We start from the raw sequence: 40,692 nt of genomic DNA, 5'->3' as shown, positions 1-40,692 counted from the left end.
CCACCTGGTGGACGACAAGATCCACGCGCGGTCGACCGGCCCGTACTCCATGATCACCCAGCAGCCGCTCGGCGGTAAGGCCCAGTTCGGCGGCCAGCGCTTCGGTGAGATGGAGGTGTGGGCCCTGGAGGCCTACGGCGCGGCCTACGCGCTGCAGGAGCTGCTGACCATCAAGTCCGACGACGTCCTCGGCCGCGTGAAGGTGTACGAGGCCATCGTCAAGGGCGAGAACATCCCCGAGCCCGGCATTCCCGAGTCCTTCAAGGTGCTCATCAAGGAGATGCAGTCGCTGTGCCTCAACGTCGAGGTGCTCTCCAGCGACGGCATGTCCATCGAGATGCGCGACACCGACGAGGACGTCTTCCGCGCCGCGGAGGAGCTCGGCATCGACCTCTCCCGCCGTCCTAACGAGGGCGCGATGAGCGTCGACGAGGTCTGAGAACTCAAGGGGAAAACAGTTGCTTGACGTCAACTTCTTCGACGAGCTTCGCATCGGTCTGGCGACCGCCGACGACATCCGCCAGTGGTCGCACGGCGAGGTGAAGAAGCCGGAGACGATCAACTACCGGACCCTCAAGCCGGAGAAGGACGGGCTCTTCTGCGAGAAGATCTTCGGTCCGACCCGGGACTGGGAGTGCTACTGCGGCAAGTACAAGCGCGTCCGCTTCAAGGGCATCATCTGTGAGCGCTGCGGCGTCGAGGTGACCCGCGCCAAGGTGCGCCGCGAGCGGATGGGCCACATCGAGCTGGCCGCGCCGGTCACGCACATCTGGTACTTCAAGGGCGTGCCGTCGCGCCTCGGCTACCTGCTGGACCTGGCCCCGAAGGATCTGGAAAAGATCATCTACTTCGCGGCCTACATGATCACCAGCGTGGACGCGGAGCGGCGCGACCGCGACCTGCCCACGCTGGAGGCGCACATCTCGGTGGAGCGCCAGCAGATCGAGCAGGCCCGCGACGCGCAGGTCGAGGCCCGCCAGCAGAAGCTGGAGGGCGACCTCGCGGAGCTGGAGGAGGCCGGCGCGAAGGCCGACCAGAAGCGCAAGGTGCGCGACGGCGCCGAGCGGGAGATGAAGCAGCTGCGCGACCGCGCGCAGCGCGAGCTCGACCGCCTCGACGAGGTGTGGAGCCGGTTCAAGAACCTCAAGGTCCAGGACCTGGAGGGCGACGAGCTGCTCTACCGCGAGATGCGCGACCGGTTCGGCAAGTACTTCGAGGGCGGCATGGGCGCCGCGGCCATCCAGGCGCGGCTGCAGAACTTCGACCTCGACGCCGAGGCCGAGAAGCTGCGCGACATCATCCGCACCGGCAAGGGCCAGAAGAAGGCCCGTGCCCTGAAGCGGCTGAAGGTCGTCTCGGCGTTCCTCAACACCCGCAACAGCCCGCTCGGCATGGTGCTGGACTGCATCCCGGTCATCCCGCCGGACCTGCGTCCCATGGTCCAGCTGGACGGCGGCCGGTTCGCCACGTCCGACCTGAACGACCTGTACCGCCGGGTCATCAACCGCAACAACCGGCTCAAGCGCCTGCTCGACCTGGGCGCGCCCGAGATCATCGTCAACAACGAGAAGCGGATGCTGCAGGAGGCCGTCGACGCGCTGTTCGACAACGGCCGCCGCGGCCGCCCGGTCACCGGGCCCGGCAACCGTCCGCTGAAGTCGCTGTCCGACATGCTCAAGGGCAAGCAGGGCCGGTTCCGGCAGAACCTGCTGGGCAAGCGCGTCGACTACTCCGGCCGTTCGGTCATCGTCGTCGGCCCGCAGCTCAAGCTGCACCAGTGCGGCCTGCCCAAGCAGATGGCGCTGGAGCTGTTCAAGCCGTTCGTCATGAAGCGGCTGGTCGACCTCAACCACGCGCAGAACATCAAGTCCGCCAAGCGGATGGTCGAGCGGGCCCGCCCGGTCGTGTGGGACGTGCTGGAAGAGGTCATCACCGAGCACCCGGTGCTGCTGAACCGGGCGCCGACCCTGCACCGCCTCGGCATCCAGGCGTTCGAGCCGCAGCTGGTCGAGGGCAAGGCCATCCAGATCCACCCGCTCGTCTGCACCGCGTTCAACGCGGACTTCGACGGCGACCAGATGGCGGTGCACCTGCCGCTGTCCGCCGAGGCGCAGGCCGAGGCGCGGATCCTGATGCTGTCGACCAACAACATCCTGAAGCCGTCGGACGGCAAGCCCGTCACCATGCCCACCCAGGACATGGTCATCGGCCTGTACTGGCTGACGACGCAGAAGGACGGCGCCACCGGCGAGGGCCGCTCGTTCGGGTCCGTCGCCGAGGCGATCATGGCCTACGACCGGCACGAGCTGGACCTCCAGGCCAAGATCCAGATCCGGCTCAAGGACATCCCGCCGCCCCGCGGCTGGAAGGCCCCCGAGGGCTACGAGCCCGGCCGGCCGTACCGGCTGGAGACCACGCTCGGCCGCGCGATGTTCAACGAGACGCTGCCGGACGACTACCCGTTCGTGGACGACGAGATCGGCAAGAAGCAGCTCTCGGCGATCGTGAACGAGCTGGCGGAGACCTACCCGAAGGTCGCCGTCGCCAACGCCCTGGACGCGCTCAAGAGCACCGGGTTCCACTGGGCGACCAGGTCCGGTGTCACGATCGCGATCGACGACGTCATCACGCCGCCGAACAAGCAGGAGATCCTGGGCGGCTACGAGCAGCGCGCGGAGAAGGTGCAGCGGGAGTTCAACCGCGGCCTGATCACCGACGACGAGCGCAAGCAGGAGCTCATCGAGATCTGGAACAAGGCCACCGCGGACGTCGCGGTGGACATGGAGAAGGCGTTCCCGAAGGCCAACCCGATCTGGATGATGATCCAGTCGGGCGCCCGCGGCAACCCGCTGCAGCTCCGCCAGATCGCCGGCATGCGCGGCCTGGTCTCCAACCCGAAGGGCGAGACCATCCCGCGTCCGATCAAGTCGTCGTTCCGCGAGGGCCTGTCGGTCGTCGAGTACTTCATCTCGACGCACGGCGCCCGCAAGGGCCTGGCCGACACCGCGCTGCGCACCGCCGACTCGGGGTACCTGACCCGGCGCCTGGTGGACGTCGCGCAGGACGTCATCGTCCGCGAGGAGGACTGCGGCACCGACCGCACGATCCCGTTCGAGGTCGCCGACCGGCTGGCCGACGGCACGCTGGTCAAGCTGGCCACCACCGAGACCAGCCTGGTCGGCCGCACGATCGCCGAGGACGTCGTCGTGGACGGGACGGTCATCTTCCCGGCCGACACCGACCTGTCCGACTCGGTCGTGTCCCGCCTGGTCGAGGCGGGCGTGGAGAAGGTCCGCACCCGCAGCGCCCTGGTCTGCGAGGCCAAGATCGGTGTCTGCGCCGCCTGCTACGGCCGCTCGCTGGCCACCGGCAAGCGGGTGGACGTCGGCGAGGCCGTCGGCATCATCGCCGCGCAGTCCATCGGCGAGCCCGGCACGCAGCTGACGATGCGCACCTTCCACACCGGCGGTGTGGCCGGCGGCGACATCACGCACGGTCTGCCGCGTGTCCAGGAGCTGTTCGAGGCCCGCATCCCGAAGGGTGTGGCCCCGATCAGCGAGGTCGCCGGCCGCGTCAAGATCGACGAGACGGAGAAGGCCCGCAAGGTCGTCATCGTCCCGGACGACGGCTCCGACGAGATCGCCTACCCGGTGCCGATGCGGTCCCGCCTCCTGGTCAAGGAGGGCGAGTCCGTGGGCGTCGGCCAGCAGCTCATCGCGGGCGCGATCAACCCGCACGAGGTGCTGCGCATCCTCGGGCCCCGCGCCGTGCAGCTCCACCTGGTCCAGGAGGTCCAGGAGGTCTACCGGTCGCAGGGCGTGTCGATCCACGACAAGCACATCGAGATCATCGTCCGCCAGATGCTGAAGCGGGTGAACATCCTCGAGTCGGGCGACACCGACCTGCTGCCGGGCGACCTGGTCGAGCGTCCGATCTTCGAGGAGACGAACCGGAACGTCGTGGCCGAGGGCGGGGTCCCCGCCGCCGGCCGCCCCGTCCTGATGGGCATCACCAAGGCCTCGCTCGCGACCGAGTCGTGGCTGTCGGCGGCGTCCTTCCAGGAGACGACCCGGGTGCTCACCGAGGCCGCGATGCACGCCAAGAGCGACCCGCTGCTCGGCCTCAAGGAGAACGTCATCATCGGTAAGCTCATCCCGGCCGGTACCGGCATGCCGCAGTACCGCAACGTCCGGGTCGAGCCGACCGAGGAGGCGAAGGCGGCGGTCTACTCCGTCGGCTCCTACGACGACGGCGCCGAGTACGCCTTCGGGCAGGGCTCCGGCGAGGCCGTCCCGCTGGAGGAGTACGACTTCGGCCAGTACAACCGCTGACGTCCCGGCTCGCGGACACCCTGACCGACGACACGCGAGAGGCCCCTCCCACTCCGGGAGGGGCCTCTTCGCGTCGACCCTGTTCCCGCCGATGGGAGTGGACGATGCGCGAAACCGAGAATGAGCGTGCGGGACGCGTGCGAGAACTGGTGGCCGCGCATCTGCCCGGTTACGGCGTCGAGACCGTGGCGCTGCTCGGCGAAGGCGAGGAGAACATCGCCTTCGAGGTCAACGGCGAGCTGATCGTCCGTTTCGCCAGAGAGCCCGATGCCGCGCGGGTGGGCCGCGAGGCCCGACTTCTCGCCACCGTCGCGGACCTGTCACCGCTGCCGGTGCCCGAGCCGAGGTTCACGGTTCCGGACGAAGGCTGCCTCGCCTACTTCGAACTGCCGGGCGTCCCGCTGATCGACGTCGCCCCGGCGGGCGGTCCGGTCGCCGCCGCCCTCGGCGAGTTCCTCAACGCCCTGCACGCCGTCCCGATCTCCCGCCTGGACGGCCTGGTCGACACCGACGACGAACCGCCGGCGGCATGGCTGGAGGAAGCCGCGCAGATCTACCCGACCGTCCGCGAAGCCATGCCCGTAGTTCATCGCGGCCCCGTGGAGGCGTTCCTGAGCACGCCCCCACCGCCCGGCCCGCGTGACCTGGTGTTCTCCCACAACGACCTGGGCATCGAACACGTCCTCGTCGATCCCGCCGCCTGGACGGTGACCGGGGACATCGACTGGAGCGATGCCGCGATCACCGACCCGGCCCACGACTTCGGCCTGCTCTACCGCGACCTCGGCCCCGCCGCCCTCGACCTGGCCCTACGCGCCTACGGGACGGGCCTTCACGACGGGATCAGGACCCGCGCCGCCTTCTACGCCAGATGCGCCGTCCTGGAGGACATGGCCTACGGGCTCCGGCCCGGCCACGGCAAGTACCTCGACAAGTCCCTGCCCGCGCTGGACTGGCTGTTCCCCGGCTAGCACTCGGCCCCGCCTCGCCCTCGCGAAGCAAGGCTGGCGGCCACTATGGACACGCCCTAGACGAAGTCGGCGGCGGTGAGCCCGTAGGGGTGCCCGGGAGGCCACTGCACCAGCTCGATCCGGTAGCCGTCCGGATCGGTGAGCCAGGAGATCCGGGGCCCGTCCGGGCCGCCGGGGAGTTCCACCGGGCCGGGACTCAGCCCCGCCTGCGACAGCGCCTCGACCGTGGCGGCCAGGTTATCGACCTGGATGGGGAGATGGCTGAACCCGGTACCGAGATCCACCGGGCCGTCGGCCGGGCGGTGGACCAGCTCCAGCGTGACCACCTCGTCGTCGGGCAACTTGAGCATGGTCAGGGTCGCGCCGCCGCCGACGTCCACGGACCCGACGAGTTCGTAGCCGAGCGCGGTGTAGAAGTCGAGAGAGGCCGACAGGTCCGTGACGCGGTAGGCCGGGTGGAGTGTCCGCATGCAGGGACCGTATCCGGCGGAGCACTCGACCCGCGGGTCAGCACTTCGCCCAGGTGATCTTCCCGCCCTCCAGCAATGGCCGCGTCCCCCATTCGATGGCGAGTTGCGACACCAGGACCAGCCCGCGCCCCGACGTCGCCGCGTGGTTCTCCGGCCGGACTTCGGGCCGCTCCACCCCGCCGTCCCACACCTCGACGACGGGACGGCCGTCGCGCTCGTCCCGCACCACCCGGACGACGATCGGCCCTTCGCCGTGCATCACCGAGCCCAGACCATAGGTGGCAAGTCAGGCTCCGTGCGCTCACGGCACTTGGGTGTTGGTTGGGCGTCCTTTACGAGGGAGGATGAGCGCATGGCGCCACAGCGGAAGCGCGGGACGGTCTCGCCGACGCCGCTCGCGTTCGGCCGCCGGTTCCGGCGGCTCCGGGAGGCCAAGGGCTGGACGCAGGACTCCGTGGCACGACGTGCAAATGGCGGCCAAGGCGTAAAACCGCAGTACATCGGTGCCGTAGAGAACGGCCGCACCCGCTGCACCCGGGAGTTCGCCGAGACGATGGACCACACCCTCGACGCGAACGGCGAACTGCTCTACCTCTACGACGACCTGGTAAAGGACGCCACTTTCCCCACCTGGTTCGACTGGCACACCGTCGAGCCCGAGGCGGACATGCTCCAGTCGTACCAGCCGCTCCTCATCCACGGCCTGCTCCAGACTCCGGCCTACGCTTCTGCCCTACTCAGGGGCGACAAGGAAGCGGTTGAAGCGCGACTCAACCGCCAGGCCATCCTGACCAGGGAGAACCCGCCTCCGCCGAACTTCTCCGTTCTTCAGGACGAGGTATCCCTATACCGGCTCACCGGTAGTCCGGAGACCATGAAGGAGCAGCTGGAACAGGTCATCCAGCTTGCAGAGGCCGGAGTCGTAACCGTTCAAGTCGTACCGAGCAGGGGAGAGCACCTCGGCAACCTGGGGGCATTCAACCTCGCTACCATGCCTGACCGGAGTGAAATCGCCTACGTCGACATGACCGTACGCGGGCTGACCCTCACTGATCCCGATGACATTGCAGGCGTGAGTAGAGCAATTCTCTCGATTCGATCGCACGCTTTGCCTGCAGAGCAATCTCTCGAAGTAATTCGTAAGGCGGTAATGAAAAAATGGACCTGACCAAGGCCGCTTGGCGCAAGTCGAGTTATACCGGCCCCAATGGCGGTGACTGTGTGGAACTGACCTCGAATGCCGGTGTGGTGGCCGTGCGCGACAGCAAGGACCCGGAGGGGCCGAAGCTGTTGGTGACGCGCCGGGCCTTTGCAGCGCTGCTGTCCGGCCTGAAGCGGTAGGGGAACGGATGGACCTGACCAAGGCCGTCTGGCGTAAGTCCAGCTACACCACTGCCAACGGCGGCGAGTGCGTCGAGTTGACCGCTGTCCCCGGGACCGTTGCCGTCCGCGACAGCAAGTACCCAGAGGGGCCGAAGCTGCTGGTGACGCGCCGGGCTTTCGCTGCGCTGCTGTCGGACCTCAAGCAGTAGCCCGCCCTACTAGAGCGACTCCGGACGGTAAAGATGGAGATAGCCAAGGTGGCGTGGCGTAAGAGCAGCCACAGCACCAACAATGGCGGTGACTGTGTGGAGCTGACTTCCACACCGAGCACGGTCGCCGTGCGGGACAGCAAGAACCCAGACGGTCCGGAGCTGCTGGTGACCCGGAAAGCGTTCGCGGCGCTGCTGTCCGAGCTGAAGCGATAGGGGGACGGATGGACCTGACCAAGGCGGTTTGGCGTAAGTCCAGTTACACCACTGCCAACGGCGGCGACTGCGTCGAGTTGACCGCTGTCCCCGGGACCGTTGCCGTCCGCGACAGCAAGGACCCGGCGGGACCGAAGCTGCTGGTGACGCGGCGGGCTTTCGCTGCGTGGCTGACCGATCTCAAGCGGTGAGGGCGGCGGGTGTCAGGGCTTCGGGGTTTGGTGGAGTGGGCTACTTGGCGGCGGTCGTAGCCGCGCATCACCACCTCGAAGGCGGGAGGTTCGATCTCCGCTGGGCTGCCGGCGAACGTGGCAGCGGGATCGGCCGGGGCGCCGTCAGCCGGTTGACGAAGTCCGGTTTCTGACCGGTTTGGTGACCTTCTTGGCGACGCAGGACGGGATGCCCACCGTCGCGTCCGCCGCCACGGTGCGGTAGGTGCTCGGCGGCATGCCGACCAGTTCGGTGAAGCGGGTGCTGAAGGTGCCGAGGGACGAGCAGCCGACGGCGAAGCAGACTTCGGTGACGCTGAGGTCGCCGCGGCGCAGCAGCGCCATCGCGCGTTCGATGCGGCGGGTCATCAGGTACGAGTAGGGCGATTCGCCGTACGCCTGGCGGAACTGGCGGCTGAGGTGTCCTGCGGACATGTGGACGCCGCGGGCGAGGGCCTCGACGTCCAGCGGCTGGGCGTAGTCGCGGTCGATCCGGTCCCGGACGCGTCGCAGCAGCGCCAGGTCGCGCAGGCGCTCGGGTGTCACGGCCGGTTCGGTTGGCACGCCTGCATTGTCCACGGTCGGCGTCCGGCCCGTCCACTCCGGGACGGGCCGGACGCGCCGGTCAGGCGCCGACGTAGGCCGCGAGGTGCTCGCCGGTGAGGGTGGAGCGGGCGGCGACGAGGTCGGCGGGGGTGCCCTCGAAGACGACCCGGCCGCCGTCGTGCCCGGCGCCGGGGCCGAGGTCGATGATCCAGTCGGCGTGCGCCATGACCGCCTGGTGGTGCTCGATGACGATCACCGACTTGCCGGAGTCGACGAGCCGGTCGAGCAGGCCGAGCAGCTGCTCGACGTCGGCGAGGTGGAGGCCGGTCGTCGGCTCGTCGAGGATGTAGACGCCGCCCTTCTCCGCCATCCGGGTGGCGAGCTTGAGCCGCTGCCGCTCGCCCCCCGACAGCGTCGTGAGCGGCTGGCCGAGATGCAGGTAGCCGAGCCCGACGTCGGCGAGCCGGTCGAGGATCTTGTGGGCGGCGGGCGTGCGCGCCTCGCCCTCCTGGAAGAACCGCTCGGCCTCGGCCACCGACATCGCGAGCACCTCGGCGATGTTCCGTCCGCCCAGCGTGTACTCCAGCACCGACGCCTGGAACCGCTTGCCCTCGCACTCCTCGCAGGTGGACTCGACGGTGGCCATGACGCCGAGGTCGGTGTAGATGACCCCGGCGCCGTTGCAGGCGGGGCAGGCGCCCTCGGAGTTGGCGCTGAACAGCGCCGGCTTCACGCCGTTGGCCTTCGCGAACGCCTTGCGGATCGGGTCGAGCAGGCCGGTGTAGGTCGCCGGGTTGCTGCGCCGCGAACCGCGGATCCCGCTCTGGTCGACCACCACCACGCCGTCCCGCCCGGCGACCGAGCCGTGGATCAGCGAGCTCTTGCCGGAGCCGGCCACGCCGGTGACCACGCAGAGCATCCCGAGCGGGATGTCGACGTCCACGTCCTTGAGGTTGTGCGTCGAGGCGCCGCGGATCTCCAGCGCGCCCGCGGAGGAGCGCACCGACTCCTTGAGGGCGGCCCGGTCGTCGAGATGCCGGCCGGTGATGGTGCCGCTGCCGCGCAGCCCGTCCACGGTGCCCTCGAAGCAGACGGTGCCGCCCTCGGAGCCGGCGCCGGGGCCGAGGTCGACGATGTGGTCGGCGATCGCGATGGTCTCGGGCTTGTGCTCCACGACCAGCACGGTGTTGCCCTTGTCCCGGAGCCGCAGCAGCAGGTTGTTCATCCGCTGGATGTCGTGCGGGTGCAGGCCGATCGTGGGCTCGTCGAAGACGTAGGTGACGTCGGTCAGCGACGACCCGAGGTGGCGGATCATCTTGGTGCGCTGCGCCTCGCCGCCGGACAGGGTGCCCGCCGGCCGGTCGAGGGAGAGGTAGCCGAGGCCGATCTCCGCGAACGAGTCGAGCAGGTGCTGCAGCCCGGCGACCAGCGGGGCCACCGACGGCTCGTCCAGCTCGCGGATCCAGCCGGCCAGGTCGCTGATCTGCATCGCGCAGACGTCGGCGATGTTCCTTCCCCGGATCTTCGAGGACCGGGCCTCCGGCCCGAGCCGGGTGCCGTCGCAGTCGGGGCAGGTCGTGAAGGTGACCGCCCGCTCCACGAACGCCCGGATGTGCGGCTGGAGCGCGTCGACGTCCTTGGACAGCATCGACTTCTGGATCTTGGGGATCAGCCCCTCGTAGGTGAGGTTGATGCCCTCGATCTTGATCTTGGTCGGCTCCTTGTGGAGCAGGTCGTGCAGCTCCTTCTTGGTGTACTTGCTGATCGGCTTGTCCGGGTCGAAGAAGCCGCAGCCGCGGTAGATGCGGCCGTACCAGCCGTCCATGCTGTAGCCGGGGATCGTCAGCGCGCCCTCGTTGAGCGACTTGGCCTCGTCGTACAGCGCGGACAGGTCGAAGTCGGTGACCGAGCCCATGCCCTCGCAGCGCGGGCACATGCCGCCCAGGCGGTTGAAGGTCGCCTTCTCGGCCTTGGTCTTGCCGCCGCGCTCGACCGTGATCGCGCCGCTGGCCTTCACCGACGGGACGTTGAACGAGAACGCGTTGGGCGAGCCGATGTGCGGCTCCCCGAGCCGGCTGAACAGGATGCGCAGCATCGCGTTGGCGTCGGTCGCGGTGCCGACGGTGGAGCGGGGGTTGGCGCCCATCCGCTCCTGGTCGACGATGATCGCGGTGGTCAGCCCGTCCAGGAAGTCGACCTCGGGCCGCGACAGCGTGGGCATGAACCCCTGCAGGAACGCGCTGTAGGTCTCGTTGATCATCCGCTGCGACTCCGCGGCGATCGTGGCGAACACCAGGGAGCTCTTGCCCGAGCCGGAGACGCCGGTGAACACCGTCAGCCGCCGCTTGGGCAGCTCGACGTCGACGTTCTTGAGGTTGTTCTCGCGCGCCCCGTGCACGCGGATCAGATCGTGGGTGTCGGCGGCGTGCGGCGCGGCCGGCTCCGTGTCCGTCCTCGTGCCCATGCTCATCGTGTCTCCATCCGTTCAGCGGGGCCGCCTGCGCGGCCTCCCTCAGCGTCGCCCGGCCCGATCGGGCCGGGTCCGAGAGTACGTGCGGTCAGTCCAGCCGGCGGCCGTCGCGCATCAGCTCGCGGCCCGGCAGCTCGTCCGCCTCGCGCCACGCCTGGACGCGGCGCGGGGTGACGCGGAACCACCGGTACGGCGTGGCCTCGTCGCGCGGGTCGAAGCCGGTGCGCGCCGCGAAGCGGTCGGCCCGCTCGCGGGTCAGCGCGTCGATCTCCAGCACCTCGACCTCGCCCTCGATCATGGTCACGTCCCGGGTGTGGCCCAGCCCAAGCCGAACGATCCGGCCGCCCGCGAGGTTCCGGCCGGTCGGGGACTCCACCGGCGTGGCGAGCAGCAGCGTCTCACCGTCCCACTCGAAGGACAGCGGCACCAGGTACGGGACGCCGTCCGCCGAGGCGGTCGCCACCCAGAGATCGACGTCGTGGGCGAGCCGGTGCTCGGTGTCGCGGCGGCGCTGCCCGCGGGTCCGGGGAGCCACCGTCGCGGGCTGCGGGGCGGACGTGGTCATGGTGGCTCCCGATCTCGTGCGTGGACGGTCATTTCGTGCTGGCGTACACGCTAGAGGCGGCCCGCTGACCTGCGCTTCTCGATTCCTGATCGGTGCGTCCGCGCTGGTTCGGGGGACAATGGGGGTGTGGCTCGGTGGGTCCTGCACGCCGACCTGGACCAGTTCATCGCCGCCGTCGAGGTGCTGCGCCGTCCGGAACTGCGCGGGCGGCCGGTCGTCGTCGGCGGGGACGGCGATCCGGCGAAGCGCGGCGTCGTCAGCACGGCCTCCTACGAGGCCCGCGCCTGCGGCGTGCACTCGGGGCTGCCGCTCCGCACGGCGGCGCGGCGCTGCCCGGACGCCGTCTTCCTGCCCGTGGACCGGGACGTCTACGAGTCCGTCTCGGACCGGGTCATGGCGGCGCTGCGGAGCCTCGGCGTCGTGGTCGAGGTGCTCGGCTGGGACGAGGCGTTCCTGGCCGTCGACGGCGACGATCCGGAGGCGGTGGCCCGGGAGCTCCGGGCGCGGGTCCGCGCGGCGACGGGCCTCGAATGCACGGTCGGCATCGGGCGGAACAAGCTCCAGGCGAAGCTGGCGACCGGCTTCGGCAAACCGGCCGGGATCTTCCGGCTCACCGGCGAGACGTGGTTCGAGGTGCTCGGCGACCGGCCGACGGACGCGCTGTGGGGCGTCGGCGCCAAGACCGCCAAGCGGCTGAGGGGCCTCGGCATCGCCACGGTCGGGCAGCTCGCGGCGGCCGACCCGAGCGTCCTCGCCGCGGAGATGGGCCCAACGATCGGCCCGTGGCTGGTGCTCCTCGCGCAGGGGCGGGACAACTCGCCGGTCAGCGACGCGCCGTACGTCCCGCGCTCTGCGGGCCGCGAGACCACCTTCCAGCAGGATCTGGACGACTGGGACGACGTGCGCCGGGAGATCGTCCGCCTGGCGCGGTGGGTCTCGGACGATGTGGCCGGCGACGGGAGGGACGTCGCCCGCGTCATCGTGAAGGTCCGGTACGCGCCGTTCATCACTCACACCCACGGCAGGGCGCTGTCGGCGCCCACGAGCGACCCGGACGCGATCGAGGAGGCCGCCCTCGCCGCGCTCGGCATGTTCACCGGACGGCGGCCGGTGCGGCTGCTGGGCGTCCGCGCCGAGTTCGCACGCTGACGTAGCGAGCGCTTGACCTTGACCGCCGTCTGTTTCTTGACTTTTTGTCTGGTTTTGCTGCGTGGTGGCCCGGGGAGGAAGCGTCTCGTTGCCTGATGTACGCGACGGGGGAGAGAGCACATGAAGAAGGTCATGACCGGGGCACTGATCGCCGCAGCCGTCGGGATCGGGGGGATGGGCACCGCGTCCGCCGCCCAGCCGTCCCACGCGCAGGACACGCGCCAGGACTGCCGCACCTACTCCAGCGTCAGCCAGTGCGGGCAGCCCCAGCTGACCGAGAAGCAGCGCGCGTGCGTCACCGCGGCGGTCCAGCAGGGCATGACCGAGCGCCGCGCCACCGTGGAGTGCCGCGCCTTCGCCTGAAACCCGCCGCGCACGGAATGAGGAGCCCGTTCCACCTGGGACGGGCCCCTCGCCATCGGACGGACGTCAGCGCGGCGGCGCGTCCGTCCATTCCGTGACCTCGAACGCCTGGTACGCGGCCAGCTCACCGGGACGGTGGAACCGGTCGGGCATGTCCTCCGCCTTCAGCGCACGAGGCTTGCCGTCGTCCCCCGGGGGAAGCGGCCGGCTCCCGCGCGGCGGGGTCGCCACGAGATCCCGGATGGCCAGCAGCGACCCGGTGGCGGGGTCGACGATGAACTGGCGCCGGTACGTCCCGAGCTGCTTCGGCGCCGTGTACAGGCCGAGGGGTGTCGTGGTCCTCAGCGGCAGCGAGACCACCGTCCCGGTGCGGCCGAGCGGGTCGGCCGCCTTCCCCTCGGCCCGGACGCCGGGCAGGTCCGCGAGCATCCGGAACACCGCCGCACGCACCTGGGGCGGCGCCGGCGCGGTGGACAGCAGGGTCCCGGCGACATCGCTCAGAGCCCGCACCCGCTCCTGCCCCCGCAAGGCACGGATGGGCTCCTCCCTCTCACCGTCCGAGGAGACGGCATGCCAGTGCCCCTTGAGGCTCAGCAGCCTCTTCTCCAGCGCCTCCGGCCGGGTGGGCAGCTCGGCGATCTGCGCCACGGTCATGCCGTAGAACCGCTCGACGGACGCGCGCCACGGCGACCGTCCGGCCGACGACTGCCGCATGTCCAGCTTGGCCTGCCCCCCGCCGCCTTCCGGGTTCGGAATGCTGACCCACTCGGGCGAACCCGCCGCCCGCCACTTCTGCCTGTCCTGCGCGGTGAGCGGGACGTCGGCCAGCTCGATGTGGGTCATATGCCGCGTGCCGTCCCGGCCCGTCCACGTCTCGTTGCCCTGCCTCGAATCCACCTTGTAGTGGTTCGCGGCGCTCTTGCCGACCGCATAGACGTCGCCCATGACGGTCTTGGTGTGCCAGTACGTGCCACCGGGCGCCTTCTGCGCGTTGGTCGCCGCCACCAGCAGCACGTTCCCCCGCTCTGGACCGGGCGGGACGGCCTTCGGGCCGGGCGCCGCACCGCCGTCCGGCCGCAGGGCGACGACGGCCACCGCCCCCGCGACGACGGCGGTGGCCGCCGCGACGCCGAGCAGCGGAAGCCGCGGCCTGCGCCGGGACCGCACCGGGGCCGCCTCGGCCCGCCACCCGGTCCGCAGGGCGAGCTCCTCCGGGCTCTCCTCCACGGCCAGCGCCGTCCGCATCTGCCGCAGCGCGTCGAGTTCATTCATCGGTCTTCTCCTGGGGAAGGGCTGTGCGGAGCTTCTTCCGGGCTCGGTGGATCTTGGCCTTGACGGTTCCGAGCGGCAGGCCGAGCGTCGCCGCGATCTCGGCGTAGGACATCTCGGCCCAGGCGAGCAGCAGCACCGCGTCGCGTTCCTGGGCGCTCAACCCGGCCAGCGCCTTCGCCAGCGCGGGGCCGAGCGCCGCGGCCGAGGCGCGGTCGCTGGCGAGGTCGGCGACGCCGTCCTGCGCGGGGTCGGTCCCGGTCCGGGCGTACGCCCGGTACATGCGGGTCTCCTGGCGGCGGTGCCTGGCGATCACATGGGACGCGATGCCCCACAGCCAGGCGCCGAAGGCGCCGCGCTCGTCGAACCGCGCCCGCTGCCGGAACGCCGTCGCGAACGTCTCCGACACCACGTCGTCCGCCAGCGGCGGCCCGAGGCGCCGCCTGGCATAGGCGTGCAGCCGCGGCGCGTGGCGCCGGAACAGCTCGCCGAAGGCTTCGGGGTCGTCCAGCGACGCCGCGACGATCCTCGAATCGTCCAGGTCGTCGCCGGCGCGGCTCACCGCGCCCATGGGGGTCTCATCATGGAGTGGGCTCTCCGTGGCTAGAGGGGGCTGACACCTTCCTCTAGCCCGAAGCCCCCGGCCCGGTTGCGCCCGCGGATCAGGTCAGGGGGAGAGGGCGAGGCGGGACGGGGGCCGACTGGAGGATCGAGGTCGTCGTCCGGGCGAACGGGGTGAAGCGGTCCAGGATCGGCTCCAGCTCCTCGACCGCGCGCAGGTGGGCGATGAAGAAGAAGCAGTCGTCGCCGGTGATCCGGTGGCACTCGGTGATCTCCGGGATCTCCTCGGCGATCTTCGGGACGCGGCTCAGCTCGCGGGGGCTCGGGCTGACCCGCACGAGGATCGTGATCGGGAAGCCCAGCGCGACCGGGTCGACGGTCGCGTGGTACCCGGTGATGACGCCCGTCTCCTCAAGCCGCTGGACGCGCTCGGCGACGGCGGGCGCGGAGAGGGCGACACGGCGCCCCAGCTCGGCGAGGGACACGCGCCCGTCGCGCTGCAGCTCGGTGAGGATCCGCAGGTCGGTCGCGTCGAGCGGCTTCGGTTCGTAGGCGCGGCCCGGTCGGCTCCTTCGGTTCGCCATTCCACCAACCTACGGATCGCCGGACGATACGGCATGTCGATTCCGCCCCGCCGCGGACCGCCGCCCGCGCCTCGTGCGGCCTGGACGGACGGGGGGAGGATGAGTGATCGCCGGTGCGGCGTTGCATCGTGGTGAGCGTTGAGAGGAGAGGTTCATGGAGCAGGTACGGCTCGGAAGGACGGGCACGAGGGTCTCGCGGATCTGCTTGGGAATGATGAGCTACGGCGACCCCGCGCTCCGGCCTTGGGCACTGGAGGAGGACGCGGCGGAGCCGATCGTCCGGCGGGCCGTCGAAGGCGGAGTGACGTTCTTCGACACCGCCGACGTCTACTCGCAGGGCGCCAGTGAGGAGATCACCGGACGGCTGCTCGCGAGATTGTTCCCGCGGCGGGAGGACTACGTCCTCGCCACCAAGGTGTGTCTCCCCATGGGAGAGGGCCCGAACGACAAGGGCCTGTCGCGCAAGCACATCATGGCGGGCATCGACGCCTCTCTCGGGCGGCTCGGCACCGACTACGTGGACCTCTACCAGATCCACAGGTGGGACTACGGGACGCCCATAGAAGAGACCATGGAGGCCCTGCACGACGTCGTGAAGTCGGGCAAGGCCCGCTACATCGGCGCGTCCAGCATGTTCGCGTGGCAGTTCGCCAAGGCGCAGCACGTCGCCGAGACGCACGGGTGGACGAAGTTCGTCTCCATGCAGAACCACTACAACCTCGTCTACAGGGAAGAGGAGCGGGAGATGAACCCGCTCTGCCTTGACCAGGGCGTGGGCCTTATCCCTTGGAGTCCGCTCGCCCGCGGGCTGCTCGCCGGTAACAGGGAGAGGGGCGGGGAGCGCAAGACCGTCCGGTCCCGGAACGACGCCTTCGGCGACGGCCTGTACGTCGAGTCCGACTTCGACGTCGTGGACGCCGTCCGCGAGGTGGCCGCCGAACGGGGCGTTCCGGCGGCCCAGGTCGCGCTGGCGTGGCTGCTGGCGAAGCCGGCGGTGACCGCGCCGATCGTGGGAGCGACGAAACTCACGCACATCGACGACGCGATCGCCGCGGCGGGCCTCGAACTGGACGAGAAGGAGGTCGCCCGGCTGGAGGCCCCGTACCGGCCGCACGGGGTGATCGGGCATTCCTGACCTCTCGCCATCTCGCACGCCTCCGGGCCGGAACGGTCCGGAGGCGTGCGGCGTCTATCAGGGGTGGTGATTTGCGATACCACCGGCGATCGGGGCAGGCTGGGGACGAGAACGCCCACGCATGGCGACACGCCACGTGGGGACATGGGTGACAAGGTTCGGAGGCCGCGTTATGCGCCGCGCGCCACCGGACTTCCGGGAGCTGAGGAGCCCCGGGACGACGGCGCTGAAGGAGCCCGACGATGACCGAGAACGACGGCACGCAGGGACCGCAGCGGCCGTTGCCGGAGGACGAGGGGCAGCCCACGCCTGAGGGGCAGGAGCCCCCCGCCCGTCCGCTGGGAGACCGCACGGTGGTGTTCGGGGCTCCGCAGCTGGGCGGCCAGGCTCCGCCGCCGGAGCAGCCCCGCCCGGAGGAGCGGCCCGCGCCGCCTCCGCCGCCCCCCACGATGGTCGAGCAGCCGCTGCAGCAGTTCGGCGAGCAGCCTCCGCCTCCGCCTCCGCAGCCCTACGGCGGCCCGCAGGAACCGCCGCAGTACGGGCAGCCGCCCGCCGGCCAGCAGCCCTACGGCGCGCCCCCCGGCCCAGGCGGGTTCCCGCCGCCGGAGCCGCAGCAGCCGCAGCAGTACGCCCCGCCGGGCGAGCCGCAGCCGCAGTACGAACCGCCGCAGTTCGGCCAGCCCCAGTACGAGCAGCAGCAGTACGAGCAGCCCCAGTACGGGCAGCCCGAGCCGCCGCCGTTCGGCCAGCAGCAGCCGCCGCAGCAGCCCGGTGGGTACCCGCAGCAGCCGGTGCACGGCGCGCCCCAGGAGCAGCAGCCGCAGTACGGGCAGCCCCCGTTCGGCGAGCAGCCGCCCCAGCCGCCCCAGCCGGAGCAGCCGCAGGAGTCCGGGACGGAACGGACGATGATCGTCCCCGGTCCGGCCGCCGGCGCGCCCGAGCCCGAGCAGCCGCAGCGCCCCGTGGTGGACGACCAGGCGACGCTGCACTGGTCGCCCGGCACCGACATCCCGGTCGCCACCGGGCCCGAGCGCAAGCAGGAGGCCCCCGCCGAGCCGTGGCAGGCGCCGACCCCGCCGTCCACGCCCGAGCCGTGGTCGCCGGAGTCGTCCCAGCCGGGTGGCGCCCAGCAGAGCCCGCCTGGCCAGCCCGGCCAGCCCGGGCAGGGGCAGGCCGACCACGAGCGGACGATGATGGTGCCGCCGCCCGAGTCGGGGTACGGTGCGGGCTCCCAGCCGGCCGCCCCCTCGGTGGAGGACCTGTACCGGCCGCCCGGCGAGGGCAAGGTCGAGGACGCGCGCCCGACCGAGGCGTTCGACCCGTCCGCCGCGTCCCAGGGCCAGCAGTTCGGCGCGCAGCAGGGCGACCAGGGCGGGATGGCCGAGCACACCCGCCTCGACATCGGCCAGCAGCAGTGGGGCCAGCAGCAGCCGCAGCAGCAGTTCGGGCAGCAGCAGGGCTTCGGCCAGCCCGGTGAACAGCAGCAGGGGTACGGCCAGCAGTTCGGCGGGCAGCAGGGCGAGCAGCAGTTCGGCCAGCCCGGTGAGCAGCAGGGCTTCGGCCAGCAGCCGTACGGGCAGCAGCAGGACTACGGCCAGCAGGACTACGGCCAGCAAGGTCAGCAGGGACAGCAGGGACAGCAGGGCTTCGGCCAGCAGCAGTTCGGCCAGCAGCAGGGCTTCGGCCAACCCGGCCAACCCGGCCAACCCGGTCAGCCGGCGCAGTACGGGCAGCAGGGCCAGCAGGGTCAATACGGGCAGCCGTCCACGTACGGGGGCGGAGAGAGCAAGGGCAACAAGAACACGCTCTGGCTCATCATCGGCGGCGTCGCCGTCCTGGTGATCCTCGTGGTTCTGGTGGTCGCGTTCGTCCTCTAGGACGCACGGGACAGTGAACGGCGTAAAAACCGCTCCACATCTTCCCTAACAGCGGGGATGTGGGACACAATGCCGACGGGTCGACCCCTCGGAGCGGAGCCTCCGGGCGGGAACATCCGTCGGCATTTCGTCGTTCATCACTCTGGGGAGATGGCTCCCCGCCGTCCAGCGGGCTTGCGCCGGTGGGGTCGCACGCGGTAGTGCGCCTGCCGCTTTGCACTTTGGCCCGGGGGTCGGTAACCTCTTCACTTGTGCCCGCTATATGCGGGCCGCTATGCGTGCGCGTCGGTGAGGCCGGTCGGCCAGCTCCAGCGCCGCATCTACTCCCCGGCTTGATTCGGCCCTTTCACGGGCCGGGCGGTCTGTGTCGGTTTTTCGCGGTTGTAGGTCCGTGAGGCGGCGACACGCCCGACCGCGTGGGTCGGAGAGGTCGGGAAACCGGCAGGTCACAGCCTCGCCTGAGGTGGTGATTGCAGCATTAAGACTTACCGGCTCGGTACGAGGAAGACGGAGACGCGGTGCCCACGATCCAGCAGCTGGTCCGAAAGGGCCGCCAGGACAAGGTGACCAAGAACAAGACGCCCGCGCTCAAGGGCAGCCCCCAGCGCCGGGGCGTCTGCACGCGCGTCTACACGACGACGCCCAAGAAGCCGAACTCCGCGCTTCGCAAGGTCGCCCGGGTCCGGCTGACCAGCGGGATCGAGGTCACGGCCTACATCCCCGGCGTCGGGCACAACCTGCAGGAGCACTCGATCGTGCTCGTGCGCGGCGGGCGTGTGAAGGACCTCCCCGGCGTTCGGTACAAGATCATCCGCGGGTCGCTCGACACCCAGGGTGTCCGGAACCGCAAGCAAGGGCGCAGCCACTACGGCGCGAAGAAGGAGAAGAGCTGATGCCGCGCAAGGGCCCCGCTGGCAAGCGCCAGCTGATCGCTGACCCGGTGTACAACTCGCCGCTGGTCACCGCGCTCATCAACAAGATTCTCCTGGACGGCAAGCGCTCGATCGCCCAGAGCATCGTCTACGACGCCCTTGAGGGCGCCCGTGAGAAGACCGGCAACGACCCGGTCGTCACGCTGAAGCGCGCGCTCGACAACGTCAAGCCCACCCTGGAGGTGCGCAGCCGCCGCGTCGGCGGCGCGACCTACCAGGTCCCGGTGGAGGTGCGGCCGGCCCGCAGCACCACCCTCGCCCTGCGCTGGCTGGTGGTGTACGCCCGGCAGCGCCGCGAGAAGACCATGACCGAGCGGCTGATGAACGAGCTGCTCGACGCCAGCAACGGCCTCGGCGCGTCTGTCAAGAAGCGCGAGGACACGCACAAGATGGCGGAGTCCAACAAGGCCTTCGCCCACTACCGCTGGTAACCCCGGCGGAACAGCAACGACGAGACACGCGAGGACGGCAGTGGCTACCAAAACCGGTGTAGACCTGGCCAAGGTCCGCAACATCGGGATCATGGCCCATATCGACGCGGGCAAGACCACGACGACCGAGCGCATCCTTTACTACACGGGGATGAGCTACAAGATCGGCGAAGTCCATGACGGTGCCGCCACCATGGACTGGATGGAGCAGGAGCAGGAGCGGGGGATCACCATCACCTCCGCGGCCACCACCTGCGAATGGCCCGTCGACGAGGTCAAGCACACCATCAACATCATCGACACCCCCGGGCACGTCGACTTCACCATCGAGGTGGAGCGCAACCTGCGGGTGCTCGACGGCGCGGTCGCGGTGTTCGACGGTGTCGCCGGCGTGGAGCCCCAGTCCGAGACCGTGTGGCGCCAGGCCGACCGGTACGGCGTGCCGCGCATGTGCTTCGTCAACAAGCTCGACCGGGTCGGCGCGGAGTTCCACCGCTGCGTCGACATGATCGAGAACCGCCTGAACGCCACGCCGCTCGTGCTCCAGCTGCCGATCGGCGCCGAGGCCGACTTCAAGGGCGTCGTCGACCTCGTGCGCATGAAGGCCCTCCTGTGGAACGAGGAGGCCAAGCTCGGCGAGATGTACGACACGGTCGACATCCCCGACACGCACCTGGAGACCGCGCGGGAGTGGCACGACCGGCTGGTCGAGACCCTCGCCGAGAACGACGACGAGATCATGGAGCTGTACCTGGAGGGCGACGAGCCCACCGTCCAGCAGCTCCACGACGGCATCCGCCGCGCGACGATCGCCGCGAAGCTCACCCCGGTGACCTGCGGCACGGCCTTCAAGAACAAGGGCGTGCAGCCGCTGCTGGACGCGATCGTCCGCTACCTGCCCTCCCCGCTGGACGTCGAGGCCATCGAGGGCCACGCCGTCCGGGACGAGGAGAAGGTGCTCACCCGCCGGCCGAGCGAGGACGAGCCGTTCTCCGCGCTGGCGTTCAAGATCGCGAGTGACCCGCACCTGGGCAAGCTCACGTTCGTGCGCGTCTACTCCGGGGTGATGCAGTCCGGCGCGAACGTCATGAACTCCGTCAAGGAGCGCAAGGAGCGCATCGGCAAGATCTACCGGATGCACGCCAACAAGCGCACCGAGATCGAGCGCGCCGGCGCCGGCGACATCGTCGCGGTGATGGGCCTCAAGCAGACCACCACCGGCGAGACGCTGTGCGACGACAAGGACCCGATCGTCCTGGAGTCGATGAACTTCCCGGCGCCGGTCATCCACGTCGCGATCGAGCCGAAGACCAAGGCCGACCAGCAGAAGCTGGGCACCGCGATCCAGCGGCTGGCCGAGGAGGACCCGTCCTTCCAGGTCCGCACGGACGAGGACACCGGCCAGACCGTCATCTCGGGCATGGGCGAGCTCCACCTGGAGATCCTCGTCGACCGGATGAAGCGGGAGTTCAAGGTCGACGCCAACGTCGGCAAGCCGCAGGTCGCCTACCGGGAGACGATCAGCCGCAAGGTCGAGAAGGTCGAGTACACCCACAAGAAGCAGACGGGTGGCTCCGGCCAGTTCGGCCGCGTGATCATCGACCTGGAGCCGCTCGGCGGCGGGTCCGACGGCTACGAGTTCGAGAACAAGGTCACCGGTGGCCGCATCCCGCGGGAGTACATCCCGTCGGTGGACGCGGGCTGCCAGGAGGCCGCCGAGTTCGGTGTCCTCGCCGGCTACCCGATGGTGGGCGTCAAGGTCACCCTGCAGGACGGCGCCTACCACGAGGTGGACTCCTCGGAGATGGCGTTCAAGGTCGCCGGTTCCATGGCGTTCAAGGAGGCCGCCCGCAAGGCGTCCCCCACGCTGCTGGAGCCGATGATGTCCGTCGAGGTCACCACGCCCGAGGACAACATGGGCGACGTGATCGGCGACCTCAACAGCCGCCGCGGCCAGGTCCAGTCCATGGACGAGCGGCACGGCATGCGCGTCATCAAGGCGCTCGTGCCCCTGTCCGAGATGTTCGGCTACGTGGGTGATCTGCGCAGCAAGACCCAGGGCCGGGCCGTCTTCACCATGCAGTTCGACTCCTACGCCGAGGTTCCGTCGAACGTCGCGCAGGAGATCATCGCGAAGGCGCGGGGCGAGTAGAGCACCGGGCCTGCCCACAGATCACCAGGACGTACATCGAAGCGGTCGTCTAGACGGCCGAGGATCGCAACAAGGAGCAACCAGTGGCGAAGGCCAAGTTCGAGCGGACGAAGCCGCACGTGAACATCGGCACCATTGGACACATCGACCACGGTAAGACCACGCTTACCGCGGCGATCACCAAGGTGCTCCACGACAAGTACCCGGACCTCAACCCCTTCACGCCGTTCGAGGACATCGACAAGGCGCCGGAGGAGCGCGAGCGCGGCATCACCATCTCCATCGCGCACGTCGAGTACCAGACCGAGGCCCGGCACTACGCGCACGTGGACTGCCCCGGTCACGCGGACTACATCAAGAACATGATCACCGGTGCGGCGCAGATGGACGGCGCCATCCTGGTGGTCGCCGCGACCGACGGCCCGATGCCGCAGACCAAGGAGCACGTGCTCCTGGCCCGCCAGGTCGGCGTCCCCTACATCGTCGTCGCGCTGAACAAGTGCGACATGGTGGACGACGAGGAGATCCTGGAGCTCGTCGAGCTCGAGGTCCGCGAGCTGCTCACCGAGTACGAGTTCCCGGGCGACGACGTCCCGGTCGTCCGCGTCTCCGCCTTCCAGGCGCTGCAGGGCGACGAGAAGTGGGCCGAGTCGATCGGCGAGCTCATGAACGCCGTCGACGAGAACGTGCCGGAGCCGGTCCGCGACATCGACAAGCCGTTCCTGATGCCGATCGAGGACGTCTTCTCGATCACCGGCCGCGGCACCGTCGTGACCGGCCGCGTCGAGCGCGGTGTCGTCAACGTCAACGAGACCGTCGACATCATCGGCATCAAGAACGAGAAGACCACCACCACGGTCACCGGTGTCGAGATGTTCCGCAAGCTCCTCGACCAGGGCCAGGCGGGCGACAACGTCGGCCTGCTCCTGCGCGGCGTCAAGCGCGAGGAGGTGGAGCGCGGCCAGTGCGTCATCAAGCCGGGCACCACGACCCCGCACACCGAGTTCGAGGCGCAGGTCTACATCCTGTCCAAGGACGAGGGCGGCCGGCACACGCCGTTCTTCAACAACTACCGCCCGCAGTTCTACTTCCGTACCACGGACGTGACCGGCGTGGTGAACCTGCCCGAGGGCACCGAGATGGTCATGCCGAGCGACAACACCGAGATGCGCGTCGAGCTGATCCAGCCCGTCGCCATGGAGGAGGGCCTGAAGTTCGCCATCCGCGAGGGTGGCCGGACGGTCGGCTCCGGTCGCGTCACCAAGGTCATCAAGTAACACCCCTCGTAATGCGGCGGCTCAGCCGCCACCTGGCTTTGTCGGGGGTCTGGGGGTTGTCCCCCAGACCGGTACGGCGACTGGGCCGCCGCATCACGACCACTGAAGTAAACAGCGGCACTACAGCAAAGGACACCGAGGCCACCATGGCGGGACAGAAGATCCGCATCCGGCTCAAGGCCTACGACCACGAGGTCATCGACACCTCCGCGAAGAAGATCGTTGAGACGGTGACGCGGACGGGCGCCAAGGTCGCGGGCCCGGTGCCGCTGCCGACCGAGAAGAACGTGTACTGCGTCATCCGCTCGCCGCACAAGTACAAGGACAGCCGCGAGCACTTCGAGATGCGCACGCACAAGCGGTTGATCGACATCATCGACCCGACGCCCAAGACGGTCGACTCGCTGATGCGGCTCGACCTTCCGGCCGGCGTTGACATCGAGATCAAGCTCTAAGGGACGCACCGAGAGATGAGTACGCAGAGGAAGGGCGTCCTGGGCGAGAAGCTCGGCATGACCCAGGTCTTCGACGATGAGGGCCGGATCGTTCCGGTGACCGTCGTCCAGGCCGGGCCGTGTGTCGTCACCCAGCTCCGCTCCCAGGAGAAGGACGGCTACACCGCCGTCCAGATCGGGTTCGGGCAGATCGACCCGCGCAAGGTGAACAAGCCGCGCTCGGGTCACTTCGAGAAGGCCGGCGTGACGCCGCGCCGCTACCTCGTCGAACTGCGGGCCGACGACACCACCGGGTACGAGCTCGGCCAGGAGATCACCGCCGACGTCTTCGAAGCCGGCCAGAAGATCGACGTTACCGGCACCAGCAAGGGCAAGGGCACCGCCGGTGTCATGAAGCGCCACGGCTTCAAGGGCCTCGGCGCCTCGCACGGCACCCAGCGCAAGCACCGCTCGCCGGGGTCGATCGGCGGCTGCGCGACCCCCGGTCGCGTCTTCAAGGGCCTCCGCATGGCGGGACGGCACGGCAACGCCCGCACCACCGTGCAGAACCTGACCGTCCACGCCATCGACGCGGAGAAGAACCTGCTGCTCATCAAGGGCGCGGTTCCCGGTCCCAACGGCGGCGTGGTGCTGGTCCGCGACGCAGTGAAGGGGACGGGCAAGTGACGACCAAGCTCGACATCGACCTGCCCGCCGAGGTCTTCGACGCGAAGACCAGCGTGCCGCTGATCCACCAGGTCGTGGTGGCGCAGCTGGCCGCGGCGCGCCAGGGCACGCACGCCACCAAGACCCGCGGCGACGTCCGCGGCGGCGGCAAGAAGCCGTACCGGCAGAAGGGCACCGGCCGCGCCCGCCAGGGCTCGACCCGCGCGCCCCAGTTCGCCGGCGGCGGCACCGTGCACGGCCCGCAGCCGCGGGACTACTCGCAGAAGACGCCCAAGAAGATGAAGGCCGCCGCGCTGCGCGGCGCCCTGTCCGACCGCGCCCGGTTCGGCCGGGTGCACGTGGTCGACAACCTCATCGAGGGCGACACCCCGAAGACGAAGACGGCGCTCGCCGCGCTCCGCGAGGTCACCGAGGCCAAGCGCGTCCTGCTGGTCCTGGACCGCGAGGACGAGCTGACCTGGAAGAGCCTGCGCAACGAGCCGAGCGTGCACGTGATCGTCTCCGACCAGCTCAACACCTACGACGTGCTGGTGAACGACGACGTCGTCTTCACGAAGACGGCGTACGACGAGTTCATCTCGCGCGCGGCGAAGAAGTAAGGAGGGTCGCACATGAACAAGATCGCCGACCCCCGCGACGTCATCATCGCGCCGGTCGTCTCGGAGAAGAGCTACGGGCTGCTGGACGAGAACAAGTACACCTTCGTCGTCCGCCCGGACGCCAACAAGACGCAGATCAAGCAGGCCGTCGAGTCGGTGTTCGGCGTCAAGGTGACGAACGTGAACACGCTCAACCGGCCGGGCAAGCGCAAGCGCACCCGGTTCGGCTACGGCAAGCGCAAGGACACCAAGCGCGCCATCGTCAGCCTGGCCGAGGGCGAGCGGATCGACATCTTCGGCGGCCCGGCCTAGGCCGGCGCCGGAGCAGATTAAGGGATGAACGAAAAAGATGGGCATCCGTAACTACAAGCCGACGACTCCGGGTCGTCGCGGTTCCAGCGTGGCCGACTTCGTCGAGGTCACGCGCCGCGAGCCGGAGAAGTCGCTGCTGCGTCCGCTCCCCAAGAAGGGCGGCCGCAACAACCACGGCCGCATCACGACCCGGCACCAGGGCGGCGGGCACAAGCGCGCCTACCGCGTGATCGACTTCCGCCGGCACGACAAGGACGGCGTGCCGGCCAAGGTCGCGCACATCGAGTACGACCCGAACCGCACCGCGCGGATCGCGCTGCTGCACTACGTGGACGGCGAGAAGCGCTACATCCTCGCCCCGCGCGGTCTCCGGCAGGGCGACCGGGTGGAGAACGGGCCGGGCGCGGACATCAAGCCGGGCAACTGCCTGCCGCTGCGCAACATCCCGACCGGTACGGTCATCCACGCCATCGAGCTCCGCCCCGGCGGCGGCGCCAAGATCGCCCGCAGCGCGGGCGCCGGCGTCCAGCTGCTGGCCAAGGAGGGCAAGTACGCCACGCTGCGCATGCCCTCCGGCGAGATGCGGATGGTGGACGTGCGGTGCCGCGCGACGGTCGGCGAGGTCGGCAACGCCGAGCAGTCGAACATCAACTGGGGCAAGGCCGGCCGCATGCGGTGGAAGGGCAAGCGCCCGACCGTCCGCGGCGTGGCCATGAACCCGATCGACCACCCGCACGGTGGTGGTGAGGGCAAGACCTCCGGTGGCCGGCACCCGGTGAACCCGGCCGGTAAGAAGGAAGGCCGCACTCGCCAGGCGAACAAGTCGAGCGACCGGCTGATCGTCCGTCGTCGCAGCAAGAAGAAGCGGTAGGAGTCGCTCGTCATGCCACGTAGCCTCAAGAAGGGCCCGTTCGTGGACGACCACCTGATCAAGAAGGTGGACGCGCAGAACGAGAAGGGCACCAAGAACGTCATCAAGACGTGGTCGCGGCGCTCCATGATCGTGCCGGACATGATCGGTCACACGATCGCCGTGCACGACGGCCGCAAGCACGTGCCGGTGTTCATCACCGACTCGATGGTGGGACACAAGCTCGGCGAGTTCGCGCCGACGCGGACGTTCCGCAGCCACGTCAAGGAAGACCGCCGCAGCCGTCGCGGCTAGCAGGCAGAGCAGTTCGCACGTAGGAGAGAGGGAACAGCGATGGAAGCCAGGGCCCAGGCGCGGTTCATCCGCGTCACGCCCAGGAAGGCCCGCCGCGTGGTGGACCTCATCCGCGGCCTGCCTGCCGCGGAGGCTCAGGCGGTGCTGCGGTTCGCCCCCCAGGCTGCGAGTGAGCCGGTGGGCAAGGTGCTGGCGAGTGCCATCGCCAACGCCGAGCACAACTTCAAGCTCGACTCGGACACGCTCGTCGTGAGCCGTGCGTGGGTGGACGAGGGGCCGACGCTCAAGCGTTTCCGCCCCCGGGCCCAGGGCCGGGCTTACCGCATCAACAAGCGCACGAGCCACATCACGGTGGTCGTGGAGTCACGCGACGAGGCCTCGGCCGCGTCCGGTGGCGGTAAGAAGACGAGGAGGGCCCGGTAGTGGGTCAGAAGATCAACCCGCACGGGTTCCGGCTCGGCATCACCACCGACCACAAGTCCGTGTGGTTCGCCGACAAGCTCTACAAGGACTACGTCAAGGAAGACGTCCAGATCCGGCGCATGCTGCAGAAGGGCATGGACCGGGCGGGCATCTCCAAGGTGGAGATCGAGCGGACCCGTGACCGTGTCGAGGTCAACATCCACACCGCCCGGCCGGGCATCGTCATCGGCCGCCGCGGCGCGGAGGCCGAGCGCCTGCGCGGCGACCTGGAGAAGCTGACCGGCAAGCAGGTCCGGCTGAACATCCTCGAGGTGAAGAACCCCGAGATCGACGCGCAGCTCGTCGCGCAGGGCGTGGCCGAGCAGCTGTCCAGCCGGGTCGCGTTCCGCCGCGCCATGCGCAAGGCGATCCAGTCGGCGATGAAGTCGGGCGCCAAGGGCATCAAGGTGCAGTGCGGCGGCCGGCTCGGCGGCGCCGAGATGTCGCGGTCGGAGTTCTACCGCGAGGGCCAGGTCCCGCTGCACACGCTGCGCGCCGACATCGACTACGGGTTCTACGAGGCCCGGACGACGTTCGGCCGCATCGGCGTGAAGGTGTGGATCTACAAGGGCGAGGCCGCGCAGACGCGCGCCGAGCGCGAGCAGCAGGCCGCGCAGCAGCGTGCCGCCGGTGGCGGCGGCCGCGAGCGGCGCGGTGACCGCCGCGGCGGTGGCCGCGGTGGCCGTGGCGGACGCGGCGGCGCCGGTGGCGGCGAGCGCGGCGGCCGCGGCGGCGAGCAGAAGCAGCAGCAGGGTTCCGAGCAGCCGGCGCCGACCGCCGAGGCTGCTCCGCAGGGTGAGGGGAGCTGAGTAACCGATGCTGATCCCTCGCAAGGTCAAGCACCGCAAGCAGCACCACCCGAAGCGCCGCGGCATGGCCAAGGGCGGCACGAGGGTGACGTTCGGCGAGTACGGCATCCAGGCCGTCGAGGCCGCGTACGTGACCAACCGGCAGATCGAGGCCGCGCGTATCGCGATGACCCGCCACATCAAGCGCGGCGGCAAGGTCTGGATCAACATCTTCCCGGACCGTCCGCTGACCAAGAAGCCCGCCGAGACCCGGATGGGTTCCGGCAAGGGCTCGGTCGAGTGGTGGGTGGCCAACGTGAAGCCGGGTCGCGTGCTGTTCGAGATCTCCTACCCGAACGAGCAGATCGCTCGGGAGGCCCTCACGCGCGCGATCCACAAGCTGCCCATGAAGTGCAAGATCGTGAAGCGAGAGGTGGGTGAGTCCTGATGGCCAAGGGTCTTACCGCCGACGACCTGCGGACCGAGCCCGAGGACGTCCTGGTCACCAAGCTCAAGGAGGCCAAGGAGGAGCTGTTCAACCTCCGCTTCCAGGCCGCGACCGGCCAGCTTGAGAGCCACGGGCGGCTGCGCACCGTGAAGCGCGAGATCGCCCGCATCTACACCGTGATGCGGGAGCGCGAGCTCGGCATCGTCACGGTCGAGGACGCCGCGGAGGACAACGAATGACCGAGCAGCAGACCGAGCAGCGGAGCAGCCGCAAGATCCTTGAGGGTCTCGTGGTCAGCGACAAGATGGACAAGACCGTGGTCGTGTCCGTCGAGGACCGCGTCAAGCACGCGAAGTACCACAAGGTGATCCGCCGCACGAAGAACTACAAGGCGCACGACGAGGCCAACGAGTGTGGCGTCGGCGACCGCGTCCGTCTCATGGAGACCCGCCCGCTGTCGGCCACCAAGCGGTGGCGCGTGGTCGAGATCCTTGAGAAGGCCAAGTAATTACTGGTTCCACCAGGCTGACCACCGCGGTGGTCAGAACCGGTGTGACGAACAGGAGTCAACGTGATCCAGCAGGAGTCGCGACTCAAGGTCGCCGACAACACGGGTGCGAAGGAGATCCTTTGCATCCGGGTTCTCGGCGGCTCGGGTCGGCGCTACGCGGGAGTCGGCGACATCATCGTCGCGACGGTGAAGGACGCCCTTCCCGGCGCCGGCGTGAAGAAGGGTGACGTCGTCAAGGCGGTCGTCGTGCGCACCCGCAAGGAGCGCCGGCGCCCGGACGGCTCCTACATCCGCTTCGACGAGAACGCCGCGGTCCTGATCAAGGACGGCGGAGACCCCCGCGGCACCCGCATCTTCGGGCCGGTGGGCCGCGAACTGCGCGAGAAGAAGTTCATGCGCATCATCTCGCTCGCGCCGGAGGTGCTCTGATGAAGATCCGCAGGGGCGACGAGGTCATCGTCCTCGCCGGCAAGGACAAGGGCGCGACGGGCAAGGTCCTGCGCGTCATCCCCCGCGAGGAGCGGGTCGTCGTCGAGGGCGTCAACCTCATCACCAAGAACATCAAGGCCGACCAGCAGCGTGCCGGCAAGGAGAGCGGTCGCGTCACGGTCGAGGCGCCGCTGCACGTCAGCAACGTCGCGATCGTCGAGGACGGCAAGCCGGTACGGGTCGGTTACCGCATCAACGAGGACGGCACGAAGGTTCGGATCTCGCGCCGTAGCGGTAAGGAGATCTGAGACCGATGACCGAGACCGTTACCGAACGTCCCGTCCCCCAGCCGAGGCTCAAGCTGCGCTACCGCGAGGAGATCGCGGGCAAGATGCGCGAGCAGTTCGGCTACGCCAACGTCATGCAGATCCCCACGCTGACCAAGATCGTGGTCAACATGGGCGTCGGCGACGCGGCCAAGGACGCCAAGCTGATCGAGGGCGCGATCCGCGACCTGTCGGTCATCACCGGCCAGAAGCCGGCGGTGAACCGGGCCCGCAAGTCCATCGCGCAGTTCAAGCTGCGCGAGGGGATGCCGATCGGCGCGCACGCCACGCTGCGCGGCGACCGCATGTGGGAGTTCCTGGACCGGCTGCTGGCGACGGCGCTGCCCCGCATCCGCGACTTCCGCGGCCTGTCGCCGCGGCAGTTCGACGGGAACGGCAACTACACCTTCGGGCTGACCGAGCAGGTCATGTTCCACGAGGTCGACCCGGACAAGGTCGACCGGACGCGGGGCATGGACATCACGGTCGTGACGACCGCGAAGACCGACGACGAGGGCCGGGCGCTGCTCAAGCTCCTGGGCTTCCCCTTCAAGGAGAGCTGAGCATGGCGAAGAAGTCGCTGATCGCCAAGTCGGCGCGGAAGCCGAAGTTCGGCGTGCGCGCGTACACTCGGTGCTCGCGCTGCGGGCGTCCGCGCTCCGTCTACCGGAAGTTCGGCCTGTGCCGCGTGTGCTTCCGGGAGATGGCCCACCGCGGCGAGCTGCCCGGCATCACGAAGTCCAGCTGGTGACCGCGGCCCCCGGGGGACGGCCCCGGGGGCGGCGGGACGCCGGCCTGTAATGAATGACCAACCGGGCGCCCGAGAGGGCGTCCACGACCGCGCCAAAGGTCCACGGGCTCCATCACCCGAGGAAACCGTGGCGAGGGAGGGCCAGTAGGCCATGACGATGACCGACCCGATCGCAGACATGCTGACGCGTCTGCGTAACGCGAATTCGGCGTACCACGACTCGGTGGCGATGCCGTACTCGAAGATCAAGGCGCACATCGCCGAGATCCTCCAGCAGGAGGGCTACATCTCGGGGTGGACCGTGGAGGACGCCGAGGTCGGCAAGAAGCTCGTGATCGAGCTGAAGTTCGGCCCGACCCGCGAGCGGTCGATCGCCGGCATCAAGCGCGTCTCGAAGCCGGGTCTGCGCGTGTACGCGAAGAAGGACAACCTGCCGAAGGTCCTGGGCGGGCTGGGCGTCGCGATCATCTCGACGTCCTCCGGCCTGATGACCGACCGGCAGGCGGGCAAGCGCGGCGTGGGCGGGGAAGTCCTCGCCTACGTCTGGTGAGGGGAGGGCTCTACCAATGTCTCGTATCGGACGACTCCCCGTCACCGTGCCGAGCGGCGTCGAGGTCAGGCTCGACGGCCGCGAGGTCACCGTCAAGGGGCCGAAGGGCACGCTCTCGCACACCGTCGCGGAGCCCATCGAGGTCAGCCAGGAGGACGGCAGGATCGTCGTCACCCGGCCGAACGACATCAACAAGGTGCGCGGCCTGCACGGGCTCACCCGGACGCTGATCAACAACATGGTCGTCGGGGTCACCGACGGCTACAAGAAGACCCTGGTCATCCAGGGCGTCGGCTACCGGGTGGTGGCCAAGGGCAAGAACGTGGAGTTCTCGCTCGGCTACAGCCACCCGATCCCCTTCGAAGCCCCGGAGGGCATCACCTTCACGGTGGAGAGGCCGACGCAGCTCACCGTCGAGGGCATCGACAAGCAGCTCGTCGGTGAGATCGCCGCCCGCATCCGCAAGCTGCGCAAGCCCGACCCGTACAAGGGCAAGGGCGTGCGCTACGAGGGCGAGCAGATCCGCCGCAAGGTCGGAAAGGCTGGTAAGTAGTCATGGCAGGCACCAAGACCCTGGCCGGAAAGGCCACGTCGGCGCGGGCCAAGTCCCGCAAGCGCCGGCACCTGCGGGTCCGCAAGAAGGTCGTGGGCACCGCCACGCGGCCTCGCCTGGTCGTGACCCGCTCCAGCAGGCACGTGTTCGTCCAGGTCATCGACGACGGGAAGGGCCACACGCTGGCCAGCGCGTCGACGATGGAGGCGGACCTGCGCGCCGACTCCGGCGACAAGACCGCCAAGTCCCGCAGGGTCGGCGAGCTCGTCGCCGAGCGGGCCAAGCAGGCGGGTGTGTCCGCGGTCGTGTTCGACCGCGGCGGCAACAAGTACCACGGCCGCATCGCCGCTGTCGCGGAGGGTGCGCGCGAAGGGGGCCTGGAGCTGTGACGGCCCTGCACAAGGTCAACGGAAGGAACCACTGATGGCAGCGCAGAGGCGTGGCGGCGGTCAGGGTGGCGACCGTCGCGATCGCCGCGACGACCGCCGCGGTGGCGCCGACAAGGGCCAGTCGTACATCGAGAAGGTCGTGGCGATCAACCGTGTCGCCAAGGTCGTCAAGGGCGGGCGTCGCTTCAGCTTCACCGCCCTGGTGATCGTCGGTGACGGCAACGGCACCGTCGGCGTCGGCTACGGCAAGGCCAAGGAGGTGCCCGCGGCGATCGCCAAGGGCGTCGAGGAGGCCAAGAAGCACTTCTTCAAGGTGCCGCGGATCCAGGGCACCATCCCGCACCTGGTGCAGGCGCGGGACGCCGCGGGCGAGGTCCTGCTGCGTCCGGCCAGCCCCGGTACCGGCGTCATCGCCGGCGGCCCGGTGCGCGCGGTGCTGGAGTGCGCCGGCATCCACGACGTGCTCAGCAAGTCGCTCGGCAGCGACAACGCGATCAACATCGTGCACGCGACGATCGCGGGCCTGAAGGCGCTCAAGCGTCCCGAGGAGATCGCGGCCAAGCGCGGCCTGCCGATCGAGGACGTCGCCCCGGCGGCCATGCTGCGCGCGCGTGCCGCGGGCAGCGAGCCGAGGGCGGAGGCCGCGGCGTCATGAGCAACCTGAAGATCACGCAGACCAAGTCCGTGATCAGCGAGAAGCAGAACCAGCGTGACACGCTGCGCACCCTCGGCCTGAAGAAGATCGGGCAGAGCGTGGTCCGGGAGGACCGCCCCGAGGTGCTCGGCATGATCCGGACGGTGGCGCACCTGGTCACCGTCGAGGAGGTCGACTGACATGGCGGCTGATCTCGGCAAGGACACCGAGGGCACCCCGCTCAAGGTCCACGACCTGCGTCCGGCCCCCGGCGCCAACAGGGCCAAGACCCGCAAGGGCCGCGGCGAGGCGTCCAAGGGCAAGACCGCGGGCCGCGGCACCAAGGGCACCAAGGCCCGCAGCACCGTCCCCGTCGGTTTCGAGGGCGGCCAGATGCCGCTGATCCGCCGGGTTCCGAAGCTCAAGGGCTTCAAGAACCCGAACCGGGTCGAGTTCCAGGTCGTGAACCTGGACAAGCTCGCCGCGCTCTACCCCGAGGGCGGCGAGGTCACGGCGGAGGACCTGGCGGCCAAGGGCGCGGTGCGCCGCGGCCGTCCGGTCAAGGTCCTCGGCACCGGCGACATCTCCGTCGCGGTCCAGGTGAAGGCGCACGCCTTCTCCGGCGCCGCCAAGGAGAAGATCGCCGCCGCCGGGGGGACCACTGACGAGCTGTAAGAAGGATCACCTTCGATGCCGGGGCCGTTCTCGTCCATCGCCCGGGGCCGCGAGGCCGCCGGGAAGGGCGGGACGGCCCCGGTGTCATCTGCTGTTAGAGTCACACGGGCGAAGGTGACCGCGTGAGATTCCACACTCGGGTTTCTCGGCGGGTATCCTCCGCCGGACCTCATGGACCTGTAACCGGCCCCTCGGCGGCCATGAATTCGCCAGTCGCGCAGGAGGAATGGTGCTGACCGCGTTCGCTCGGGCTTTCCGTACGCCTGACCTGCGTAAAAAGTTGTTCTTCACGTTGATGATGATCGTGGTGTTCCGGATCGGTTCGATCCTGCCCACGCCGAACGTCAACGTGAAGGTGCTGAAGGAGACCGCCGACGCGGCCAAGGAGAGCAACCAGCTCTACGGACTCGTCGACCTGTTCAGCGGCGGCGCGCTGCTGAAACTGTCGGTGTTCGCGCTGGGAATCATGCCGTACATCACGGCGAGCATCATCCTGCAGCTGCTGACGGTGGTGATCCCGCGCCTGGAGGCCCTGAAGAAGGAGGGCCAGGCCGGCACCACGAAGATCACGCAGTACACGCGCTACCTGACCGTCGGGCTGGCGATCCTGCAGGCCACCGGCATCGTGGCGATGGCGAGCACGGGGCAGCTCTTCCAGGGTGTGTCGGGCAGCGACGACATCCTGTACGAGACGGGCATCTTCCCGATCCTCACCATGGTGATCTGCATGGTGGCGGGCACGACCGTCATCATGTGGCTGGGCGAGCTGGTCACCGACCGCGGCGTCGGCAACGGCATGTCGATCCTGATCTTCACGCAGGTGGTGGCGGTCTTCCCCGCCCAGTTCTGGAGCATCTACAAGGCCAAGAACGGCTTCGTCTTCGCGGTCGTGATCCTCGTCGGCCTGGCGATCATGGCGGGCGTCGTGTTCGTCGAGCAGGCGCAGCGGCGCATCCCCGTCCAGTACGCCAAGCGGATGGTGGGCCGGCGCATGTACGGCGGGACGTCCACCTACATCCCGCTGAAGGTGAACCAGGCCGGCATCATCCCGATCATCTTCGCGTCGTCGCTGCTCTACCTGCCGGTGCTGGCGACGCAGCTGTGGCCCGACACCAAGTGGCTGCAGAAGGTCCAGCCGTACCTGCAGCAGGACAACGCCTGGCACATGGCGATCTTCTTCGTCTTCATCATCTTCTTCACGTACTTCTACGTGGCGATCACCTTCAACCCCACTGAAGTCGCCGACAACATGAAGAAGTATGGTGGATTCATCCCAGGTATCCGTCCTGGTCGGCCGACCGCCGAATACCTCGACTTCGTGCTGACCAGGATCACCACACCCGGTGCGCTGTACCTGGGGCTCGTGTCCCTGATCCCGATGGTCGCGTTCGCACTCCTGAACGCCACCAACGACTTCCCGTTCGGCGGCGCGAGCATCCTCATCGTCGTCGGCGTCGGACTGGATACCGTGAAGCAGATCGAGAGTCAGCTGCAACAGCGCAACTACGAGGGCTTCCTCCGGTAGTGCGTATCGTGCTGGTGGGCCCCCCGGGAGCGGGCAAGGGGACACAGGCCCAGTTCATCGCATCTCATCTGTCGGTCCCGAAGATATCGACAGGTGACATCTTCCGCGCGAACGTCAGCGGTGGCACCGAGCTCGGCCGGCAGGCCAAGCAGTACATGGACCGCGGCGACCTCGTCCCCGACGAGGTGACGATCGCGATGGTCCGCGACCGGCTCGCCGAGGACGACGCCCGCGACGGGTTCCTGCTGGACGGGTTCCCGCGCAACGTCCCGCAGGCCGAGACGCTGAAGAAGATCCTCTCCGAGTGGGACGCCCGGCTCGACATCGTGCTGGAGCTCGTCGTCGACGAGGACGAGGTCGTCCGCCGGCTGTCGGGGCGGCGCACCTGCGACCGGTGCGGGCGGATCTGGCACGTCGACTTCGACGACAAGCAGGACGACATCTGCGACGACTGCGGCGGCCACCTCTTCCAGCGGGACGACGACAAGGAAGAGGTGGTCATGCACCGCCTGGAGGTCTACAAGCACGACACGGCCCCGCTGGTGCAGTTCTACGCCGACGAGAACATCCTCGTCGGCATCGACGCGACCGGGCCCGTGGAAGAGGTCACCAAGCGCGCCCTGACCGCGCTGCGCCCGCTGGAGAGATGACGGCGGGGAGAGATGTTCAAACGGCGTAGGCCCGCGATCCAGGTGAAGACCGCGGAGCAGATCGAGCTGATGCGCGCGGCGGGCCTGCTCGTCGGCCGGACGCTGGAGCTGCTGCGCGAGGCCGTCAAGCCGGGGATCACCACCCTCGACCTGGACGCGCTCGCCGAGCGGCACATCCGCGACAACGGCGGCGTGCCGTCGTTCAAGGGCTACCACGGCTTCACCGGCACGATCTGCGCCTCGATCAACGAGGAGATCGTGCACGGCATCCCGCGCGCGGACAAGATGCTGCGGGACGGCGACGTCATCTCGATCGACTGCGGCGCGATCGTCGAGGGCTGGCACGGCGACGCGGCGGTCACCGTCCCGGTCGGCGAGATCACCGAGGTGGAGCGGCGGCTGCTGGAGGTCACCGAGGCGTCCCTGTGGCGCGGTCTCGCGGCCGGGAGGGCGGGGGCGCGGCTCACGGACATCTCGCACGCGATCGAGGCTCACATCCGCTCTCAGGGCCGCTACGGGATCGTCGAGGGGTACGGGGGCCACGGCATCGGCACCGAGATGCACATGGACCCGCTGATCCCGAACCACGGCGCGCCGGGGCACGGGCCCGTCCTGGAGCCGGGGATGTGCTTCGCGGTGGAGCCGATGGTGAACCTCGGCACGAAGGAGACCGTCGAGCTGGACGACGGCTGGACGGTCGTGACGACCGACGGGCGGTCCTCGGCGCACTTCGAGCACACGTTCGCGGTCACCGAGGACGGTCCACGCGTCCTGACCGCCCTCGACGAGGGGCGGGAATGGTTCGCGAAGCTCGCGTCACCGCCGCAGAATGGAAGGGACGGCTCGTCCTAAAGGTGCGGGAGGAATGATGGCGCCGAATCCTGACATCCGGGCCTCGGACGCCGACCGCGACCGGGTGGCGGCGAGTCTGCGGGAGCACTGCGCGCTCGGCCGCATCACGATGGACGAGCTGCAGGAGCGGCTGGAGTCGGTGTACGCGGCGAGGACCCTCGGGCAGCTCCAGGAGGTCACCTCCGACCTGCCGGAGGAGGATCTCTATCAGCTGCCCGTCCCGGCGTCGCAGCCGAAGAGCACCGCGTCGCCGGCGCGGCCCCCGTCCCGCGACCTCGACCTGACCGGCACCCGCGCGATGTGGGGGACCTGGGCCGTGGTCAGCGGGATCAACTTCACGATCTGGCTGGTCATCCTGCTGGCGACGGCGGACGCGGTCTACCCGTGGTGGATCTGGGTGGCGGGCCCGTGGGGCGCGCTCCTGCTGCTGCGCACGATCTTCGGCGGCCGGCCGGGGGGCTACTGACGGCTCGCTCCACGGTTCACTCCGCGTCTCACTCCACGTCCATCAGCGGCCGGTAGTTCCCGGTCGGGGCGAAGTGCGTGGTGGCGGTGCCGTCCTCGCCGATGAGGTGGACGGCGAACCCGGCGGGCTCGCCCGTGACGGCGGCGCGGCCCTGCTTGGTGAGGTCGAGGAACAGCTGCCGGTAGGTGCTCGGGCAGGTCGTGCTTACCGTCCCGGCGAGCGACCCGACGGACGCCCGGTGGACGTGCCCGGAGATGATCCGCACGACCTGCGGGTGCCGCGAGATGACGGAGGCGAACCCGGCCGGGTCGACGAAGCGCAGGTCGTCGATGAACCGCATCCCGATGGGGTAGGGCGGGTGATGGGTGGCGATGACCGTGGGGGTGCCGGGCGCGGCGGCGAGGGTCGCGTCCAGCCAGGCGAGGCGCTCCTCGCTCATGTGCCCGTGGGGGTGGCCGTCGACGGTGGTGTCGCAGCAGACGAGCCGGACGCCCGCCACGTCGGCGGCGTACTGGACGGGCGCCCCGGGCCCGGTCGCGGTGCCGGACACGGCCGGGTGGTCGCCGAACGCCTTGCGCATCTCGTCGCGGTCGTCGTGGTTGCCGCACATCGGGTAGACGGCCATCGGCAGCGGCGACAGCAGCGCGTGCAGCCGGGCGTACTCGGCGGGCCGCCCCCCGTCGGCCAGGTCACCGGTGAGGACGACGGCGTCGGGCCGCGCGGGCAGCGACAGCAGGCTGGACACGGCGGCCCGCAGGGCGCGCACCGGCCCGGAGGCGTCGTCCACCTCGCCGTCCCGTCCGGCCGCCAGGTGGATGTCGCTCAGCTGCGCGATGATCGCCATCGATCCCCTCTTCCCCCTTGCCCCAACACATCACGGACCCACGCTCCGGGCACCCCCCGCCCGCCCCGAGACGATCTTCGCGCTCACCCGCCCGGACTGTCGACTCGCCCATGTAAAAACGACATTACGGGCATCTCTCACGCCCTGGGAGTCAGCGGTCCGGAACGCCCTTGCCGCTAGGCGACGTGCGGGATCACCAGGGACAGGGCCGAGGTCACCTCTTCGGGGGCCGGGGCCACGTCGGGGACGACGTCGCGCAGCGCGAGCCAGCCGTTGATGGCCTGCACGGTCGGCTTGGCCTCCACCAGCTGCGGGTCGTCGAGGTCGTACCAGGCGGCGACCTTGGACCAGCGCCACAGCCGGTGGCCGGCGGTCGACATCTCCGAGGACGGGAAGCCGGTGGCGCCGCGGGCCCCGGTGATCGCGTGCCGGACCGAGTCCAGGGATCGCCCGACCCGCTCGGCGATGTCGCGGATCGTCAGCAGCGGGTCGGCCTCCACCTGCAGGACGTGCAGGCCGGGCGCGCTCTCCTCCACGTGCCCCACCACCTCCATGATCGCCGCGGCGAGGGTGGCGCCGGTCCACGAGCAGGAGGCGTTCCCGGGGCGCTCCGCGTGCTGCGGCTCGCTGATGATCGAGACCGTGACCGCGCCGTGCGTGCGGTCGAACAGCGGATCCAGTTCGTCCTCGAAGAGGGGACGACTGAGGATCAGCGCGAAGTCATAGCTCGGCATGCTGATCCTCCTCCGACGTCTCTCTCCTGGAAAGGTACAACGCGTACGCGATGTATGCTTGGGTCGGGAGGAGTCTCCGGACCCGTATCATGCGTTGATTTCGCATTGGGCGGCCGGTTGACGTAGACTCCTTTGTCGGTCCGTTGCCGGCCGCCTGATTCCCCTTCCCTGACGCTTCCGCGTCGCGGTGTGGGTTGCGGCCGATTCTCTCCTGGAGAGCCGGGCCGCGTCCAATGAGCCGATCAGCGAAGCGCGGAGGACATGCCCAAGAAAGAAGGGGCCATCGAGATCGAGGGCACCGTGATCGAGTCCCTCCCGAACGCCATGTTCCGGGTGGAGCTCGACAACGGGCACAAGGTGCTCGCCCACATCAGCGGCAAGATGCGGATGCACTACATCCGGATCCTGCCGGACGACCGCGTCGTTGTGGAGTTGAGCCCCTACGACCTCACGCGCGGTCGGATCGTCTACCGCTACAAGTAGAACCACTGGGGTTGCCTTCCCCGTGCGTGGCGGCGCGGGGGTGACCCTGATTCCTAGGAGACCCAGTGAAGGTCAAGCCGAGCGTCAAGAAGATCTGCAACAAGTGCCGCGTCATCCGCCGGCACGGCCGGGTCATGGTGATCTGCTCCGACCCGCGCCACAAGCAGCGTCAGGGCTGACGCTCAACCACAGCAAGCGCATCGCAGCCTTCGCACCGGGCCGTACGAACCCCACCCGGGGTCGTACGGCACCGTCGTGTGGAGGAACACCCCCGGACCTCCGGAGGCCGGGGCCGCCACCCGGGCAGGGTGTGTGCGGAGGCGACGCGTCCATACCTCCGGGAGAATGAAGGGACTGCCCACATGGCACGCCTCCTCGGCGTCGACCTCCCGCGCGACAAGCGCCTCGAGGTCGCTCTCACCTACATCTTCGGCATCGGCCGGACGCGGGCGCTGGAGACCCTCGCGGGCACCGACGTCAGCGGCGATCTGCGGGTCCACCAGCTCGGCGACGACGAGCTGGTCAAGCTCCGCGACTGGATCGAGGCGAACTACAAGATCGAGGGTGATCTTCGCCGCGAGGTCCAGGCGGACATCCGCCGCAAGATCGAGATCGGGTGCTACCAGGGCATCCGGCACCGCCGCGGGCTTCCGGTGCACGGTCAGCGCACGCAGACCAACGCGCGTACCCGCAAGGGCAAGAAGAAGACCGTGGCCGGCAAGAAGAAGGCCGGCAAGAAGTAGTCCGGAGTCGGTCCTCCGGATCGATGACCTCAGAGTAGAGAGAGCAGAATGCCTCCTAAGAGCCGTGTCGGCGCCAAGAAGGTGCGCCGCAAGGAGAAGAAGAACGTCGCTCACGGGCACGCCCACATCAAGAGCACGTTCAACAACACGATCGTCTCGATCACCGACCCCAACGGCAACGTGATCTCCTGGGCCTCCTCGGGCCACGTCGGGTTCAAGGGCTCGCGCAAGTCCACCCCGTTCGCCGCGCAGCAGGCCGCCGAGGCCGCCGCCCGGCGCGCGATGGAGCACGGCATGCGCAAGGTCGACGTCTTCGTGAAGGGCCCGGGTTCGGGCCGCGAGACCGCCATCCGGTCGCTGCAGGCGACCGGTCTTGAGGTGGGCTCGATCCAGGACGTCACGCCCGTTCCGCACAACGGCTGCCGCCCGCCGAAGCGCCGGAGGGTCTGACCAGCGATGAGCAATCTGGAATCTGCACAGGCGGCACCGCCCGCCACTGTGCTGGTCAGGCGCGTCTGAGGCAGGGGAGATCTAGAAACAATGGCTCGTTACACCGGTGCGGACTGCAAGCTCTGCCGCCGCGAGAAGATGAAGCTGTTCCTCAAGGGCAGCAAGTGCGAGGGCCCGAAGTGCCCGATCGAGATCCGTCCCTACCCGCCGGGTGAGCACGGACGCGGCCGGCCCAAGGAGACCGAGTACCTGCTGCAGCTCCGCGAGAAGCAGAAGGCTCGGCGCATCTACGGCGTGCTGGAGCGGCAGTTCCACAACTACTACGTCGAGGCGAACCGCCAGCAGGGCAAGACGGGCGACAACCTGCTCACGCTGCTGGAGCGCCGGCTCGACAACGTCGTCTACCGGGGCGGCTTCGCCAAGTCCCGCGACATGGCCCGCCAGCTCATCCGGCACGGCCACATCCGGGTCAACGGCACGAAGGTCAACATCCCGTCGGCCCTCGTGAGCGAGGCCGACATCATCGACGTCAAGCCCAAGTCGGCCGAGATGACGCCGTTCCAGGTCGCCAAGGCCGAGGTCGGCGATCGGCCGGTCCCGGCGTGGCTCGGGGTGGACGGCGAGAAGATGCGGATCCTCGTGCACTCGCTGCCCGTCCGGCAGCAGATCGACGCTCCCGTCCAGGAGCAGCTGATCGTCGAGCTCTACTCCAAGTAGGGCTCACGCCGTTCCGCCGGGGTCCCCGGGTGGGATCCCGGCGGAACGGGGAACACTCTCGAACGCGGTAGTCAAATAGCGGGCACCGCGGAAAGAAGGCATCACCATGCTCATCGCTCAGCGTCCCACTCTCACCGAAGAGCAGGTCGACGAGTACCGGTCGCGGTTCACCATCGAGCCGCTGGAGCCGGGCTTCGGCTACACGATCGGCAACTCGCTGCGCCGTACCCTGCTCTCCTCGATCCCCGGTGCGGCCGTCACCAGCATCCGGATCGAGGGCGTCCTGCACGAGTTCTCCACCGTGCCGGGCGTCAAGGAGGACGTCACCGACATCATCCTGAACCTCAAGGAGCTCGTCGTCTCGTCCGAGCACGACGAGCCCGTGGTCATGTACCTGCGCAAGCAGGGGCCGGGCGAGGTCACCGCGGCCGACATCGCGCCGCCCGCGGGCGTCGAGGTCCACAACCCGGACCTG

57 protein-coding genes (1 of these 57 cut by a window edge) are annotated in these 40,692 nt (G+C 69.3%); 47 read left to right on the top strand and 10 right to left on the bottom strand.

The annotated features are described in order from the left end of the window. The 3 genes from BM339_RS37180 to BM339_RS37170 form a co-directional block, all read left to right on the top strand. Positions 1-439, top strand: a 439-nt coding sequence (locus BM339_RS37180; protein WP_458249911.1) for a DNA-directed RNA polymerase subunit beta, incomplete at its 5' end; no start/stop codon positions are given. 19 nt (positions 440-458) lie between these two features. Beyond that, positions 459-4,331 (top strand): DNA-directed RNA polymerase subunit beta', encoded by a 3,873-nt coding sequence (locus tag BM339_RS37175; protein ID WP_021597421.1) that lies wholly within the window; start codon positions 459-461, stop codon positions 4,329-4,331. 104 nt (positions 4,332-4,435) lie between these two features. After that, positions 4,436-5,302, top strand: a complete 867-nt coding sequence (locus BM339_RS37170; RefSeq protein WP_177287871.1) for a phosphotransferase family protein — start codon at positions 4,436-4,438, stop codon at positions 5,300-5,302. A gap of 56 nt (positions 5,303-5,358) precedes the next feature. Here the strand turns inward: BM339_RS37170 and BM339_RS37165 are convergent, their stop codons facing one another. Both BM339_RS37165 and BM339_RS37160 read right to left on the bottom strand, forming a co-directional pair. Beyond that, positions 5,359-5,772 carry a VOC family protein gene (locus BM339_RS37165; RefSeq protein WP_075023918.1) on the bottom strand — a complete coding sequence of 138 codons (414 nt, stop codon included), beginning with the start codon at positions 5,770-5,772 and terminating at the stop codon, positions 5,359-5,361. A 37-nt stretch (positions 5,773-5,809) separates the two neighbouring features. Then, on the bottom strand, positions 5,810-6,034 hold the full coding sequence (locus BM339_RS37160) for an ATP-binding protein (RefSeq protein ID WP_143118754.1): 225 nt from the start codon (positions 6,032-6,034) through the stop codon (positions 5,810-5,812). Positions 6,035-6,124: 90 nt separating this feature from the next. Between BM339_RS37160 and BM339_RS37155 the strand changes: the two genes are divergently transcribed. The 5 genes from BM339_RS37155 to BM339_RS37135 are packed head-to-tail and all read left to right on the top strand — an operon-like array spanning position 6,125 to position 7,711. Beyond that, positions 6,125-6,940 (top strand): helix-turn-helix domain-containing protein, encoded by an 816-nt coding sequence (locus BM339_RS37155; protein WP_075023916.1) that lies wholly within the window; start codon positions 6,125-6,127, stop codon positions 6,938-6,940. After that, positions 6,931-7,113 carry a DUF397 domain-containing protein gene (locus BM339_RS37150; RefSeq protein ID WP_075023915.1) on the top strand — a complete coding sequence of 61 codons (183 nt, stop codon included), beginning with the start codon at positions 6,931-6,933 and terminating at the stop codon, positions 7,111-7,113. Before BM339_RS37155 ends, BM339_RS37150 begins: the two co-directional genes overlap by 10 nt. 8 nt (positions 7,114-7,121) lie before the next feature. Then, positions 7,122-7,304 carry a DUF397 domain-containing protein gene (locus BM339_RS37145; RefSeq protein WP_075023914.1) on the top strand — a complete coding sequence of 61 codons (183 nt, stop codon included), beginning with the start codon at positions 7,122-7,124 and terminating at the stop codon, positions 7,302-7,304. A gap of 33 nt (positions 7,305-7,337) precedes the next feature. Further along, positions 7,338-7,520, top strand: coding sequence for a DUF397 domain-containing protein (locus BM339_RS37140; RefSeq protein ID WP_075023913.1), 183 nt, complete (start codon positions 7,338-7,340; stop codon positions 7,518-7,520). Positions 7,521-7,528: 8 nt separating this feature from the next. Then, positions 7,529-7,711: a DUF397 domain-containing protein gene (locus BM339_RS37135; RefSeq protein ID WP_075023912.1), complete on the top strand. Its 183-nt coding sequence runs from the start codon at positions 7,529-7,531 to the stop codon at positions 7,709-7,711. A gap of 144 nt (positions 7,712-7,855) precedes the next feature. Here the strand turns inward: BM339_RS37135 and BM339_RS37130 are convergent, their stop codons facing one another. The 3 genes from BM339_RS37130 to BM339_RS37120 all read right to left on the bottom strand — a co-directional run bounded on the left by BM339_RS37130 (position 7,856) and on the right by BM339_RS37120 (position 11,310). Continuing rightward, positions 7,856-8,293, bottom strand: coding sequence for a helix-turn-helix transcriptional regulator (locus BM339_RS37130; RefSeq protein ID WP_024934187.1), 438 nt, complete (start codon positions 8,291-8,293; stop codon positions 7,856-7,858). Between the two features lie 61 nt (positions 8,294-8,354). Further along, the gene (locus tag BM339_RS37125) at positions 8,355-10,745 is read right to left on the bottom strand and encodes an ATP-binding cassette domain-containing protein (RefSeq protein ID WP_177287870.1); all 2,391 of its coding nucleotides are present in this window, start codon (positions 10,743-10,745) and stop codon (positions 8,355-8,357) included. Between the two features lie 88 nt (positions 10,746-10,833). Continuing rightward, complete coding sequence (locus tag BM339_RS37120; protein ID WP_075023911.1) at positions 10,834-11,310, bottom strand: pyridoxamine 5'-phosphate oxidase family protein; 477 nt, start codon at positions 11,308-11,310, stop codon at positions 10,834-10,836. Positions 11,311-11,436: 126 nt separating this feature from the next. Here BM339_RS37120 and BM339_RS37115 point away from each other — a divergent pair, with 126 nt between their 5' ends. Next, positions 11,437-12,459, top strand: a complete 1,023-nt coding sequence (locus tag BM339_RS37115; protein WP_075023910.1) for a DNA polymerase IV — start codon at positions 11,437-11,439, stop codon at positions 12,457-12,459. A 120-nt stretch (positions 12,460-12,579) separates the two neighbouring features. Next, the gene (locus BM339_RS37110; RefSeq protein WP_075023909.1) at positions 12,580-12,822 is read left to right on the top strand and encodes a hypothetical protein; all 243 of its coding nucleotides are present in this window, start codon (positions 12,580-12,582) and stop codon (positions 12,820-12,822) included. Positions 12,823-12,888: 66 nt separating this feature from the next. Here the strand turns inward: BM339_RS37110 and BM339_RS37105 are convergent, their stop codons facing one another. The 3 genes from BM339_RS37105 to BM339_RS37095 form a co-directional block, all read right to left on the bottom strand. Continuing rightward, positions 12,889-14,094, bottom strand: a complete 1,206-nt coding sequence (locus BM339_RS37105; protein WP_024934186.1) for a CU044_5270 family protein — start codon at positions 14,092-14,094, stop codon at positions 12,889-12,891. Continuing rightward, positions 14,087-14,662: an RNA polymerase sigma factor gene (locus BM339_RS37100; protein WP_024934185.1), complete on the bottom strand. Its 576-nt coding sequence runs from the start codon at positions 14,660-14,662 to the stop codon at positions 14,087-14,089. Before BM339_RS37100 ends, BM339_RS37105 begins: the two co-directional genes overlap by 8 nt. 91 nt (positions 14,663-14,753) lie before the next feature. Continuing rightward, the gene (locus BM339_RS37095) at positions 14,754-15,236 is read right to left on the bottom strand and encodes an Lrp/AsnC family transcriptional regulator (RefSeq protein ID WP_075023908.1); all 483 of its coding nucleotides are present in this window, start codon (positions 15,234-15,236) and stop codon (positions 14,754-14,756) included. A 154-nt stretch (positions 15,237-15,390) separates the two neighbouring features. Between BM339_RS37095 and BM339_RS37090 the strand changes: the two genes are divergently transcribed. The 31 genes from BM339_RS37090 (at position 15,391) to BM339_RS36940 (ending at position 36,246) form a co-directional block, all read left to right on the top strand. Next, the gene (locus BM339_RS37090; RefSeq protein WP_024934184.1) at positions 15,391-16,371 is read left to right on the top strand and encodes an aldo/keto reductase; all 981 of its coding nucleotides are present in this window, start codon (positions 15,391-15,393) and stop codon (positions 16,369-16,371) included. Positions 16,372-16,613: 242 nt separating this feature from the next. Continuing rightward, entirely contained in the window at positions 16,614-18,248 is a 1,635-nt protein-coding gene (locus BM339_RS52375) for a hypothetical protein (protein ID WP_075023907.1), read from the top strand. A gap of 518 nt (positions 18,249-18,766) precedes the next feature. Further along, on the top strand, positions 18,767-19,141 hold the full coding sequence (gene rpsL, locus BM339_RS37080) for a 30S ribosomal protein S12 (RefSeq protein WP_021597495.1): 375 nt from the start codon (positions 18,767-18,769) through the stop codon (positions 19,139-19,141). After that, positions 19,141-19,611 (top strand): 30S ribosomal protein S7, encoded by a 471-nt coding sequence (gene rpsG, locus BM339_RS37075; RefSeq protein ID WP_021597494.1) that lies wholly within the window; start codon positions 19,141-19,143, stop codon positions 19,609-19,611. Before rpsL ends, rpsG begins: the two co-directional genes overlap by 1 nt. A gap of 40 nt (positions 19,612-19,651) precedes the next feature. Continuing rightward, positions 19,652-21,763, top strand: coding sequence for an elongation factor G (gene fusA, locus BM339_RS37070; protein ID WP_021597493.1), 2,112 nt, complete (start codon positions 19,652-19,654; stop codon positions 21,761-21,763). Positions 21,764-21,846: 83 nt separating this feature from the next. Beyond that, entirely contained in the window at positions 21,847-23,040 is a 1,194-nt protein-coding gene (gene tuf / locus BM339_RS37065; RefSeq protein WP_021597492.1) for an elongation factor Tu, read from the top strand. 146 nt (positions 23,041-23,186) lie between these two features. Continuing rightward, on the top strand, positions 23,187-23,495 hold the full coding sequence (gene rpsJ / locus BM339_RS37060) for a 30S ribosomal protein S10 (protein ID WP_018657599.1): 309 nt from the start codon (positions 23,187-23,189) through the stop codon (positions 23,493-23,495). A 15-nt stretch (positions 23,496-23,510) separates the two neighbouring features. Beyond that, entirely contained in the window at positions 23,511-24,161 is a 651-nt protein-coding gene (rplC, locus tag BM339_RS37055) for a 50S ribosomal protein L3 (protein WP_021597491.1), read from the top strand. Next, the gene (gene rplD / locus BM339_RS37050; RefSeq protein ID WP_021597490.1) at positions 24,158-24,760 is read left to right on the top strand and encodes a 50S ribosomal protein L4; all 603 of its coding nucleotides are present in this window, start codon (positions 24,158-24,160) and stop codon (positions 24,758-24,760) included. Before rplC ends, rplD begins: the two co-directional genes overlap by 4 nt. A gap of 12 nt (positions 24,761-24,772) precedes the next feature. Further along, positions 24,773-25,072: a 50S ribosomal protein L23 gene (rplW, locus tag BM339_RS37045; RefSeq protein WP_021597489.1), complete on the top strand. Its 300-nt coding sequence runs from the start codon at positions 24,773-24,775 to the stop codon at positions 25,070-25,072. Positions 25,073-25,109: 37 nt separating this feature from the next. Continuing rightward, a complete protein-coding gene (gene rplB, locus BM339_RS37040; RefSeq protein ID WP_024934183.1) occupies positions 25,110-25,943 on the top strand; it encodes a 50S ribosomal protein L2 in 834 nt (277 codons plus the stop codon). Positions 25,944-25,955: 12 nt separating this feature from the next. Next, on the top strand, positions 25,956-26,237 hold the full coding sequence (rpsS, locus tag BM339_RS37035) for a 30S ribosomal protein S19 (protein WP_021597487.1): 282 nt from the start codon (positions 25,956-25,958) through the stop codon (positions 26,235-26,237). Between the two features lie 39 nt (positions 26,238-26,276). After that, complete coding sequence (rplV, locus tag BM339_RS37030; protein WP_075023906.1) at positions 26,277-26,660, top strand: 50S ribosomal protein L22; 384 nt, start codon at positions 26,277-26,279, stop codon at positions 26,658-26,660. Further along, positions 26,660-27,508, top strand: a complete 849-nt coding sequence (gene rpsC / locus BM339_RS37025; protein ID WP_024934182.1) for a 30S ribosomal protein S3 — start codon at positions 26,660-26,662, stop codon at positions 27,506-27,508. The genes rplV and rpsC overlap by 1 nt, the downstream gene beginning before the upstream one ends. A 7-nt stretch (positions 27,509-27,515) precedes the next feature. Then, positions 27,516-27,935 carry a 50S ribosomal protein L16 gene (gene rplP / locus BM339_RS37020; protein ID WP_021596731.1) on the top strand — a complete coding sequence of 140 codons (420 nt, stop codon included), beginning with the start codon at positions 27,516-27,518 and terminating at the stop codon, positions 27,933-27,935. Beyond that, positions 27,935-28,174, top strand: a complete 240-nt coding sequence (gene rpmC / locus BM339_RS37015) for a 50S ribosomal protein L29 (protein WP_021596730.1) — start codon at positions 27,935-27,937, stop codon at positions 28,172-28,174. The genes rplP and rpmC overlap by 1 nt, the downstream gene beginning before the upstream one ends. Then, complete coding sequence (gene rpsQ / locus BM339_RS37010) at positions 28,171-28,443, top strand: 30S ribosomal protein S17 (protein ID WP_021596729.1); 273 nt, start codon at positions 28,171-28,173, stop codon at positions 28,441-28,443. The genes rpmC and rpsQ overlap by 4 nt, the downstream gene beginning before the upstream one ends. Positions 28,444-28,506: 63 nt before the next feature. Then, positions 28,507-28,875 carry a 50S ribosomal protein L14 gene (gene rplN, locus BM339_RS37005; protein WP_021596728.1) on the top strand — a complete coding sequence of 123 codons (369 nt, stop codon included), beginning with the start codon at positions 28,507-28,509 and terminating at the stop codon, positions 28,873-28,875. After that, positions 28,875-29,183 carry a 50S ribosomal protein L24 gene (rplX, locus tag BM339_RS37000; protein ID WP_021596727.1) on the top strand — a complete coding sequence of 103 codons (309 nt, stop codon included), beginning with the start codon at positions 28,875-28,877 and terminating at the stop codon, positions 29,181-29,183. Before rplN ends, rplX begins: the two co-directional genes overlap by 1 nt. Positions 29,184-29,188: 5 nt before the next feature. Then, on the top strand, positions 29,189-29,764 hold the full coding sequence (gene rplE, locus BM339_RS36995; RefSeq protein ID WP_021596726.1) for a 50S ribosomal protein L5: 576 nt from the start codon (positions 29,189-29,191) through the stop codon (positions 29,762-29,764). Positions 29,765-29,766: 2 nt separating this feature from the next. Further along, a complete protein-coding gene (locus BM339_RS36990; protein ID WP_021596725.1) occupies positions 29,767-29,952 on the top strand; it encodes a type Z 30S ribosomal protein S14 in 186 nt (61 codons plus the stop codon). A 151-nt stretch (positions 29,953-30,103) separates the two neighbouring features. Next, the gene (gene rpsH, locus BM339_RS36985; RefSeq protein WP_021596724.1) at positions 30,104-30,502 is read left to right on the top strand and encodes a 30S ribosomal protein S8; all 399 of its coding nucleotides are present in this window, start codon (positions 30,104-30,106) and stop codon (positions 30,500-30,502) included. 16 nt (positions 30,503-30,518) lie between these two features. Then, positions 30,519-31,055 (top strand): 50S ribosomal protein L6, encoded by a 537-nt coding sequence (gene rplF / locus BM339_RS36980; protein ID WP_024934181.1) that lies wholly within the window; start codon positions 30,519-30,521, stop codon positions 31,053-31,055. Positions 31,056-31,057: 2 nt separating this feature from the next. Continuing rightward, positions 31,058-31,444, top strand: coding sequence for a 50S ribosomal protein L18 (rplR, locus tag BM339_RS36975; RefSeq protein WP_021596722.1), 387 nt, complete (start codon positions 31,058-31,060; stop codon positions 31,442-31,444). Positions 31,445-31,478: 34 nt separating this feature from the next. After that, on the top strand, positions 31,479-32,099 hold the full coding sequence (gene rpsE, locus BM339_RS36970) for a 30S ribosomal protein S5 (RefSeq protein ID WP_021596721.1): 621 nt from the start codon (positions 31,479-31,481) through the stop codon (positions 32,097-32,099). After that, on the top strand, positions 32,096-32,278 hold the full coding sequence (gene rpmD, locus BM339_RS36965) for a 50S ribosomal protein L30 (RefSeq protein ID WP_021596720.1): 183 nt from the start codon (positions 32,096-32,098) through the stop codon (positions 32,276-32,278). Before rpsE ends, rpmD begins: the two co-directional genes overlap by 4 nt. Position 32,279: 1 nt before the next feature. After that, a complete protein-coding gene (gene rplO, locus BM339_RS36960; protein ID WP_021596719.1) occupies positions 32,280-32,753 on the top strand; it encodes a 50S ribosomal protein L15 in 474 nt (157 codons plus the stop codon). 226 nt (positions 32,754-32,979) lie between these two features. After that, the gene (gene secY, locus BM339_RS36955; protein ID WP_021596718.1) at positions 32,980-34,278 is read left to right on the top strand and encodes a preprotein translocase subunit SecY; all 1,299 of its coding nucleotides are present in this window, start codon (positions 32,980-32,982) and stop codon (positions 34,276-34,278) included. Next, positions 34,278-34,928 (top strand): adenylate kinase, encoded by a 651-nt coding sequence (locus BM339_RS36950; RefSeq protein ID WP_021596717.1) that lies wholly within the window; start codon positions 34,278-34,280, stop codon positions 34,926-34,928. The genes secY and BM339_RS36950 overlap by 1 nt, the downstream gene beginning before the upstream one ends. Positions 34,929-34,940: 12 nt before the next feature. Continuing rightward, the gene (map, locus tag BM339_RS36945) at positions 34,941-35,780 is read left to right on the top strand and encodes a type I methionyl aminopeptidase (protein ID WP_075023905.1); all 840 of its coding nucleotides are present in this window, start codon (positions 34,941-34,943) and stop codon (positions 35,778-35,780) included. A 16-nt stretch (positions 35,781-35,796) separates the two neighbouring features. Further along, positions 35,797-36,246: a DUF1707 SHOCT-like domain-containing protein gene (locus BM339_RS36940; protein WP_021596715.1), complete on the top strand. Its 450-nt coding sequence runs from the start codon at positions 35,797-35,799 to the stop codon at positions 36,244-36,246. 28 nt (positions 36,247-36,274) lie between these two features. On the opposite strand, the gene BM339_RS36935 is transcribed toward BM339_RS36940, so the two are convergent. Both BM339_RS36935 and BM339_RS36930 read right to left on the bottom strand, forming a co-directional pair. Then, positions 36,275-37,090 carry a phosphodiesterase gene (locus BM339_RS36935; RefSeq protein ID WP_021596714.1) on the bottom strand — a complete coding sequence of 272 codons (816 nt, stop codon included), beginning with the start codon at positions 37,088-37,090 and terminating at the stop codon, positions 36,275-36,277. 176 nt (positions 37,091-37,266) lie between these two features. Next, positions 37,267-37,824, bottom strand: a complete 558-nt coding sequence (locus tag BM339_RS36930; RefSeq protein ID WP_075023904.1) for a hypothetical protein — start codon at positions 37,822-37,824, stop codon at positions 37,267-37,269. A 261-nt stretch (positions 37,825-38,085) separates the two neighbouring features. Here BM339_RS36930 and infA point away from each other — a divergent pair, with 261 nt between their 5' ends. The 6 genes from infA to BM339_RS36900 form a co-directional block, all read left to right on the top strand. Further along, positions 38,086-38,307: a translation initiation factor IF-1 gene (gene infA, locus BM339_RS36925; RefSeq protein ID WP_018657567.1), complete on the top strand. Its 222-nt coding sequence runs from the start codon at positions 38,086-38,088 to the stop codon at positions 38,305-38,307. Between the two features lie 65 nt (positions 38,308-38,372). Further along, positions 38,373-38,486, top strand: coding sequence for a 50S ribosomal protein L36 (gene rpmJ / locus BM339_RS36920; protein WP_021596712.1), 114 nt, complete (start codon positions 38,373-38,375; stop codon positions 38,484-38,486). Positions 38,487-38,669: 183 nt separating this feature from the next. Continuing rightward, positions 38,670-39,050 (top strand): 30S ribosomal protein S13, encoded by a 381-nt coding sequence (gene rpsM / locus BM339_RS36915; protein ID WP_021596711.1) that lies wholly within the window; start codon positions 38,670-38,672, stop codon positions 39,048-39,050. Positions 39,051-39,098: 48 nt separating this feature from the next. After that, positions 39,099-39,500 carry a 30S ribosomal protein S11 gene (gene rpsK, locus BM339_RS36910; protein WP_021596710.1) on the top strand — a complete coding sequence of 134 codons (402 nt, stop codon included), beginning with the start codon at positions 39,099-39,101 and terminating at the stop codon, positions 39,498-39,500. Between the two features lie 90 nt (positions 39,501-39,590). Continuing rightward, a complete protein-coding gene (gene rpsD / locus BM339_RS36905) occupies positions 39,591-40,217 on the top strand; it encodes a 30S ribosomal protein S4 (RefSeq protein ID WP_021596709.1) in 627 nt (208 codons plus the stop codon). Positions 40,218-40,323: 106 nt separating this feature from the next. Beyond that, positions 40,324-40,692 carry the 5' end (the start) of a DNA-directed RNA polymerase subunit alpha gene (locus BM339_RS36900; RefSeq protein WP_021596708.1) on the top strand. 645 nt of this gene lie beyond the right edge of the window, so only the first 369 of its 1,014 coding nucleotides appear in the window; it begins with the start codon at positions 40,324-40,326; its stop codon lies beyond the right edge, outside the window.

This window comes from Actinomadura madurae (assembly GCF_900115095.1).
In the GTDB taxonomy this organism is placed as follows: domain Bacteria; phylum Actinomycetota; class Actinomycetes; order Streptosporangiales; family Streptosporangiaceae; genus Spirillospora; species Spirillospora madurae.
Note: the sequence above shows the minus strand (reverse complement) of the source record. Positions and strands in the feature narration are given on the sequence as shown.

What these genes read in the sequence shown, in the direction of transcription:
- BM339_RS36930 (WP_075023904.1), bottom strand. Translation starts at nt 37,824, where the DNA reads ATGCCGAGCTATGACTTCGCGCTGATCCTCAGTCGTCCCCTCTTCGAG.
- BM339_RS37120 (WP_075023911.1), bottom strand. Translation starts at nt 11,310, where the DNA reads ATGACCACGTCCGCCCCGCAGCCCGCGACGGTGGCTCCCCGGACCCGC.
- rpsD (WP_021596709.1), top strand. Translation starts at nt 39,591, where the DNA reads ATGGCTCGTTACACCGGTGCGGACTGCAAGCTCTGCCGCCGCGAGAAG.
- rplX (WP_021596727.1), top strand. Translation starts at nt 28,875, where the DNA reads ATGAAGATCCGCAGGGGCGACGAGGTCATCGTCCTCGCCGGCAAGGAC.
- BM339_RS37140 (WP_075023913.1), top strand. Translation starts at nt 7,338, where the DNA reads ATGGAGATAGCCAAGGTGGCGTGGCGTAAGAGCAGCCACAGCACCAAC.
- rplE (WP_021596726.1), top strand. Translation starts at nt 29,189, where the DNA reads ATGACCGAGACCGTTACCGAACGTCCCGTCCCCCAGCCGAGGCTCAAG.
- BM339_RS52375 (WP_075023907.1), top strand. Translation starts at nt 16,614, where the DNA reads ATGACCGAGAACGACGGCACGCAGGGACCGCAGCGGCCGTTGCCGGAG.
- infA (WP_018657567.1), top strand. Translation starts at nt 38,086, where the DNA reads ATGCCCAAGAAAGAAGGGGCCATCGAGATCGAGGGCACCGTGATCGAG.
- rpsJ (WP_018657599.1), top strand. Translation starts at nt 23,187, where the DNA reads ATGGCGGGACAGAAGATCCGCATCCGGCTCAAGGCCTACGACCACGAG.
- rplC (WP_021597491.1), top strand. Translation starts at nt 23,511, where the DNA reads ATGAGTACGCAGAGGAAGGGCGTCCTGGGCGAGAAGCTCGGCATGACC.
- BM339_RS37135 (WP_075023912.1), top strand. Translation starts at nt 7,529, where the DNA reads ATGGACCTGACCAAGGCGGTTTGGCGTAAGTCCAGTTACACCACTGCC.
- BM339_RS37095 (WP_075023908.1), bottom strand. Translation starts at nt 15,236, where the DNA reads ATGGCGAACCGAAGGAGCCGACCGGGCCGCGCCTACGAACCGAAGCCG.
- rplW (WP_021597489.1), top strand. Translation starts at nt 24,773, where the DNA reads ATGAACAAGATCGCCGACCCCCGCGACGTCATCATCGCGCCGGTCGTC.
- BM339_RS37105 (WP_024934186.1), bottom strand. Translation starts at nt 14,094, where the DNA reads ATGAATGAACTCGACGCGCTGCGGCAGATGCGGACGGCGCTGGCCGTG.
- rpsS (WP_021597487.1), top strand. Translation starts at nt 25,956, where the DNA reads ATGCCACGTAGCCTCAAGAAGGGCCCGTTCGTGGACGACCACCTGATC.
- rpsH (WP_021596724.1), top strand. Translation starts at nt 30,104, where the DNA reads ATGACGATGACCGACCCGATCGCAGACATGCTGACGCGTCTGCGTAAC.
- rpsK (WP_021596710.1), top strand. Translation starts at nt 39,099, where the DNA reads ATGCCTCCTAAGAGCCGTGTCGGCGCCAAGAAGGTGCGCCGCAAGGAG.
- rplB (WP_024934183.1), top strand. Translation starts at nt 25,110, where the DNA reads ATGGGCATCCGTAACTACAAGCCGACGACTCCGGGTCGTCGCGGTTCC.
- rplR (WP_021596722.1), top strand. Translation starts at nt 31,058, where the DNA reads ATGGCAGGCACCAAGACCCTGGCCGGAAAGGCCACGTCGGCGCGGGCC.
- BM339_RS37110 (WP_075023909.1), top strand. Translation starts at nt 12,580, where the DNA reads ATGAAGAAGGTCATGACCGGGGCACTGATCGCCGCAGCCGTCGGGATC.
- rplV (WP_075023906.1), top strand. Translation starts at nt 26,277, where the DNA reads ATGGAAGCCAGGGCCCAGGCGCGGTTCATCCGCGTCACGCCCAGGAAG.
- rpsQ (WP_021596729.1), top strand. Translation starts at nt 28,171, where the DNA reads ATGACCGAGCAGCAGACCGAGCAGCGGAGCAGCCGCAAGATCCTTGAG.
- rpsG (WP_021597494.1), top strand. Translation starts at nt 19,141, where the DNA reads ATGCCGCGCAAGGGCCCCGCTGGCAAGCGCCAGCTGATCGCTGACCCG.
- BM339_RS37145 (WP_075023914.1), top strand. Translation starts at nt 7,122, where the DNA reads ATGGACCTGACCAAGGCCGTCTGGCGTAAGTCCAGCTACACCACTGCC.
- BM339_RS37090 (WP_024934184.1), top strand. Translation starts at nt 15,391, where the DNA reads ATGGAGCAGGTACGGCTCGGAAGGACGGGCACGAGGGTCTCGCGGATC.
- rplF (WP_024934181.1), top strand. Translation starts at nt 30,519, where the DNA reads ATGTCTCGTATCGGACGACTCCCCGTCACCGTGCCGAGCGGCGTCGAG.
- BM339_RS37150 (WP_075023915.1), top strand. Translation starts at nt 6,931, where the DNA reads ATGGACCTGACCAAGGCCGCTTGGCGCAAGTCGAGTTATACCGGCCCC.
- rpsE (WP_021596721.1), top strand. Translation starts at nt 31,479, where the DNA reads ATGGCAGCGCAGAGGCGTGGCGGCGGTCAGGGTGGCGACCGTCGCGAT.
- BM339_RS36935 (WP_021596714.1), bottom strand. Translation starts at nt 37,090, where the DNA reads ATGGCGATCATCGCGCAGCTGAGCGACATCCACCTGGCGGCCGGACGG.
- rplP (WP_021596731.1), top strand. Translation starts at nt 27,516, where the DNA reads ATGCTGATCCCTCGCAAGGTCAAGCACCGCAAGCAGCACCACCCGAAG.
- BM339_RS36990 (WP_021596725.1), top strand. Translation starts at nt 29,767, where the DNA reads ATGGCGAAGAAGTCGCTGATCGCCAAGTCGGCGCGGAAGCCGAAGTTC.
- BM339_RS37170 (WP_177287871.1), top strand. Translation starts at nt 4,436, where the DNA reads ATGCGCGAAACCGAGAATGAGCGTGCGGGACGCGTGCGAGAACTGGTG.
- map (WP_075023905.1), top strand. Translation starts at nt 34,941, where the DNA reads ATGTTCAAACGGCGTAGGCCCGCGATCCAGGTGAAGACCGCGGAGCAG.
- rplO (WP_021596719.1), top strand. Translation starts at nt 32,280, where the DNA reads ATGGCGGCTGATCTCGGCAAGGACACCGAGGGCACCCCGCTCAAGGTC.
- secY (WP_021596718.1), top strand. Translation starts at nt 32,980, where the DNA reads ATGGTGCTGACCGCGTTCGCTCGGGCTTTCCGTACGCCTGACCTGCGT.
- BM339_RS37125 (WP_177287870.1), bottom strand. Translation starts at nt 10,745, where the DNA reads ATGAGCATGGGCACGAGGACGGACACGGAGCCGGCCGCGCCGCACGCC.
- BM339_RS37100 (WP_024934185.1), bottom strand. Translation starts at nt 14,662, where the DNA reads ATGGGCGCGGTGAGCCGCGCCGGCGACGACCTGGACGATTCGAGGATC.
- rpsM (WP_021596711.1), top strand. Translation starts at nt 38,670, where the DNA reads ATGGCACGCCTCCTCGGCGTCGACCTCCCGCGCGACAAGCGCCTCGAG.
- rpmC (WP_021596730.1), top strand. Translation starts at nt 27,935, where the DNA reads ATGGCCAAGGGTCTTACCGCCGACGACCTGCGGACCGAGCCCGAGGAC.
- rpmD (WP_021596720.1), top strand. Translation starts at nt 32,096, where the DNA reads ATGAGCAACCTGAAGATCACGCAGACCAAGTCCGTGATCAGCGAGAAG.
- BM339_RS37165 (WP_075023918.1), bottom strand. Translation starts at nt 5,772, where the DNA reads ATGCGGACACTCCACCCGGCCTACCGCGTCACGGACCTGTCGGCCTCT.
- BM339_RS36940 (WP_021596715.1), top strand. Translation starts at nt 35,797, where the DNA reads ATGGCGCCGAATCCTGACATCCGGGCCTCGGACGCCGACCGCGACCGG.
- BM339_RS37155 (WP_075023916.1), top strand. Translation starts at nt 6,125, where the DNA reads ATGGCGCCACAGCGGAAGCGCGGGACGGTCTCGCCGACGCCGCTCGCG.